Below are 56,547 nucleotides of genomic sequence, written 5' to 3' on the forward strand. Positions count from 1 at the left end.
CAACCGCCTGACGCACTCGCTCGAGGTCGCCCAGGTCGGGCGTGAGCTCGCGGTCGCGCTCGGCGTCTCCGCCGACGTCGTGGACACGGCGTGCCTCAGCCACGATCTCGGCCACCCGCCGTTCGGCCATAACGGCGAACGTGCCCTGAACGAGTGGGCCGAGCCGATCGGGGGGTTCGAGGGCAACGCGCAGTCGCTGCGCATCCTCACGCGTCTCGAGGCGAAGGTCCTCGACGACGACGGTCACTCCGTCGGACTCAACCTCACGCGCGCCAGCCTCGATGCCACGTGCAAGTATCCGTGGACGGTCGACAGCCCGGTGCCAGACCCAGGTGGCCGCCTGAAGTTCGGCGTCTACCCGGAGGACGAAGCGGTGTTCCGCTGGATGCGCGAAGGAGCCCCTGGCCGCCTGCGCTGCATCGAGGCGGAGATCATGGATCTCTCGGATGACATCGGCTACTCGGTGCACGACTTCGAGGACGCCATCGTCAACGGCTACCTCGACGTCGCCCAGCTGTCCGATCCGGCAGAGCATCATGCGCTGGTGAATCGCATCCAGCAGTGGGTCGGCTACGACTTCACCCGCGAAGAGCTGGCCGACGCGCTGTACCGCCTGACCCGCCAGCCGATGTGGCTGAAGTCGTTCGATCGCTCGCGGCAGGATCTCGCGCGCCTGAAGAACCTCACGAGCGACCTCATCGGGCGCTTCGCCCGCGCCGCCGTCACCGCGACTCGCGATGCGTACAGCGGTCCGTCCCTCGCGCGTTACAACGCGCACGTGGTCGTGCCCCGCGTCGTCGAGGCCGAGATCGCCGTGCTCAAGGGCATCATGGGGCAGGCGATCGTCACGATCGAGGCCCGCAAGGGCGTGTACAAGGAGCAGCGCAGGGTGCTCACTCGACTCGCCGAAGCCCTGTGGTCGACGGATGCTCTGTGGAACGCCGGCGCGGACGTCCTCGAGCCCGCCTTCGCCGCCGATTTCGTCGCTGCGGAGTCGGATGCCGAGCGCGCCAGAGTCGTCGTCGATCAGATCGCGAGCCTCACCGACCAGACGGCCCTGGACTGGCACAGCCGACTCGTCGGCGACATCGACCCGGCAGAAGTGGGCATCTGGACGCCGCGCACCGCGCGCACCGGTGCCAGACCGCACCCGCACGCGTCTGTGCGGCTGACCGAAGGCGCGCACTGATGCCCCGCATCCGCCAGGCCGACGTCGACGAGGTCAAATCCCGCACCAACATCGCGGACATCGTGGGCGAACGCGTCGCGTTGAAGTCCGCAGGCGTCGGATCGATGAAGGGGCTGTGCCCGTTCCACGACGAGAAGAGCCCGAGCTTCCACGTCCGACCGCAGGTCGGTTACTACCACTGCTTCGGCTGCGGTGAATCCGGCGACGTCTACTCGTTCCTGCGCGCGATGGACCACGTGAGCTTCACAGAGGCCGTCGAGCGCCTCGCCGGTCGCCTGGGCTACGCGCTGCACTACGAAGACGGGGGAGCCGCGCCCGAGACCAGTGGCCGCAGCCGCCTGTACGCCGCGAACACGGCCGCCGCCGAGTTCTTCCGCGGTCAGCTCCTCAGCGGCGAGGCGGAGACGGGGCGCCGGTTCCTCGGCGAACGCGGTTTCGATGCTGGGGCGGCGGCGCACTTCGGCGTCGGCTACGCTCCGCGCGGCTGGGACGCGATGATGAAGGCGCTCACCGCGCAGGGCTTCACCCGTGATGAGCTTCTCGCCGCCGGACTCGTGTCGCAGGGGCAGCGCGGCGTCTACGATCGGTTCCGCGGTCGCCTGGTGTGGCCGATCCGCGACGTCACAGGACAGACCATCGGGTTCGGCGCCCGCAAGCTGTACGACGACGATCAGGGGCCGAAGTACCTGAACACCCCTGAGACGATCATCTACAAGAAGGCCCAGGTTCTCTACGGCCTCGATCTCGCCAAGCGCGACATCTCACGCGGCGACCCTCGCCGCGTCGTCGTGGTCGAGGGATACACAGACGTCATGGCCTGCCACCTTGCCGGCGTCACCACGGCCATCGCGACCTGCGGCACGGCGTTCGGATCCGAGCACATCAAGGTGCTGCGCCGGGTGATGGGCGACGACTCGAGCTCCGGCGAGGTCGTCTTCACCTTCGACGGTGACGAAGCCGGTCAGAAGGCGGCCCTCCGCGCGTTCAGTGAGGACGACCGGTTCAACGCTCAGACCTTCGTGGCCGTCGCCCCTGATGGTCTCGACCCGTGCGACCTGCGTCTTCAGCGAGGAGATGCCGCAGTGCGCGGCCTCATGGGCGCAAAGGTGCCGATGTTCGAGTTCGCCATCGATCGCAAGCTCGCCGCTTTCGACCTCGCAACCGTCGAGGGACAGGTCGGCGCGCTGCGCGCAGCCGCCCCGATCGTCGCCGAGATCCGCGATCGGCTGCTTCGCCCAGGGTACGAGCGCGTACTCGCCCGTCGTCTGGGCATGGATCCGACCGAGGTGCACGCCGAGGTCGAGCGCGCGGCCAGAGGTGCGAGCACCGCGAAGCCGAGGCAGGATGCGGCACCGCAGCAGCCGGAGAGATCAGCCGTGCCCGCTGTGACACTCGCCAGCCTCCCGAGGACCGCCGACGTCGCCGCCGAGCGCGGCATCATCATGGGAGCGCTGCAGTACGGTCACCAAGTCGACCAGGCGATGCTGTCGCGTGCGCTGGGAGCGCCCTTCCGGCATCCGGCGCTCGAGGCGATCCGCGAGACGATCGCCGCCGTCCCCGACCGCACACGTGTCGGGTGGGCGATGGATGCCGTAAACGCCGTCCGAGAGCCGTACCGATCGCTGGCGGGGGAGCTGCTCATGAGCCCGTTCCCCGCCAAGGACGAGGCGGGAGCCGTCGCTTCGACGGCTGATCTCTCCCGGCGCATGATCGTCCGAGGACTCGAACGCGAGAAGCAGGAGCTCCTCGGCGCGATCCAGCGCGTCCCTGCCGACTCCGACGGCGGGCGCGCCCTGCGGGTCCGACTGCGCGACATCGACGCCGAGCGTCAGCGCTTCGCCGAGTCGTAGGAGAGGATGGGGGAATGTCTCGCAGACACGACTCCGCCTTCCTCATCGACTGCTCCGATCTCGTGATCGATCGAATCGGACACAGCGCCCCCACGCGCGCGGTCGACGGCGTGACGTTCGCGCTGCCGTCAGGGGAGCTGATCTGCGTCGCCGGCCCGACGGGTTCGGGCAAGTCGACTCTGGTGGCTGCGCTCGCGGGCTCCACTGATCCGTCGGTGCGGATCGTCGGCGGCACGGCCGAGGTATGCGGCGTGAATGTGCGCAAGCCCGGTCGGCGCCATCGCGAGCTGACCTACCTGACCGGGTACATCCCACAGGGTGCCGGGGCGAACCTGCCGCCGACGCTCACCGTCAGCGACGTGATCGCCGAGCCCATCCTGATCCGTGAGAAGCGGGTCAACAGCAGGGCGCTCTCCATCCGCATCGCGACGCTGCTCGACGAGCTGCATCTGCCGCTCGGCGCTGCCGCGAAGTTCCCCTACGAGCTGAGCGCGGGCATGCGCCAGCGCGTCGCGATCGCCAGGGCGTTCGTGCTCGAGCCGAAGGTGCTGATCGCGGACGAGCCGCTCGCCAACCTCGACCTCGAGGTGCGACCGGTGGTGTTCGACGCGATCACCCGTCGTCGCAAGGAGCAGGGGATGGGCGCGCTGCTCGTGACAAACGACGCGGCGTTCATCCGCGAGCTCAACGCCGAGACGCTCATGCTCAAGGGCGGTCACGTCGTCGCGCGAGGCGTCGGCAAGGATCTTCTCTGGGTGCCGAACGCGGAAGCGGAATCGCGCGGACGCTGACCCGCGGATGACACGCCCGGCGGGGACGCCCGATGTCACGTGCACCGTTCGGAGTTTGCTAAGCTAGTGGGGTTGCGCCGCACAGCGGGGCACATTCCTCGGTAGCTCAATTGGCAGAGCAGCCGGCTGTTAACCGGCAGGTTCTTGGTTCGAGTCCAAGCCGGGGAGCCAATGCAGAAGGCCCCGTCATCGTGACGGGGCCTTCTGCGTGCTCTGCGACCGCTCCCTCGGCCGCAGAGCACGTGTCTCAGAGACCGGTGCCCTCGAGCGAGCCGGTGACCTCGAGCTGCGTCTGGCCGCTCGTGTCCGCGGGGTCGGGCTGGTAGATGACGCACTGCACGAGGCGATCGTTCGCCTGCGTCCACGTGGCCTCGGTCGGGGTGATCCACCAGAAGTCGAGGGCCGAATCCGCCCACTCTGTTCCCACGAACTCGCCGAAGGCGGGGATGCACTGGGCCTCGACCTCGGCCTGGATCTCGTCGTCGCTGGGGAGGTCGCCGTCCGCGAGCTCGAACTCGTAGAACACCTCATCGGTGTGCGGCTCGGAGCAGGGGACGACGTCTGCGTCCGTGATCTCGCCGCTCGAGTCGGAAGCGGGCATGCAGTCACCGACCTTCAGCGAGAAGATGTCGATGTTCGCGCCCTCGGTGACGTTGCCGTCATCGTCGCGCTGCGCGTCGTTGCCGCCGCCCAGGATGCCGCTGAGAGCGCTGCAGCCGGTGAGCGCCAGGCTCAGCGCCAAGGCAGAGCCTGCGAGCGCCAGTGTGCGCTTCGTGCCCATCTTCATGTTGGTGTTCCCCTCCGGAAGGTGTGAAAGGCGAACCTGTGAATCGCCCGTGCACAGCCTATCCCTCGAGGTCGTCCACCCCAGGCACCCAACTGGCCCCCGGGCGTCCCCAGCCGCGCTTGCGTGCGATCTTCTGCACGGTCTTCCAGTCGCCGTCGTCGAGCCGGTCGATGTAGAGGATCCCGTCGAGGTGGTCGAACTCGTGCTGCATGATCCGCGCGCGCCACCCGTCGACCTCGATGCGCACGTCGGCGCCGTCCAGGTCGACTCCGGTCACGAGTGCCCGCTCGGCCCTGCGCAGGGCGAAACGCTCGCCGGGGAAGGACAGGCACCCCTCGGACTCCTCGTCGGGGTCGGGCGAGCCCGGTTCGGGCGGCGACATCCACAGCACGGGGTTGATGATCACACCGCGCCACGGGTTGTCGTCGTCATCGACGTACGAGTAGGTGTAGATGCGCAGCGGCTCACCGACCTGCGGGGCGGCGAGGCCCACACCGGGGGCGGCATCCATCGTCTCGAACATGTCGGCGACGAGCGTCCGGATCTCGTCCGTGATCTCTTCGACAGGGGAGGCGGGGGAGTGCAGGACGGGATCGCCCATGATGCGAATCGGAAGAACAGCCACGCCACAACCCTACTGGCCGTGCGGTGGCGGGTAAGGTTCTACTGTGAGCGCGGGGGTATGGATGTCTGTTGACGAGGTCAGCGATCAGCTGGTCGGGGCATTCCAGAACCCGGCTCTGCTGCTCGGCATCCCGCTCGCCCTCGCCGGAGCCGTGTTCATGTCGCTCGGCGCCCAGTACCAGCACAGGGGTGTCACCAAAGTCGAGCGTCTGAGCGGCGCAGACGGAGCGACCGGACTCACGTGGCATCAGATCAGGGCGCTGCTCACGCGTCCCTCCTGGATCCTGGGGACCCTGATGCTGGGTCTCGCTATCATCTGTCAGCTGTCGGCTCTCGCCATCGCACCCCTGATCGTCGTCCAGCCCCTCGGCGCGATCGCTCTGGTGATGACGACCCTCCTCAACGCCCGCGTCTCAGGACACGCGCCCACCAGGCGATCCCTCACCTCGATCTTGGCCTGCGTCGGCGGCATCTTCCTCTTCGTCTTCCTCGCCGCCATCTTCGCCACGGAGAAGGACGTCACGACCGAGAACCTGTTCGTGATCCTCACGACGCTGCTCGTGGTGATCATCATCCTCGGCGCGTGCTGGTTGATCCTGCGGCACCGCATGCGGGCGCTGTTCTACGTGATCGGCGCCGGGGTCCTCTACGGTTTCGTCGCCACGCTCGCCAAGGTGATCATCAAGCGGCTGCAGGCCGAGAACTTCGACTGGCTGACCCTCGTCTGCGTCATCGCCCTGATCGCCGCGGCCGCCGTGGGCGCGTACTTCGTGCAGACCGCCTACAGCTCGGGCCCCCCTGATCTCGTCATCGCCGGTCTCACCGTCGTGGATCCGATCGTCGCGGTCGTCATCGGCATCGTCGTGCTCGGCGAGGCGGCAGCCGCGCCGGTGTGGGCGCTGGTCGCCTTCGTAGCGATCGGAGCCGTGGCGGTGTGGGGTGTCGTCGGGCTCGCCCGCTACCACCCGCAGGTGCTCAGTGAGAGCCAGGAGCTCGGGATCGCACGCGGCAGCGACGGTCAGGCGATGCCCGACGGCAAGCCGGCCTCAGAGCGCGATCAGTAGCTCTGGTCGATGAGGTCCTCCGGGACCTCTGCGGCTGCGGCCTCGTCGACGAAGAACACCGTGCGCTTGCGTCCCTTGGCGCCTGCCGCCGGCACGTTGGTGTAGCTGGCGCCGGCCAGCGCGAGGCCGAGGGCCGAGGCCTTGTCGGCCCCGGTGAGCACCAGCCACACGCGCTTCGACGTATTGATCACCGGACGAGTGAGCGTGATCCGCTCCGCCGGAGGCTTCGGGGAGTCGCGAACAGGGAGCACAGCGGCATCCGCCACCGTGACCTCGATCCGGTCGGGGAAGAGCGAGGCGACATGTCCATCGGCGCCGACGCCGAGGAAGCACACGGCGAACGACGGCCACGGGTCGTCGTCGGTGCCGAAGCGCGCGAGCTCCGCGGCGTATGCGACGGCCGCCTCATCGAGCGTGAGTCCGCCGTCGGCGGCTGCCATCTCGTGGATGTTCTCGGCGGGCACGTCGATGCGGTCGAGCAGAGCACGACGGGCCTGCAGTGCGTTCCGATCGTCGTCGCCGGCGGCGACGAAGCGCTCATCGCCCCACCAGAAGTGCACCAGCGACCAGTCGATCAACGGGGTCTTCGGATGCTGGGCGATGGCCTGCAGCACCGTTCCGCTCATCGAGCCGCCCGTGAGCGCCACGTGTGCGATGCGCCCGTTGCGTGTGCGCGCCTTGACACGGGTGAGGAATCGGTCGGCGACACGGTCGGCCACGGCTGCCGAGGTCGACTCGATGACGACGACTTTGTCGGCGAGAGCTGGTTCCATGCGCCTTACGCTACCGTCTCGGGCGGACCGAGCTGCTCCCACCCCTCGGTGATGACGCGGCCGTAGAGCACGTCGGGGTCGAGCCGGCGAAGCTCTTCCGCCAGGCACTCCCGCAGCGTTCGCCGAGGCAGCACCAGATCGTGATCCGGCTGATCGGGCTGGGTGAGCACGGCGACCCCCGGCTCAGGACGCTCGAGCAGGATGTCGCCGCTGGCGCGGGACAATCTCACCGATTTGATGCCGTCTGCCCAGTGGGCGGGATCCTCGTACGACCAGCGCACCGGCACCTTCAGTGCCAGCCGCAGCCAGGCTGCCAGCAGCGCCGTCGAGGGGGACTCGGCTGCACCGCGCACCTCGACGGCGGAGACCGTCTCGAAGGGCGGTTGATCGAGGACGGCGGCGAGCTGCTCGCGCCAGTGCGTCAGACGCGTCCAGGCGAGGTCCGTGTCGCCGGGCGCATGGGTGCGCCCGCGCAGATCCAAGCGGTCGCGGACGTCGGGGGTGGTCGCGGCATCCGTGATACGACGTTGGGCGATGCGGCCGAGGGGGGATGCCGCGGGGTCGGTCGGCGCTTGGTCCGGCCACCATGCGACGACAGGGGCGTCGGGCAGCAGCAGGCCCGTGATCAGGCTCTCCTCGTTGCTCGCGGCATCCCCGTGCGCCTGGAGGACGACGACCTCACTGGCACCGGCATCCCCGCCGATGCGGATCTGGGCGTCCAAGCGAGCCTCGCCCTCACCCGTGGTGAGGACGATGACGCGCATCGGGTGCTCCCGAGAGGCGTCGTTGGCCGCGTCGATCGCGGCCTCCGCGACACCGTTGCGGGCCGAGATCACGAGGGTGAGCACGCGGCCGAGCGCGACGGCGCCGCCCTCTTCGCGCACCTTGACGAGCTGCTTGGCGACCTGACTGACGGTCGTGTCGGGAAGGTCGATGATCACGGTCGTCTCCAGACTCGTCCGTCGCGGGCCAACAGGTCGTCGGCGGATGCCGGGCCCCAGGAACCGGGTGCGTACTGCTCGAGCGGGCCCCCCTGGGCTGCCCAGTACTTCTCGACGGGGTCGAGGATCTTCCAGCTGAGCTCCACCTCTTCATGGCGGGGGAACAGCGGCGGGTCGCCGAGCAGAACGTCGAGGATCAGGCGCTCGTAGGCCTCGGGGCTGGCCTCGGTGAAGGCGTGCCCGTAGCCGAAGTCCATCGTGACATCGCGCACGTTCGTGCCCGTGCCGGGGACCTTCGAGCCGAAGCGGATCGTGACGCCCTCATCGGGCTGCACGCGGATCACGAGAGCGTTCTGCCCGAGCTCGGACGCGTTGCCGCGCCCGAACAGATGCTCCGGTGCGCGCTGGAACACCACGGCGATCTCCGTGACGCGGCGTCCGAGCCGCTTGCCGCTGCGCAGGTAGAACGGGACCCCGGCCCAGCGACGGTTCGCGATCTCGAGCTTGATGGCGGCGTAGGTCTCAGTGATGGATTCCGGGTTCATCCCGTCCTCCTCGAGGAAGCCGCAGACCTCCTGACCGCCCTGCCAGCCGCCGTCGTACTGTCCGCGCGCTGTGGCGAGAGACAGGTCCTCCGGGAGCTTGACGGCGGCGAGCACCTTCTCCTTCTCAGCGCGCAGGTTCTCGGCCGAGAGGCTGATCGGCTCCTCCATCGCGGTGAGCGCGAGGAGCTGCAGCAGGTGATTCTGGATGACATCGCGCGCAGCGCCGATGCCGTCGTAGTAGCCGGCACGCCCGCCGACGCCGATGTCCTCGGCCATCGTGATCTGCACGTGGTCGACGAAATTGCGGTTCCAGATCGGCTCGTACAGGGCGTTCGCGAAGCGCAGCGCCAGGATGTTCTGGACCGTCTCCTTGCCCAGGTAATGGTCGATGCGGAAGATCGAGTCCGCAGGGAACGCGACCTCCAGTGCTTCGTTCAGCGCACGCGCCGAATCCAGGTCGTGTCCGAACGGCTTCTCGATGACCACACGACGCCACTGGTCGTCCCCGCGGTCCTCGCCGACGAGGCCGGACTCCTTGAGCTGCTTCGCGACCAGCGGGAAGGCCTTCGGCGGGATCGACAGGTAGTACGCGTGGTTGCCCATGGTGCCGCGTTCGACGTCGAGCTTCTCGACGGTCTCACGGAGCTTGCGGAACGACTCGGGGTTGTCGAATTCGCCCGAGACGAACCGGATGCCCTGCAGGAGCTGCTTCCAGGTGTCTTCGCGGAACTCGGTGCGAGCGTGCTCCTTGACCGCTTCGTACACGACCTGCGCGAAGTCCTGGTCCTCCCAGTCGCGTCGCGCGAACCCGACCAGCGCGAACCCAGGGGGCAGCAGCCCCCGGTTCGCGAGGTCGTAGACCGCTGGCATGAGCTTCTTGCGGGACAAGTCTCCTGTCACGCCGAAGATCACCAGAGCGCTGGGACCTGCGATTCGGTTCAGGCGACGATCATCGGGGTCACGCAGCGGGTTGTGACCGCGTGAAACGGGAACAGTCATCAGTGCGATGTACTCCTGTTGGGGTGGCTGGTGTCCGAGAGAGTTCGGACTACTTCTGAGCTGCTTCGAACAGCGCGAGCACGTCGGCGGAATCGTCCGTGATCGTGAGCGACACGACCGGACGCCCGTGCTCGGCCAGCACGGCGGCATCTCCGGCGGCCTGCGCCTGGATGAGCTGGCCGAACGTGAACGGCCGGTCGGGGATCTCGAGATCCACGTCGGTGCGCTCCAGGATCTGCAGGTAGACACCCTGCGCAGGGCCCCCCTTGTGATACTGGCCGGTCGAGTGCAGGAAGCGCGGCCCCCAGCCGAACGTGGTGGGCCGACCGGAGTCGGCCGCCACGAGCTCGCGGAGCCCCTGGAGCTGCGGCAGTTCGAGCCGGTTGACGTATGCCTGGATGGAGACGTAGCCGTCTTCGGGGAGCTGCGCCCACAGGGCGTCCATGACGGCTTCGATGTTGCCGGACGCGGCGAGAGCGGGGTCGGTGACCCGAACCTCGATCCCGTCCTGCACGAAGGCCGGCTCGGTCGGCTCCGGGCGCTGGTCGAGCAGTCCACGCGCTGCGACCTTCGCCGACTCGACGTCCGGCTGGTCGAACGGGTCGATGCCGAGCAGGTAGCCGGCGATGGCCGTGGCGTACTCCCAGACGATGAGGTTCGCACCCAGCGAGCCGCTGACGAGGATCTCGCCCTCGTGACGCTCGCGGAGGTGGAACTCGGCTGCGTCATCGACGAGGCGGACGATCTGCAGGTCAGCGGGGATGGCCTCCAGCTCGGGGGAGACCGGCAGCAGGACGACGGGCAGGATGCCGGTGCCCTCCTTGCCCGTGGACTCGGCGATCAGCTGCTCGATCCAGTCGGGAAGGCCGACGATGTGGGTGCCGTCGGTGACGAGGCCGAGCTTGTCGCGTCGCGGTTCGGTGGCAGCGATCGCCGCGGCGAGACGGAGCGCGGGGTTGTCGGCCCTGTCGGCCGCGACCTGCAGGAGAGTGGCCTCCGCCTCGTCGAGCAGCTCGGCGATGTCGACGCCGGCGAGGCCGGACGGGACGAGTCCGAACGCGGTCAGTGCCGAGTAGCGGCCGCCGACGTTCGGGTCGGCGTTGAAGACGCGGTAGCCGGCCTCACGAGCCGACGTGTCCAGCGGCGAGCCGGGGTCGGTCACGACGACGATGCGCTCGACCGGGTCGATGCCGATGTCGCGGAACGCTGCCTCGAACGTGCGGCGCTGCGAGTCGGTCTCGACCGTCGAACCGGACTTCGAGGAGACAACGAGCACGGTTGCCGCCAGCTCGTCGTCCAGCGCGGCGAGCACCTGACCGGGAGCGGTCGAGTCGAGGATCGTCAGCGGTACACCGGCCGTCTGCGCGATGACCTCCGGCGCGAGGGACGATCCGCCCATGCCGGCCAGCACGACACGGGTGACGCCCGTGGCGCGCAGGTCGTCGCGCAGGGCGAGGATCTCGTCGACGAGCGGGCGCGAGACGGAGACCGCCTCGACCCACCCCAGACGCTTCGCGGCCTCTTCTTCGGCTGCGGGGCCCCACAGCGTGGAGTCGAACGCCGTGATGCGCGACGCGATGAGGTCGCCGACAAGCTGCGGCACGACCGCCTCGATCGCGGCCTTGGCCGCGCCTGAGGCGTGGATCGAGAACGTCATCGCTGGGCCTCGAGCCCCTCGGAGACCTGAGTCAGGAGGTCGTGCCACGAGTCGATGAACTTGGCCACGCCTTCGTCCTCGAGCACCTGGGTGACATCGGCGAAATCGACGCCGACCTTCTCGAGCCCGGCGAAGACCTCGCGAGCCTCCTCGTAGCCGCCTGTGATCGTGTCGCCGGTGATGACGCCGTGATCGAAGGTGGCCTCGAGCGTCTTCTCGGGCATCGTGTTCACCACGCCCTGTGCGACGAGCTCGGTCACGTAGAGGGTGTCGGGCAGTGCGGGGTCCTTGACGCCCGTCGATGCCCACAGCGGACGCTGCAGGTTCGCGCCGGCGTCCAGCAGAGCCTTCGCACGGTCACCGGCGAACGTCTTCTCGAAGAGCTCGTACGCGAGACGCGCGTTCGCGAGTCCGGCCTTGCTCTTGAGCGCGAGCGCCTCGTCGGTGCCGATCGCGCTCAGGCGCTTGTCGGTCTCGGTGTCTACACGCGACACGAAGAACGAGGCGACGGACTGGATCGTCGACAGATCGATGCCCGCGTCCTTCGCGGTCTCGAGCCCGGTCAGGTAGGCGTCGATGACGTCCGCGTAGCGCTCGAGGCTGAAGATCAGCGTCACGTTGACGCTGATGCCGGCCCCGATCGCCTGGGCGATCGCGGGGAGACCCGCCTTGGTGGCGGGGATCTTGACCAGCAGGTTCGGGCGATCGACCTTGGCCCACAGCTGCTTGGCCTGAGCGACGGTTCCGTCGGTGTCGTGCGCGAGGTCGGGGGAGACCTCGATCGAGACGCGGCCGTCGACATGACCCGATGCCTCCCACACAGGGCGGAACACGTCGAGCGCGGCAGCGACGTCCTGCGTGGTCGCCGCGAAGACGGCGTCCTCGGCGCTGGCGCCGGATGCTGCGAGCTCAGTGACCTGAGCGTCGTACGACGTGTCATCGGGGTTGGTGATGGCGTTCGCGAAGATCGTCGGGTTCGTGGTGACACCGGTGACGTTGCGCGATTCGATCAGTTCGGCGAGGTTGCCCGAGTCGATGCGGGTGCGGGACAGGTCGTCGAGCCAGATGCTGACGCCGGCGTCGTGAAGCTGAGAGGTGGGGGTGCTCATGCGTTCTCGTTCTCCTTGATGGTCTCGCGAGCCGCCTCGACGACGGCGTCGGCGGTGATGCCGAACTTCTGGAAGAGGGTCTTGTAGTCGGCGGAGGCGCCGAAGTGGTCGATCGCGACCGAGCGTCCCTTGTCTCCGACGATTGCGCGCCAGGTGAGGGCTGAGCCGGCCTCGACGGAGACGCGAGCGGTGACGTCCTGCGGGAGGACGGACTCGCGGTACGCGGCATCCTGCTCGTCGAACCACTCCAGTGACGGAGCCGAGACGACCCGGGCGTTCACGCCCTCGGCCGCGAGCGTCTCGCGCGCCGCGACGGCTAGCTGCACCTCGGACCCGGTGGCGATGAGGATGACGTCTGGCGTGCCGTTCGGTGCCTCGGCGAGCACGTACGCGCCCTTGGTGGCGTTCTCGGCGGAGGCGAACGTGTCGCCGGTTGCCACATCATCACCGCGCTCGAATACCGGGATGTTCTGGCGAGTCAGGGCGATACCTGCGGGGCCGGCGTGACGGCGGAGCAGCTCGAGCCACACGACCGAGGTCTCGTTCGCGTCTGCGGGGCGCACGACCGTGAAGTTCGGGATGGCGCGCAGCGTCGCGAGCTGCTCGATCGGCTGGTGCGTGGGGCCGTCCTCGCCGAGAGCGACGGAGTCGTGCGTCCAGACGAAGATGCTCGGGATGTTCATCAGGGCGGCCAGACGCACGGCAGGGCGCATGTAGTCGCTGAAGATCAGGAACGTGCCGCCGAAGGCGCGGGTCGGTCCGTGCAGGACGATGCCGTTGATGATCGCGCCCATGGCGTGCTCGCGGATGCCGAAGTGCAGCACGCGGCCGTACGGGTTTCCGGACCACTCGTGGGTCGACCACTCGCTCGGGATGAACGAGGCGGCGTCCTTGATCGTGGTGAGGTTCGACTCGGCGAGGTCGGCCGAGCCGCCCCAGAGTTCAGGAAGCTCGGCGGCGAGGGCGTTGATGACCTGGCCGGATGCAGCGCGCGTCGAGACTTCCTTGCCCGATTCGAAAGCGGGGAGGGCGTCGACGATGCCATCGGGGAGCTCATGCGCCTCGACGCGGTCGAGCAGTGCCTTTCGCTCCGGGTTCGCGGCCGCCCAGGCGTCGAACGACTTCTGCCATGCGGCGCGCTCCTCGGCAGCGCGGGCGGCGAGGTTCCGGGTGTGCGCGATGATGTCGTCGGCGACCGCGAAGCTCTGCTCGGGGTCGAAGCCGAGAACCTTCTTGGTCGCGGCGAGCTCGTCGGCACCGAGGGCGGACCCGTGGATCTTGCCGGAGTTCTGCTTGCCGGGCGACGGCCAGCCGATGATCGTCTTCAGGACGATGAGCGACGGCTTGTCGGTCTCGCCCTTGGCGGCCTCGATCGCGGCGTTCAGCTCGGCGACGTCCTCGACGTACTCGCCCGTCTTCTTCCAGTCGACCGTCTGCACGTGCCAGCCGTAGGCCTCGTAGCGCTTCGCGACATCCTCGGTGAAGGCGACGTTGGTGTCGTCCTCGATCGAGATCTGGTTCGAGTCGTAGATCGCGATGAGGTTGCCCAGCTGCTGGTGGCCGGCGAGCGAGCCGGCCTCGCTGGTGACGCCCTCCTGCAGGTCGCCGTCACCGGCGATCACGTAGACGAAGTGGTCGAATGGGCTCGTGCCGGCAGCGGCCTCTGGATCGAACAGGCCGCGCTCGTAGCGCGCGGCGTATGCGAAGCCGACAGCGGAGGCGAGGCCCTGACCCAGCGGGCCGGTCGTGATCTCGACGCCCTTGGTGTGCCCGTACTCGGGGTGGCCAGGGGTCAGCGAGCCCCAAGTGCGCAGCGACTTCAGATCGTCGAGCTCCAATCCGAACCCGCCCAGGTACAGCTGCACATACTGCGTCAGGGACGAGTGCCCTGCGGACAGGATGAAGCGGTCGCGACCCAGCCAGTCGGTGTCGGTCGGGTCGTGGCGCAGCACGCGCTGGTAGAGGAGGTAGGCCGCTGGGGCGAGGCTCATGGCCGTCCCCGGGTGACCATTGCCGACCTTCTCGACGGCATCCGCCGCAAGAATCCGCGCAGTGTCCACCGCGCGTCGATCGATCTCTTCCCACTGCAGTTCGGTCACGGTCATGCCCTTTCCAACAACCTTTTAGGGCGCCCGATTCCCTAGCGCATCCGCATCGTCACGGACAGGTGCACAGCGCCGGGCGCGAGTGGTTTCAGCTTAGACCCGCCACCGAGGTGCGCACGCGACGTTACGACACGGACGTCGCCGGCGCATGCTGTGCCCTGCACTAGACTGAAGGGGTTGTCGGAGTGTGCGCGGAGGAGGCGATCGATATCTCGACCATGTCGCAGACGACGGCGGTGAAGCGGCCGATCGGCCGTACGATCAAGGCCTATGTGTCGCTGACCAAGCCACGGGTGATGGAGCTCCTCCTCGTCTCCACCGTCCCCGTGATGTTCCTCGCGCAGGGCGGCATGCCCAACCTGTGGCTCGTGCTCGCGACCGTGCTCGGCGGCGCGATGAGCGCCGGCTCCGCCGCGTCGTTCAACATGTACCTCGATCGGGACATGGATGCGCACATGCATCGCACCGAGAACCGCCCCCTCGTCACCGGCGAGATCTCGCCGCGGGCCGCACTGATCTTCTCGTGGGTCCTCGCCGTGGCATCCACGGTGTGGCTGCTCGCGACCACGAACTGGCTGACGGCCGTGCTCTCGGTCTCGGCGATCTTCTTCTATGTCGTGATCTACACGATGATCCTGAAGCGCCGTACGGAGCAGAACATCATCTGGGGCGGGATCGCCGGATGCTTCCCCGTGGTCATCGGCTGGTCGGCCGTAACGGGTGACGTCGCCTGGCCGGCCGTCGTGCTGTTCGTGCTCGTCTTCCTCTGGACTCCGGCGCACTACTGGCCGCTGTCGATGAAGTACCGCGACGACTACTCGGGCGCCGACGTTCCGATGCTCGGCGTCACCCGCAACGCGTCGCAGGTGGGCCTGCAGGTCATCCTCTACGCCTGGGCCACGGTCGCTTGTTCGCTTCTTCTGATCCCGGTCGCCGGGATGGGTCTGGTGTACACGGCATCCGCTCTCGTCTTCGGCGGATGGTTCATCTACGAGTCGCACCGCCTGTACGACCAGGCGGTGCGAGGCTCGAAGCCGCGTCCGATGCGCGTGTTCCACGCGTCGATCAGTTACTTGACGCTGATCTTCCTCGCGGTCGCGATCGACCCGCTGCTGCCGTTCTGACCTTCCGACTCCTCGTCGGACGAGTCGGTCTCGGGCGACGCATCCGTCGTAGCCTCAGTCGTCTCGGCTGAGGTCTCGGTGGCCACATCGTCCTGAGCGGTCCATTCGATGGGCTCGACGACGACGGGCGCTGAGGCGGGCAGCAGACTCTTGACGGCGCCCAGCGCGAGGGTGAGCAGCACGCCGATGACCCCGGCGGCCAGGATCGCAGCTCCCGCGGTGATCCACGCCTGACCGACGTAGACCTCGACGTTCGTCGCTGTGCCGTCCAGCAGCGTCGTCTGCATGGTGGTCGTGTTGTCCCACACCAGCCAGCCGCCGAAAGCGACGGCGACGACGGACAGGACCAGGAGCAGCCAGTAAGGGATGCTGCGTGTGAGTGACGTCTTGTTCATGCGTGCCAGCATCCACAGACTTCTGATGCGGGCGTGATGTGCGCGCTATGCGCGGGCTGAACGCGGGGCTTGCTCACCCGGTGCATCCGACGCGATCGCCGCATCCGCGGCGACGGGACGCTTCATCTTGAGGACGGCGACCGTGTACGCGGCGGCCGACAGCGCCGCGAGCACCATGTGGATGCCGACGAGGAGCTCGGGGAGGCCCTCGCGCGCCTGCCAGACGCCGACGACGATCTGCACGAGCACGGCGAGGGTCAGGACGAGAAGCCACCGGCGGGGCTCGAGCCGCAGCACCCACGACGAGACCGTCAGGACCACGATGAGGGCCGCGAGGATGTACCCCGGCCAGGAGTGCACGTGCGCGAGCACTGTGGCGTCGAATCCGTCGCGGATGACGTTCGCATCACCCGAGTGCGGGCCGGATCCCGTGGTCAGCACGCCGAAGAAGATCGTCGCAGCCAGCGCGAGCCCTGTCACGTGGGAGAGGAGCGCGAACCACCGGGGCACGACGCTGACGCGTGCGCCGCCCGGCTCCTTCATCCTGACCAGGAACGCCGCGGTCACGCACACCAGGAGCAGCGACGAGGCGTAGTGGAACCCGACGATGAACGGGTTGAGGCCCGTCAGCACGGTGATCCCGCCGACGAACGCCTGCGCCACGACGCCGATGAGCACGATCCACGCCAGCAGGGCGAGGTCTCGGCGCTCCGGCGTGATGCGGAGTGAGTGCACGGCGCCGATCACCGTGGCGAGGATGAGCCCCAGCGAGAAGAAGGCGAACGGCTCGGTGGTCAAGAGCGAGGCGATGCCGAAGCAGATCGCCCCGGCGACGATGCCGCCGAGCGCGAACCACAGTGCGGCGACGAGGGAGCGACGGCCGCCGACCGCGTGCAGGACGAGCAGAAGGACGGCGATCGCGAGGAGACCCACGACCCCGGTCATGGTGCGGTTGCCGAACTCGATGATGCCGTGGATGCCCTGAACCTCATAGATCGGCACGAGCGACTCCGGCGTGCACAGCGGCCAGTCGGAGCAGCCGAGGCCCGAGCCGGTGAGGCGAACCGCGCCGCCCGTTCCGATGATGATGACCTCGGCGAGGAACGACAACCAGGCGAGCACCCGCAGCGGGCGCCCGAACGCCGGACGCGACCGGCCCTCATGCGTCGAAGCGGCGGGGTGTGCGATCGTGTCGGCCATGCGTCCTCCGGCCCACGCCCGAGCACGGGCGCACGGCCCGGTTGTCAGGGGGAACCTGTAGAATCGGAATGAAGTGATGCACGCGCTGTGCGCGAGGTGCACCACTGACAGTTTAGGCGCGAAGAACGCGTCCGTGATGAGGCCCACCAGCGGCACCGATCCCCATCCCAACCGATGGGGTCCGGCATGCCGGGGCGGATGACACCGTTGAGGCCCAGCAAGGAGAGTGTGATGTCGGATGTGCTGATCGACCGCCCGGAGCTCGAAAGTCTGGGGGTGTACGAATTCGGCTGGCACGATGAGGACGCGGCCGGAGCCATCGCGAAGCGCGGCCTCTCCGAGGACGTCGTCCGCGGGATCTCCGCGCTCAAGGACGAACCGGAGTGGATGCTGAAGACCCGTCTGAAGGGCCTGCAGCTGTTCGGTCGCAAGCCCATGCCCACCTGGGGCGCGGATCTCAGCGAGATCGACTTCGACAACATCAAGTACTTCGTGCGCTCGACGGAGAAGCAGGCTCAGTCGTGGGAGGACCTCCCCGCCGAGATCCGCGAGACGTACGAGAAGCTCGGCATCCCCGAGGCCGAGCGCCAGCGTCTCGTCGCCGGTGTCGCCGCGCAGTACGAGTCGGAGGTCGTCTACCACCAGATCCGTGAGGATCTAGAGGAACAGGGCGTCATCTTCATGGACACCGACACCGCCCTGCGCGAGCACCCGGAGTTCTTCGAGGAGTACTTCGGCTCTGTGATCCCGGCGGGCGACAACAAGTTCGCGGCGCTCAACACGGCCGTTTGGTCGGGCGGATCATTCGTCTACGTCCCGAAGGGCGTGCACGTCGAGATCCCGCTGCAGGCGTACTTCCGCATCAACACCGAGAACATGGGCCAGTTCGAGCGGACGCTGATCATCGCCGACGAGGACAGCTACGTCCACTACATCGAGGGCTGCACGGCCCCGATCTACAAGTCGGACTCGCTGCACTCGGCCGTCGTCGAGATCATCGTGAAGAAGAACGCCCGCGTTCGCTACACGACGATCCAGAACTGGTCGAACAACGTCTACAACCTCGTCACCAAGCGCGCGGTCGCCCACGAGGGCGCGACCATGGAGTGGGTCGATGGGAACATCGGCTCCAAGGTCACGATGAAGTACCCGTCGATTTACCTGATGGGCGAGCACGCCAAGGGCGAGACGCTCTCCGTCGCCTTCGCCGGCCCCGGCCAGCACCAGGACGCCGGAGCCAAGATGGTCCACATGGCGCCGTACACGCAGTCGTCGATCGTCTCGAAGTCGATCGCTCGGGGGGGCGGCCGCGCCGGTTACCGCGGCGAGGTCCGCGTCGATCCTGCGGCCCACCACTCCGCGAACTCGGTCGTCTGCGACGCACTGCTCGTCGACACGCAGTCGCGCTCCGACACGTATCCGTCGATCGACATCCGTGTCGACGACGTGCAGCTCGGCCACGAGGCCACGGTCTCGAAGGTCAGCGAGGAGCAGCTGTTCTACCTGATGTCGCGAGGCATGGAAGAGACCGAGGCGATGGCCATGATCGTGCGCGGCTTCATCGAGCCGATCGCGCGGGAGCTGCCGATGGAGTACGCCATGGAGTTGAACAAGCTCATTGAGATGGGCATGGAAGGATCGGTCGGCTAAATGGCGGCCCAGGTTACCGCGCCCGCAGAGGCGCAGCACACGAACGCGCACATCGACCCGGCCGCCCAGGTTCCGGGTGCCGGATTCGTTCCGGTCCAGACCCGCTCCGAGCGTCCGCGCTCGTTCGATCCGGCGGACTTCGGAACGCCGACCGGTCGAGAGGTCAACTGGAAGCACACCCCGGTCGCGCAGCTTTCCGAGCTGTTCACCACCGCCGAGCAGAACGACGGCGTCACCTACGACGTCGAGACCGGCGCGCAGTTCATCTGCGCGCCGCTCGCGGCCGGCGACGTCCCGCGCGGCGAGTTCTTCGTCCCGGAAGACGTCGTCTCGGCCGTGGCGTGGCAGGGTTCGGCTGAGGGAATGCACGTGCGCATCCCGCGTGATGAAGAGGTGGCGGAGCCGGTCCTCGTCACGATCACCGGGCAGGGCGCGGACAAGCGCGCCGACGCCCACATCGTGATCGAGGCGCTCGAGAACAGCTCGGCCACCGTCGTGCTGCGCCACCGCGGTTCGGCGCAGTACGCGCAGAATGTCGAGATCATCGCCCGCGCCGGCTCCCGGCTCACCGTCATCAGCGTTCAGCGCTGGGATGACGATGCTGTGCACGCAGCATCCCACCAGGCACGCGTCGACAAGGATGCGCTCGTCAAGCACTTCGTCATCAGCTTCGGCGGCGGCATCGTGCGTGTGAACCCCAACGTCGAACTCTCCGGCACCGGTTCGGAGGGGCGCATGTATGGACTCTCGTACGCCGACGCGGGACAGCATCTGGAGAGCCAGGTCTATCTGCACCACAAGGGCGCGCACACGACCGGGGACGTGCTCTACAAGGGGGCGCTGCAGGGCGAGAGCGCCCGCAGCGTATGGATCGGTGATGTCCTCATCGGGCCCGACGCCACCGGTACCGACTCGTACGAGGCCAACCGCAACCTGGTGCTCACCGAGGGCGCACGCGCCGACTCGATCCCGAACCTCGAGATCAAGACCGGCGACATCCTCGGTGCGGGCCACGCCAGCGCCACCGGTCGTTTCGACGACGAGCAGTTGTTCTACCTGCAGGCCCGCGGCATCGGCGAAGAGGAAGCCCGTCGGCTCGTCGTGCTCGGCTTCCTCAGCGACGTCGTCCAGCGTCTCGGCATCCCCGCCCTCGAGGAGGAGCTGCTGGCCGCCATCGAGACCGAGCTCGCGGCGGTGACCGCGTGAGCGCCCAGCGCGCCTGCGGTCTGAGCGAACTCGAGCAGGACACCGCATTGCGGGTCGAGATCGACGGCGTCCCGATGGCCGTCGTCCTCGACTCGAACGGCGAGGTGCACGCCATCGGCGACACCTGCACGCACGGCGAGATCTCGCTGTCCGAAGGCTTCGTCGAGGGCGAGACGCTGGAATGCTGGGCCCACGGCTCGCAGTTCTCCCTGCTCACCGGCAAGCCCCTCAACCTCCCCGCTTTCGAGCCCGTCCCGGTCTACGTCGTCCAGATCGACGGCGACGACGTGCTCATCGACCCGACCGTCATTAAGGAAGTCTGAAATGTCTGTTCTTGAGATCCGCGACCTGCACGTCTCGGTCGAGACCGAGGCGGGGGCCACCCCGATCCTCAACGGAATCAACCTCACCATGAAGACCGGTGAGACGCACGCCATCATGGGCCCCAACGGCTCCGGCAAGTCGACGCTCGCGTACACGATCGCCGGCCACCCGAAGTACACCGTCACCGGCGGCACGATCACGTTCGACGGCGACGACGTCCTGGCGATGTCCGTCGACGAGCGCGCACGCGCGGGCCTCTTCCTCGCGATGCAGTACCCCGTCGAGATCCCCGGCGTGACCGTGACCAACTTCCTGCGCACCGCGAAGACGGCCCTGGATGGCGAGGCCCCCTCGATCCGCTCGTGGACCAAGGACGTCAAGTCCGCCATGACCAACCTGCGCATGGACCCGAAGTTCGCGCAGCGCAACGTCAACGAGGGCTTCTCCGGCGGCGAGAAGAAGCGCCACGAGATCCTGCAGCTCGAGGTGCTCAAGCCGAAGTTCGCGATCCTCGACGAGACCGACTCCGGTCTTGACGTCGACGCGCTGAAGATCGTCTCCGAGGGCGTCAACCGCGCCAAGGAGGCCACCGGCCTCGGTGTGCTTCTGATCACGCACTACACCCGCATCCTCCGTTACATCCGCCCCGACTTCGTGCACGTGGTCATCGCGGGCAAGATCGTCGAAGAGGGCGGCCCCGAGCTCGCCGACCGGCTCGAGGACGAGGGCTACGACCGCTTCCTCGACCCTGCCGCTCCTATCGAGGCGTAGGCTGATCGCATGACCACCGCGACTCTTGCCCCGGAGAAGTACGACGAGGTCACCGAAGCTCTGAAGGACGTGATGGATCCCGAGCTCGGGATCAACGTCGTCGACCTCGGGCTCATCTACGACCTCGCCTGGGACGACGAGAACGACGCCCTCGTGATCCACATGACGCTCACCAGCGCCGGGTGTCCTCTGACCGACGTTCTCGAGGAGCAGACGGCACAGGCGCTCGACTCGGTCGTCGACCGGTTCCGCATCAATTGGGTGTGGATGCCGCCGTGGGGTCCCGAGCGGATCACCGACGACGGACGCGACATGATGCGCGCCCTCGGCTTCGCCATCTGACGTGACCGAGCAGGTCTCGGCGCTTCCGCTGGCGCAGCTCAGAGAGCGCACCAGCGAGAAATGGCGGGAGTACCCGGCGGACGTGCTGCCGCTGTTCGTCGCGGAGACGGACTTTCCGCTCGCCCCGGCCATCACCGCGGCTCTCGATCGTGCGGTCCGGATGGGAGACACGGGGTACGTCGCCTCGAGGACACCGCTCGCTGAGACCTTCACGGGCTTCGCTCAGCGCCGCTACGGCTGGTCGCCCGACCCAGCGCGGATGCGGACGACGGCTGACGTGAGCATGGGGATCGTCGAGATCCTCCGGCGTGTGACGGCTCCCGGCGATCGCGTGATCGTCACGACGCCCGTCTACCCGCCGTTCTTCGACCTGGTCGAGGAGGCCGGCGCCGTCGTCGAACGCGTTCCGCTGCGCGACACCGGCAGTGCGTGGGAGCTCGACCTCGACGGCATCCGCTCGGCACTCGAGTCCGGCGCTCGAGCCGTGCTGCTGTGCAACCCCCACAATCCGACCGGAACCGTGCACTCCGCGGCATCGCTCTCCGCTCTCGCCGAGCTTGCTGCCGCACGTGGCGCTGCGGTTGTCTCGGACGAGATCCACGCGCCGCTCGCCCAGCCGGGGACGGGCTTTACGCCGTTCCTGAACGTGTCCGACGCCGCGCGCGAGGTCGGCTATGCGATCGTCAGCGCCAGCAAGGCGTTCAACCTCGCCGGCCTGAAGTGCGCTCTGATGGTCACGGCAGCCGACGACACCACGCGCCTCGTTCGCGGGCTGCCCGTCGAGGTGGAATGGCGCACCGGTCAGTTCGGGATGCTGGCCGCCACCGCTGGGTTCTCACCGGAGAGCGATCCCTGGCTGGACGGTCTGCTCGTCACACTCGATGAGAACCGACGTCTCATCGCCGAGCTGTTTGCCGAGCACCTCCCCGCAGCCCGCTACCGGATGCCGGATGCCGGGTACCTCGCGTGGATCGACCTCACCGATCTCGGCTGGGGCACGAACCCGTCCAGGCGCATCCTTCGCGAAGCCAAGGTCGCCCTGCACTTCGGGCCGGCATTCGGCGCGGAGGGCGCAGGGCACGTCCGCCTGAACTTCGGCACGAGTCCCGAGATCATCACCGAGGCGATCACCCGCATCGCCGCGCTGCCGCCCCTCGAGACGCGCGACGCATGAGCGTTCAGGCGATCCCGTCGATCTGGGATCGGGAGCGCATCTGGGTGACGATCGGCGCCGTCGCGCTGATCTTCCTCGCGGCGATCGAGTCGCTGGCCGTAACCACCGTCATGCCGGTCGTCAGCGCTGCGCTGAACGGTCAGGCGCTCTACGCCGTCGCCTTCGCCGGAACCCTGGCTACCAGCGTCATCGGCATGGTCGCGTGCGGGGCGTGGTCGGACGCACGAGGGCCGCGTGGTCCGCTGTACGTCGCCGTGTCACTGTTCATCGCAGGTCTCCTGATCTCGGGCTTCGCGTTCACGATGGAGCAGTTCCTCGTCGGCCGGCTCGTACAGGGGCTCGGCGCCGGTGGCGAGACCGTCGCGCTGTACGTCGTCGTCGCCCGGCTGTACCCGCCGCAACTGCACGGACGCATCTTCGCGGCGTTCGCGGCAGCGTGGGTGGTTCCGGCGATGATCGGGCCGTTCCTGGCCGGCGCCGTCGCCGAGTTCCTCGACTGGCGGTGGGCGTTCCTCGGTGTGGCCGTCCTGACTGCGATCGCGTTCCTGATGATCGCCCTGCGGCTGAGGGCGCTCGACCTGGGCGGCGGAGATCCGTCAGGCGTCGTCGGGCTCACCAAGCGGCTGCTGCTGGCGGTCGTCGTCGCTGTCGCCGCGGTGGTCGTCGGGATCTCGGCCAAGGCGGCCCCCGAGGTCGGCTGGCCGATCGCCGTCGTCGCACTGGTGGCCATCGGGGTCGCGGTCACGCCGCTGCTGCCGAAGGGCGCGCTGCGCGCGGTTCGAGGTCTGCCGAGCGTCGTTCTCATGCGCGGTCTGGTCGCCGGCGCGTTCTTCGCCGCTGAGGCGTACATCCCGTACCTGCTCATCGCCGAGTTCGGCTTCACCTCGACCTGGGCCGGTATCGCCCTGATGCTCGCCGCCTTCGCGTGGGCCGGCGGTTCGGCGCTCCAGGGGCGGTACGGGGAGCTGCTGGGAAACCGGCGCATCGCGCTGATCAGTCTCGGACTCATCCTGATCGCGGTCGTCAGCGTTCTCTTCACCGCGCTGACCGCGGCGAGCCCCGCGATCGTCGTGATCGGCTGGGGCTTCGCCGGCGGCGGCATGGGGCTGCTCTACCCGAGGCTGACCGTGCTGACCCTGGCGTACTCCGCACCGGGCAACGCCGGGTTCAATTCGTCTGCCCTGTCCATCTCCGACGCGACGGGCTCTGCGGTGGCGGTCGCGCTGGCGGGGCTCGGCGTCGCGACGCTGGGCGGCGGCGCGGACGCGTTCCCGCTTGTCTTCGCGTTCTCGATCGCGGTACTGCTGTTCGCCATGCTGCCAGGACTGCGGCTCGGCCACGGCGCCGAGCCGGCCTGAACGGCGCGCGCTCCAACCGAGCCCGCCGCGATTCGGCCCATGCGATCCGCGACGCCGTCTCCCGTGGAGTGCGTGAGGCGAAGGGCCGCCAGCATCAGCCCGACGGCGATCACGGCCGTGAGAGGCGTGGTTCCGAGGACGAGAAGGCCGGCGATGGCCGCGATGCCGACTGCGGCGGATGCCGCCAGGCGTGCGCTCGACCCGGTGTGATGGGGAGCCGTGCGCGATTCGACCCGCGCGAGTGCGATGGCGACGCCCGCGGTCAGGATGAAGACCACAGCCAGCCACAGCGGGCGCGTCATCCACCATCCGAGGCTGCTGGGCTGAGGGAGGGCGAGTCCGGTGACGATCGAGAGCACGGCGGATCCGCCTGCCATGGCGAGCAGGACCGGCATGTGCCAGAGGTAGATCGTCATCGCGCGCGGCGTGATGAAGGTGCGCAGGACGGTTCCGACGGGTGTGACGCTCCACGTGTTCAGGCGGTCTCGCATGAGCGACATCAGCATGGTGTGCGCAGCCCCTACGAGCAGCAGCGCGGTCGTCGGAGGGTTGATGTTCTCGATCAGATCGGTGGAGTGGATGCCGGCCGCGAAACTGAGCAGCAGCCCTCCGACGGCGGCGACACCGATGACCGCCCGCGTTCGGCGGCTGAGGGACGCGATCCGGCCGTCTGCGAGGAAGAAGCCGAGCTGCTGGAGGGCCAGCCACACGAAGGCGAGGTTGAGGATGCCGAACACGGCGTCGCCGCTCGTGATGCGCGCCGCATCCACGATCACGGCAGCGGCGACGAGCAGTCCGATCGTCCGCCACGGCGCGCGCTCGTGCGCTCGTGCGAGCGCCGGCAGCAGAACCTGGCAGAGCAGGAACACGGCGAGGAACCACAGCGGCTGTCCGAACCGGTAGCCGGCGATGCCGACCAGATCGTCGGGAACGCCCGAGATCAGCAGGGCGGTGAGCGCCGCGCCGACGATGGCGACCGTGAACACGGCGGGCAGCAGCAGCCGGTGGATGCGTGCGGACGCGAATGACGCGCCCGTTCCGCCGCGCCGCCGGCTTCGCGCGAACGACGTGTACCCGGCGAAGCCGCCGATGACGAAGAACAGCGGCATCACCTGCAGCACCCAGCTGAGCGGCGCGATCCACACCGACCCCTCGCTCGCGTTGACGAACAGGGGACCGGCGTCCGTGACGGTGACGCCGACCATGAGGGAGTGGATCACGACGACGCCGAGCACGCAGAGCGCGCGCACCAGATCGATGCCGGTATCGCGCACGGTCCGTGCCTCGTGCGGGGGTGTGACTCGCAGGTCCGCGATGGCCATGTTCTCCTCCTCGGTGGGTGTTCGAGGAGGTTATGGACGCGGTGCGGCGCGTCGCATCAACCCAGGGTGTCGACGTGGCCCCTACCTGGGTACGGTCAGGCGGGTCTCCTGTCAGACGGGATTCACGAGCCCTGTGTCGTAGGCGAAGATCACGGCCTGCACGCGGTCGCGGGCTCCGACCTTCGCGAGGATCTTGCCGACGTGCGTCTTGACGGTCTGCTCGGCGATGAACAGCGCGCCGGCGATCTCACTGTTCGATCGGCCCTGTCCGATGAGCACGAGTACCTCGCGTTCCCGCTCGGTGAGGTCGGCGAGCAGATGCGCGGATGCCGTGGTGCGCGGCTTCTGGGACGCGAACTGCGCGATCATCCGCCGGGTGACGCTCGGCGCGAGCAGTGCATCGCCCTCGGCGATCACGCGCACGGCATGCACGAGTTCGTCCGGCAGAGCGTCCTTCAGGAGGAATCCGCTGGCTCCGGCCCGCAGCGCGTCGTAGACGTAATCGTCGATGTCGAAGGTGGTGAGCATGAGGATGCGCGGCACCTTCGCGGCCGGATACGAGGGGCCGAGAATCCGCCGAGTGGCCTCGATGCCGTCCAGCTGCGGCATCCGCACATCCATGAGGATCACATCGGGATCGAGCCGCGCAGCGAGCGAGACGGCTTCCAGACCGTCCGCTGCCTGGCCGGTGACGATGATGCCCTCGTGGGCATCCAGGAGCGCGGCGAAGCCGGCGCGAACCATCGCCTGGTCATCGGCGATGAGGACTTCGATCGTCACTGGGGTCCTTCCGCTGCGGTGATCGGATGCCGCGGCATCCGCGCGATGACCGTCCAGAAGCCGTCGGCATCCGGTCCTGTCGTCACGCTTCCACCCAGCAGTGTCGCCCGCTCGTTCATGCCCCGCAGCCCGTGCCCGCCAGGGACGCCGGTGCCCTCCGGGTCGTAGCCGTTGCGGATCACAAGTTGAACGTCGGCGTCATCCGCCGTCAACGATACCGAGATCGGCGCCCCGGGTGCGTGGCGCACGGCATTGCTGAGCGCCTCCTGCGTGATCCGGTACACCGCCAGTTGCGTCGCGGTGGAGACGTCATCGCTGACGGCCTGACTGAGCGAGACGGCGGCACCAGCGCGCCGGGTGGTCTCCACCAGGGCGGGGACGTCGTCGATGCCGCGCTGCGGCGCGAGCTCGGCGCTCTGGTCCTCGGTGCGCAGAACGCCCAGGACGCGGCGCATCTCGGTGAGGGCGCCCCTCGCCGACGCTGCGATGTCGTCGAACTCCGCGGCCGCCGGCTCCGGCAGATCGGGAACGCGATACCGTGCGGTCGACGCCTGGACCTGGATGAGCGACATGCTGTGCGCGACGACATCGTGCAGCTCGCGGGCGATGCGCGTGCGCTCCTCCACGAGCTCGCGCTTGGCCTGCTCCTGAGCGGTGTGGGCGCGTTCTCGCGTGAGCTCCTCGCCGAGCCGGAGGCGGCCGGCGAACAGCACGGCGACGAGGTACAGCCCACCGACGACCGAGCTCGTCACGATGAGGGAGTTGCCGCTGGGAACGGACGGCAGCATGATCGCGGCAGTGATGCCGGCAACGCTCCCCAGGGCGAACTGGATGAGACCGGGGCGCCATCCGTGCCGGAAGGTGACCGCTGACACCTGGACGGCGAAGGCGATCAGCATCGGGACGGACCACGGCCACGGCGCGCCGGCCGCGGCATCGCGCGAGATCATCAGCGGGATGAGCACCGCGGATGCCGTGAAGAGGATGATCGCGAGGTTCGGGTACCGCACGGACACCAGGGGAGCCCCCAGCGCGGCGAGCGCGAGGGCCATCGTTACGGCGACGGGGGATCCGTACGCTGCCGCGTGCAGCGGCACGAGCACGGAGTACAGCACGACCGCGATGGTCGCGAGGATCACCACGAGAGCGGAGGTGCGATCGCGCGGCCAGAGCTTCAGGCGCCGGGACGGCTTCTTCTGCCGTTCCTTCTTCGCTCGCATGGGAGTCATCTTGCCACCTCGACGCGATCGGCCTCGCGCACCTCGCTTCCGGCGACGGTGGCCTCGGCCGCCGTGATTCGGGCACGGCGCCGTCGTCGGATCGCGGTCGCCCGATCGATGATCAGACCGAGGATCAGTGCGACGGCGATGCCGCACACGGCGCTCAGCAGCGGCTGATCTTCGAGCCAGCGCCCGGCGAGCATGCCGATGCCTGCGCTGTACGCGGACCAGGTCACGGCCGCGACCGCACTGAGCGGCAGGAAGCGGCGCCACGGGTACCCGAGTGCGCCGGCGGACATGTTCACGGCGACCCGGCCGACGGGGATGTAGCGCGCGCCGAGGATGAGCCCTGCGCCGCTGCGGGTCAGCGCCCGCCGGGCGAGATCGAAGGCGGCGGCGATGCGGGGACGCCGCATCCACGCGAATCGTGTCGTGCCGACGGAGCGACCGATCGCATATGCGATGTTGTCGCCGATCATCGCGCCGATCGCGGCCACTGCGCACAGCAGCACGATGTTCGTGCTTCCCGTCGAGACCGCTACGGCGGCTGCGGCGACCAGCACGGCCTCGCTCGGGATCGGCGGGAAGAAGCCGTCGATGACGGCGGTCGCGAACATGACGAGATACAGCCAGGGGGAGGCTGCGGCCTGAAGGATGAGCTCGTTGATGACGTCCACGAGGAGAACCTACGTATCGGGTGGATGCCGACACATCACTCTCAGGTATCGACTGCGTCATACTCCAGAGTGGTCTTCGCGATGTCGTGCATGCGTCTCGCACCGTCTTCGCATCAGTTGGCGACCTATACTGGGAGGCTGGTCCGGTGTCCTCGTGAACCGTGACTGCCTCCCCCTCCTTATGAATGGACGTCTGCTGTGCTTGCCGTGCACGACCTTGAGATCCGCGTGGGCGCACGCCTCCTGATGGAGAACGTGTCGTTCCGCGTCGCCGACGGCGACAAGATCGGCCTGGTCGGACGCAACGGCGCCGGCAAGACCACGCTCACCAAGGTGCTCGCCGGTGACGTGCTGCCCTCCGGTGGCAAGGTGACGAAGTCGGGCGAGCTCGGGTACCTGCCTCAGGACCCGCGTTCCGGTGACCCCGAGATGCTCGCGCGCACACGGATCCTGGATGCCCGCGGTCTCGGTTCGATCCAGCTCGGGATGTCGAAGGCCGCCGAGGACATGGCATCCACCGATAGCGCGGTCGCCGAGAAGGCGATGCGCAAGTTCGCGAACTTCACCGAGCGCTTCGAATCCCTCGGTGGCTACGCAGCCGAAGCGGAGGCGGCATCGATCGCCAACAACCTGTCGCTGCCCGACCGGATCCTCGACCAGCCGCTGAAGACCCTCTCCGGTGGTCAGCGCCGCCGCATCGAGCTCGCGCGCATCCTGTTCTCCGACGCGCAGACGATGATCCTCGACGAGCCGACCAACCACCTCGACGCCGACAGCGTCGTGTGGCTGCGCGAGTTCCTGAAGAACTACAAGGGCGGGCTGATCGTGATCAGCCACGACGTCGAGCTCGTCGGCGAGACCGTGAACCGGGTGTTCTACCTGGACGCGAACCGCCAGAACATCGACATCTACAACATGAACTGGAAGAACTACCTGCGTCAGCGGGTGGCCGACGAGGAGCGCCGCAAGAAGGAGCGCGCCAACGCCGAGAAGAAGGCGACCTCGCTGCAGCAGCAGGCCGCCCGGTTCGGGGCGAAGGCGTCGAAGGCCGCGGCCGCGCACCAGATGGTCGCCCGCGCCGAGAAGCTGCTCGCCGGCCTCGACGACGTGCGCGAGGTCGATCGCGTCGCGAAGCTCCGGTTCCCGAAGCCCGCCGCATGCGGCAAGACCCCGCTGATGGCTTCTGGTCTGTCGAAGTCCTACGGGTCGCTCGAGATCTTCACCGACGTGGATCTCGCGATCGACCGCGGTTCGAAGGTCGTCGTCCTCGGACTCAACGGTGCGGGAAAGACGACGCTGCTGCGCATGCTCGCCGGCGTCGACCAGCCCGACACGGGGCAGCTCGAGCCCGGTCACGGGCTGAAGGTCGGCTACTACGCGCAGGAGCACGAGAACCTCGACGTGGATCGCTCGGTGCTGCAGAACATGGTCTCCGCTGCCCCGCACATCACCGAGACCGAGGCGCGCCGTGTGCTCGGCTCGTTCCTGTTCACCGGCGACGACGTGCTGAAGCCCGCAGGAGTGCTCTCCGGTGGCGAGAAGACCCGCCTCTCGCTCGCGACGCTGGTCGTGTCGTCCGCGAACCTGCTTCTGCTCGACGAGCCGACGAACAACCTCGACCCCGCGTCGCGCGAGGAGATCCTCGATGCGCTCGCGCATTACGAGGGCGCTGTGGTGCTCGTCTCGCACGACCCGGGCGCCGTGCAGTCGCTGAACCCCGAGCGCGTCCTCATCCTGCCGGACGGCGTCGAGGACATCTGGAGCCAGGAGTACCAGGACCTCATCGAGCTCGCGTAGCCGCCGCCCTCGCACTTGCCGGCGAGAAATCACTTCCAGCTCGAGACAGCACATCCCAGATGGTGTCTCGCGGCGCAGATGGTTTCTCATGCGCGGTAGCGTCGAGGTATGGCGGATCATCAGCAATTGGCGAAGTCGTTCGAAGGCATCGGCGAGGAGTACGACCGGTATCGGCCGGGATTCCCGGATGCTGCGGCGGACGCGATCCTGCCGGAGCGGGTGGGCGCCGTGCTCGACCTCGGTGCGGGGACGGGCAAGTTCACCGAGCTGCTCGTGTCGCGCGCCGACCGGGTTGCGGCGGTCGAGCCCTCCGTCGCGATGCTCGACGTGCTGCGGGCCAAGCTCCCTGGTGTGGAAGCGCTCGCGGGCGGTGCCGAGAGCATCCCTCTGCCGGACGGGTCGATGGACGCCGTCACTGTCGCGCAGGCGTTCCACTGGTTCGATCGGGATGCTGCGTGCGCCGAGATCCGGCGCGTCCTCGTGCCCGGCGGAGTGCTGGGGCTGCTCTGGAACCACTCCGATCCGACATGCGCATGGGACCGCGCCTGCCATCGGGTCGCGCACCCCGCGGTGAGCGACGACGCCGATGCGACGACGTCAGCCGCGGCGGATGAGCTGCCTGGATTCGTGTTCGACCACCGCTCCGAGATCGCGTGGTCGGAACGAATCGCGCGGGGCGACTACGTCCGCCGGTGGCTCACGGTCAGCAGTTTCCTCGCGGCGGACGAAGCGACCAGGTCGAGCATGGTCACCGAGCTCGACCGCATCCTCGACGCCGACCCGGAGACGGCAGGACGTGACGAGTTCGTGCTGCCGATCGTGACGGACGTGTTCGTCTACAGGGCGGACGCCGCGTGAGGATCTGGTCGGTGCATCCGCGCCACCTCGACCGCCAGGCGCTCATCGCGTGCTGGCGTGAGACGCTGCTCGCGCAGAAGGTCCTCTGCGGCGAGACCAGGGGATACACGCGGCATCCGCAGATCGAGCGCTTCCAGGCGCAGCAGGACCCGGTGGCCTCGGTCGGTGCGTACCTCGAGGGTCTCGCCCTCGAGGCTGACGCCCGCGCCTACCGCTTCGACCGCAGCCGTATCCGCGTGGGGGAGGCGCGCGTGCAGCGGATCGACGTCACGGAAGGACAGCTCGTCCTGGAATGGAACCACCTGAGGACGAAGCTCGGCGTCCGCAGCCCCGACGTGCTCGCCCGCTGGCAGGGTGTCGCAACGCCCGATGCGCACCCGCTGTTCCACGTCATCGCCGGCCCGCCGGCGTCGTGGGAGCGCGCCGCTACTTGACGCCGAGGAAGCTGCGGTCCGTCAGGACGATGGGCCCCTCCTCGGTGATCGCGACCGTGTGCTCGGAGTGCGCGCCGCGCGAGCCGTCGGCGCTGCGGAGCGTCCAGCCGTCTTCATCGGTGCGCAGCTCGTCGGTCGTCGCGAGGAACCACGGCTCGAGCGCGAGCACGAGGCCGGCACGCAGCGGGAAGCCCCGACCGGGGCGGCCGTCGTTCGCGACGTGCGGGTCGCCGTGCATGGTGCGACCGACCCCGTGACCGCCGAAGTCGGTGTTGATCTCGTAGCCCTCGCCGTGCGCGATCGCGGCGATCGCGGCGGAGATGTCGCCGATGCGGTTGCCGACCGTGGCGGCCGCGATCGCGGCATCCAGGGCGCGCTCGGTCGTGTCGATGAGGCGCAGATCCTCATCGCGGGGGGAGCCGACGACGAACGAGACGGCGGAGTCGGCGACCCAGCCGTCGACCGCAACGGCGAAGTCCAGTGAGACGAGGTCGCCGTCGCGCAGCGTGTAGTCGTGGGGGAGCCCGTGCAGCACGGCATCGTTGATCGACGTGCAGATGACTTTGCCGAACGGGCCGTTGCCGAACGAGGGGGCGTAGTCGATGTAGCAGGACTCGGCCCCGGCCCTGCGGATCAGATCGTGCGCCTTGCGGTCGATCGTGAGCAGGTTGGTGCCGACCTTCGTCTCGTCGCGCAGCGTCGCCAGGGTCTCGGCGACGAAACGTCCCGCGGCTTTCATCTCTTCGATCTCGGCCGGGGTGCGCAGTTCGATCATGGTGTTCCTCTCGTCGCTTCCATTCTCGCCGATGATCGCGGTGCACCGCTCACAGCGAACACGCGACCTCTGCCGTGGTCCCACGCATACGATCGAGGCATGTGGTTGCGACGAGCCTTCTATCGCTGGATGTTCCCGGCCGTCGTCGTGCTGCCGCTGTGGCTCCTGGTCGGCTGGGGCATCTTCAACGCCGGCGGCTGGGCGTTCCTGTGGGTGCTCTTCATAGCCATCCCCTCGGTGTTCATCGGGCAGCTCGTCCTCACGCTGCTGCAGCGTGCGCGGCCGTCGGCCCGCGAGACGCGCGCGGCGTCGTGGTGGGACGTCCTCGGCTTCGGCGTCTGGCACCTGCTCACGATCGCGGTCGGATGCTACCCGCAGACCTGGTTCCCGCTGCTGCTGACCGGTGCGATCGTCGTCGCTCTGGCGCTCGTCTGGCTGATGCTGCGGCAGTTGTGGGGCGAGGCGACGACAGCGGGCGGCGTCCGCTTCCCGTCCGCTGTGACGCCGGACGCCACCACGAGCGCTCCCCGCGCTGCGCCGGTGGACGGCGATGTATTCATCATCCGGGAGAAGCCGGCCTCCGAGCGCTGAGGCTTCGTCCGCTCACGCGTTTTGGCCGGATGCTGCATCCGTGGCAGAATAGTTCTTTGTGCCGTGACCGACTCTGCCTCAGGGGAGTCCGCGTGCGCTTCATGCGCCGTTCAGCACACATACCTACGTATTCCTTTAATCCCATGCATCCGACCTGTGGCGAGTGCAGAGAGAGACGATCATGCAGATCCTGGACGCCGTCGACGCGGCTTCGCTCCGTTCCGACATTCCCGACTTCCGTCCCGGCGACACCGTCAAGGTGCACGTCAACATCACTGAGGGCAGCCGCTCCCGTATCCAGGTCTTCCAGGGCGTCGTGCTCGGTCGCCAGGGCGACGGCGTGCGCGAGACCTTCACGGTCCGCAAGATCAGCTTCCAGGTGGGCGTCGAGCGTACCTTCCCGGTGCACTCCCCGGTGATCGACCACATCGAGGTCGTCACTCGCGGTGACGTGCGTCGCGCGAAGCTCTACTACCTCCGCAACCTGCGCGGCAAGAAGGCGAAGATCAAGGAGAAGCGCGACAACTGATCGCGTTTTCCTCAAAGCACCCCGGGACACAGCGTCCCGGGGTGCTTTGTTTCATCCGGAGTGTGCGAACCTTGATGGTGCCGTCGGCGTGCGGTGCGAACACCCTGTGAAGGAATGCGATGACGACTGAATCCGCCTCGGACACCCCGCACAAGCCGCGGCGAGGATTCTGGGTCTTCCTTCGCGACGTCCTCGTGATCATCGTGATCGCGGCGCTCGTCTCCTTCCTGGTCAAGAGCTTCGTGGTCCGCTCGTTCTACATCCCGTCGGCGTCGATGGAGAAGACACTGCTGGTGAACGACCGCATCCTCGTGGATGAGCTGACGCCCCGCTGGACGGGCTACGAGCGCGGCGACGTCGTCGTCTTCGCGGATCCGGGAGGCTGGCTTCCGATCAAGCCTCAGGCGCCGCGGGGTCCCGTGGTGCTCGAGTGGGTCGACAGTCTGCTCACCCTCATCGGCCTGTCCTCGTCCGACAGCGAGGACCACCTCGTGAAGAGGCTCATCGGCCTCCCCGGTGACCACGTCGTCTGCTGCAACTCGCTCGGACAGATCACGATCAACGGCGCGCCCATCGACGAGCTGTCGTACCTGAACCTTCCAGAGGGCGACACCGAGGCGTCCAATGAGCCATTCGACGTCACGGTTCCGGATGAGTCGATCTGGGTGCTCGGCGACAACCGCGACCGCTCGCAGGACGCCCGTGCGCATCAGGATCTCCCGAGCGGAGGTTTCGTACCGCTCGACAACGTGGTGGGCAAAGCGTTCCTGACCACGTGGCCACTCGCTCGGATCGGCACGATCGACGGGCATCACAAGATCTTCAACGGCATCCCGGATCCGGAATGACCGTCATCGCCCCCAAACTCACCCTGGAGCGCAAGCTCCTCGCCGAGTACGACCTGATCATCTCGCTCGACGAGGTGGGACGCGGAGCCCTCGCCGGCCCGGTGGCCGTCGGCGCAGCCGTGATGGATGCCGCCGGAGCACGCCGACGCGTTCCGGAAGGTCTGCGCGATTCGAAGCTCGTGACCGAGAAGCGTCGGCCTGACGTGGCCGCCCGCGCAGCCGCGTGGGTGCAGGCATCAGCCGTCGGCTGGGCGAGCGCGACGGAGATCGACGAGGTCGGCATCATGCGGGCGCTGGGGCTCGCGGCATCCCGTGCGATCGACGCGGTCGTGGCGCAGGGCGCGACGCTCGACGGGGCTCTCGTGATCCTCGACGGCAATCACGACTACGTCTCGCGCGTGCACGCCGCCCCACTGCACGTGCGCTCGGTCATCAAGGGCGACCGCGACTGCGCTTCTGTCTCGGCGGCATCCGTGATCGCGAAGGTCGAGCGGGACACGTACATGGGCGCACTCCACGGCGATCACCCGGCGTACCAGTGGGACCGGAACAAGGGATACGCGAGCCTGGAGCACCGCGCGGCGATCCGTGAGACCGGGCTGTCGCCGTTCCACCGCGCGTCCTGGGCGATCGCGGACGCCCCGACTCTCTTCTGAACTCTCGGTCGCGTGTCTCGTCCTAGGATGGACTCATCATGGATGAAGAGGCATTCGACGACTACGACCGCGAACTCGAGCTCGCGCTGTTCCGCGAGTACCGCGATGTCGTCGGGCAGTTCCAGTACGTCGTCGAGACGGAACGCCGGTTCTACCTCGCCAATGAGGTGAACGTCGTCCGCCGCGACACCGAGCACGACTTCTACTTCGAGATCTCGATGGCCGACGTGTGGGTCTGGGACATCTACCGGGCCGATCGATTCGTCAAGGCCGTGCGGGTGCTGACGTTCAAGGATGTCAACGTCGAAGAGCTCCAGCGCCGTGAGTTCGAGCTGCCGGAGGAGCTGTCGCTCGACGGCAAGTGACTTCTGCGCACATTCGGGCTGAGTCCGAATGTTGTGCACAGGCCGTGGGTCTGCGGGGTCTGGGCGTCTTCCGCTGAGCGCAAGCTGTCGTCATGGCAGCGAAGGATGAACTCGGACGAGCCGGCGAAGACCGCGCCGCGAAGCACCTGAGCACGCGCGGGTATCGGATTCTGGACCGCAACTGGCGGTGCACGCAGGGCGAGATCGACATCGTCGCCGAGCGTGACGGCACGATCTGCATCGTCGAGGTGAAGACGAGACGCTCCGTGGCGTTCGGGCACCCGTTCGAAGCGGTGGACGATCGCAAGCGAGAACGCCTGTGGCGGCTCGCGTACGCGTGGTGCAGGGCGCACACGGAGCTGGCATCGAACCGGATGCTGCGCCTCGAGGTGATCGGCATAATCGGCGTCGATCCGGCCCTGGGGCAGCTCGAGCACCTGGTGGACCTGCGATGAAGACCGCGCGCACCTGGGCCGTCGCCCTGACCGGCGTCGACGGTCACCTGGTCGAGATCGAGGCGGACGTGTCGAATCAGACACCCGGCTTCAAGATCGTCGGCCTTCCTGACAAGGCTCTCGGTGAGGCGGCGCAGCGCGTGCACAACGCCGTGACGAACGCGGAGCTCGCGCTGACCCGACGTCGTCTCACCGTGAACCTGTCACCGGCGAGCCTGCCGAAGCACGGCAGTGGTTTCGACCTGGGGATCGCCATCTCGGCGGTCGCCACAGGGGGAGTGCTGGATGCCGCCTCCATCGCCCGCACCGTTCACATCGGCGAACTCGGGCTCGACGGGCGGGTGCGACCCGTGCCCGGCGTGCTCCCCGCCGTGTTCGCCGCGGCCCGAGCCGGATTCGATCGCGTGATCGTGCCGTTCGCCAATGAGGCAGAGGCGCGACTCGTGCCGGGGATGCAGGTGCGCGCAGCCACCACGCTCGCCGAGGTGGCGATGTGGCACGGCGCCGACATCTCCGTCGCCGAAGTCGAGCCGGTCGCAGGCGAGGCGCAGGCGCCTGCCGCTGCAGAACCGCTCGACCTCGCGGATGTCGTCGGTCAGGAGGAGGCGGTGCAGGCTCTGATCGCGGCCGCTGCCGGCGGCCACCACATGCTCATGAGCGGTCCGCCCGGTGCAGGCAAGACGATGCTCGCTCGGCGGTTGCCGGGGATTCTGCCGCCGCTGTCGGAAGAAGAGGCCCTCGAGGTCGCCGCCGTGCGGTCGCTGTCGGGTGCGGCAGTGAACATCCTCGACGATGTCCCACCGCTGGAGGCTCCGCATCACAGCGCCTCGGTGGCCGCATTGGTCGGCGGGGGTTCTCGAGCGGCGCGGCCGGGTGCGATCGTACGCGCACACCGCGGCATCCTGTTCCTGGACGAGGCGGCGGAGTTCACACGAGTCGCGCTGGACGCACTCCGCCAACCCCTCGAATCCGGGTCCATCGAGATCGACAGAGCGGGCTTCCACGTGCGATTCCCCGCACGATTCCAGCTCGTCCTCGCGACCAACCCGTGCCCGTGCGGCAACTACGGCGTCCGTGGGGCCGAATGCATCTGTCCGCCCATCGCCATCCGGAGGTACGCGTCTCGCCTCTCCGGACCGCTGCGCGACCGCATAGACATCGACCTCCAGGTCGCCAGGGTCGCGGCGTCGCGCGCGACGTCGGGGGAACGCGTCGGCATCGCGAGCGAGGCAGCCGCGGCTCAGGTCGCGACCGCTCGAGCGCGTGCTGCGCACCGTTTGGCCGAGACTCCATGGTCGCTCAACGCGGAGGTCGCCGGTGCCTGGCTGCGACAGGGGGACCGGCGGCTGCCGCCGGGCGTGCGAGCACCGCTCGATCGAGCGCTCGAACGCGGACAGCTCACACTGCGCGGCTACGACCGCGTGCTGCGCCTGGCGTGGACGATGGCCGACCTGGCGGACGTCGACGCGCCCGGCGCCGATGAACTCGGTCGCGCGCTGTTCCTGAAGAGAGGGCTGATCGCATGATCGATGCACTGCTGAACGACCGCGAGATCCGCAGAGCCGCTGAGGCCGCACGTCCGGACGATGATCCATCGGAGACGCTCGCTCGTGTCGGGTGGAGCGTGCTGATCGAACCGGGCGACGGCGTCGCCGGCGCGCTGGTCGCCGAACTCGGCGCGCTCGAGGCGCTGAAGTTCGCCCTGGCGGGGGAGACGTTCGGTCTCGCAGAGAAGGCCATCCAGGAAGGGAGGAGACGGTGGGTGCCGAGAGCGCAGCCGCGCGCCGTCCGCGACGCACTGCGCGGGGCGGCAGAGGTCGATGCACGGCTCCTGCTTCCCGGTGACCCGGACTGGCCGACGGCGCTCGACGACCTGGGCAGCCACGCGCCGACTCTGCTGTGGGTCAGAGGAGACCCGTCGCACCTGGTGGCACCCCACCGAGTCTCGATCGTCGGCGCGCGAGCCGCGACGGCGTACGGCGAGTCGATCGCGGCCGAACTCGCCGGTGATCTCGCAGCGACAGGAGCCGTCATCGTCTCGGGCGGAGCGTACGGGATCGACGGCGCCGCGCACAGGGCCGCGCTCGGAGCCGGCGGTACCACCGTCGCCTTCCTCGCCGGTGGCGTCGATCGCGCGTACCCGGTCGGTCACCAGCAGCTGTTCGATCGCGTGATGGCCTCGGGCGCCTTGGTGAGCGAACTGCCGTGCGGCGCTGCGCCGACAAAGTTCCGCTTCCTCGGGCGCAACAGATTGATAGCGGCCCTCGGCGCGGCCACGGTCGTGGTCGAAGCGGGCTGGCGCAGCGGCTCGCTCAACACCGCTGGGCACGCGTCGACGCTCGCACGTCCGCTCGGCGCGGTGCCGGGGCCCGTGACCTCCGCGGCATCCGCTGGATGCCATCGACTGATGCGCGAGTACGACGCTCAGTGCGTGACGAACGCCGCAGAGGTCCGTGAGCTGATGGGCGCTGAAGTCGCGCAGGAGGTCTTCGAGGCGAGACCTGATTCGGACCACACCCGTCTGTTGGACGTCATGAGCGCGCGCACCCCGCGGACCCCGACGGAACTCGCCGCTCTCGCCGGTGTGTCGGTCGAACGGGCCAGGTCGGTGCTCGGAATCCTGGGGCTGGAAGGAAAGGTGGAACAGCTCCCGACTGGATGGGCGAGAATGTCAGCGAAGTCGCGGAACGGTGGGCGCTGAGCGCGATCGCGCGACTCCCGGTCTCTGGTCGAACCGGCGCTGCGGGCGGGGAGTCGATGAGCAGACTGACCGGTCATGGCGAGGCATCCGGGATGGGCGCGCGAAACGGGACATTCTGGATGCATGGAACTCGGGCTCGCGACTGAGGCGTTCGCCACGCATCTGGAGCAGGTGCGTCGCCTGTCTCCAGCGACCGTGCGGGCATACAGATCCGACCTGCGTGACCTGGCTGCATCCGCCGGCGACGCGGCGCTGAGCGAGGTCGACCTCGAGATGCTGCGCGAGTGGCTGTGGCGCGCGACGCAGCGCGGCGACGCCCGATCGACCCTTGCACGCCGCGCGGCCGCTGCCCGGTCCTTCTTCGCATGGGCGAAGGACGAAGAACTCATCAGTGCGGACCCCGCGCTCCGGCTGATCGCCCCCAAGCGCGGACGCACGCTTCCCGCAGTGGCATCCAAGGAGGGCATGCGCGATCTGCTCGACGCGCGCGCACACCTCGCGGCGCAGGGCGACCCGGAGGATCTGCGCGATCATGCGATCCTCGAGCTGCTGTACGGCTCCGGCATGCGCGTCTCGGAACTCTGCGGCCTCGACATCGACGACCTCGATCAGGAGCGGGCGACCGCCCGAGTGCTCGGCAAGGGATCGAAGGAGCGCGTCGTGCCCTTCGGGCGCCCCGCACACGACGCGATCGCCGCGTACATCACTCGTGGCCGCCCTGCACTGGCTGCCCGCGCGGCTTCGGGCTCCCCTGCGGTCTTCCTCGGGGCCAGGGGAGGGCGCATCGGTCCTCGTGCGATCTACACGCTGGTCGCAGCGGCGCTCGGCCCGATCATCGGAGCAGATGCGGTCGGCCCCCACGCGCTCCGCCATTCGGCCGCGACGCACCTGCTGGACGGCGGCGCCGATCTGCGCGCAGTGCAGGAGATCCTCGGCCACGCGAGTCTCGGGACGACCCAGATCTACACTCACGTCTCGGCGGAGCGGCTCACCGCGACCTACCGACTGGCGCATCCGCGAGCCTGAAGTCAGCGCGAGACGGACTCGCAGCACGGCAGCAGGACGGCCCGGGGGATGCCGCCGAACATCAGCATCGGGTTGATGTAGATGCCGTTGAGGCGCAGTCCGACGTGCAATGTGCCCGCGGCGGCGTGGCCGCCGGCGGCGACCGTCCCGATCTCATCGCCCGCGTGCACCGGCGCACCGGGGCTCAGATCGGACTCGAGCGGCTCGAACGTCGTCACGTATCCGCCGCCGTGATCGATCGTCAGCAGCGGCCGGTCCACCACCACCCCGCGGAACGCGACGACGCCGTCGGCAGGAGCGATCACGGCGGCGCCCGGATCCGCTGCGATGTCGACACCGCGGTGCCCTGCGCCGTACTCGTGCTCCGGCGCGCGGAACGGCTCCATGACCTCCCGTGCACCCGCCACCGGCCATTGCCATGCCGGATCCGGCGACGGAGGAGCCGCCGCAGCCGACCGAATCACGAGAAGTGCAGCCAGCACGCCGATGCAGGCGACAGCGGACGCTCTGCACATGATCCGGTTCGTGGACGGCATCCGACCATGCTCTGCTCTTCAGCGCCGGCGTGATCTCGCGCATCGCGCGAATGGTGGATGACCAGGCCGATCCCGCGTCGGTGCAGACGCAGTGGAGGGGGCCAGATCCTGTACACTTGAGGTCGCACCTCGATTCTCGGGGTGACTACGCGTGCCCAAAGCGATCGACGTCAGCACTGACGGACGTCGCGGCATCCACTCCCACAGGTCCTGCTCGCAAGAGCGGGTGGGGGTGAGCCGGGCACCAGGACTGCCGGTCATCCGATCGGCGAAACAACCTCAAGGGCGCGACAGCGCCAGAAACAGGAGACGACCATGGCTGTGGTCACCATCCGCCAGCTGCTCGACAGCGGCGTGCACTTCGGACACCAGACCCGTCGGTGGAACCCGAAGGTCAAGCGCTTCATCCTCACCGAGCGCAGCGGCATCCACATCATCGACCTCCAGCAGTCGCTGGGCTACATCGACTCGGCCTACGACTTCGTCAAGGAGACCGTCGCCCGCGGCGGCACGATCCTCTTCGTCGGCACCAAGAAGCAGGCGCAGGAGATCCTCGCGGAGCAGGCGACCCGCGTCGGCCAGCCCTACGTGAACCAGCGCTGGCTCGGCGGCCTCCTCACCAACTTCCAGACCATCGCGAAGCGTCTTTCCCGTATGAAGGAGCTCGAGGAGCTCGACTACGAGAACCCGGCTGCCTCCGGCTTCACCAAGAAGGAGCTGCTGCTCAAGAAGCGCGAGCTCGACAAGCTGCACAAGTCGCTGGGCGGCATCCGCAACCTCACCAAGACGCCGTCCGCTCTGTGGGTCGTCGACGCCAAGCGCGAGCACCTCGCCATCGACGAGGCCAAGAAGCTCGGCATCCCGGTGATCGGCATCCTCGACACCAACGCCGACCCGGACGACTTCCAGTACCCGATCCCCGGCAACGACGACGCGATCCGCTCCGTCTCGCTGCTCACCCGCATCATCGCGGACGCCGCGGCAGAGGGACTGCAGCAGAAGCACAACCCGGAGTCCGGTGACGCTGAGCCGCTCGCCGAGTGGGAGAAGGAGCTTCTCGAGGCTCCCGCCGAGGACGCTCCGGCCGCCGAGGTCGCTGCTGACGAGGCTCCTGCTGCTGAGCCGGCTGCCGAAGAGGCTCCCGCAGCCGACGCCGCTGCTGACGAGGCGCCCGCTGCTGAGGCTGCGGCCGACGCCGACGCCAAGTAATTCCGCGTACACACACCTAAACGAGGCAAGGAGCCACTACACATGGCCAACTTCACCATCGCCGACATCAAGGCGCTGCGTGAGCAGCTCGGCACCGGAATGGTCGACACGAAGAAGGCACTCGAAGAGGCTGAGGGAGACCGCGAGAAGGCGGTTGAGATCCTTCGTCTGAAGGGTGCCAAGGGCAACGCCAAGCGCGCTGACCGCTCCACCAGCGAGGGCCTGGTCGTCTCGCGCGAGCAGGATGGCGCTGTGACGCTCATCGAGCTCGCCTGCGAGACCGACTTCGTCGCGAAGAACGAGCGCTTCATCGCGCTCGCCGACAAGGTCGTCGACGCCGTCGCTGCTGCGAAGGCGAACACGGTCGAGGACGCCCTCGCGGCTTCCGCCGGCAGCCAGACCGTCGGCGAGCTGATCTCCGACGAGGCGGCCATCATCGGCGAGAAGATCGAGCTGCGTCAGGTTCGCACCCTCACGGGTGACGCTGTCGAGGTGTACATGCACCGCACCAGCAAGGACCTGCCCCCGCAGATCGGTGTCGTCGTCGCCTACACGGGTGATGATGCAGCGACCGCTCGCAGCATCGCGCAGCACATCTCGTTCGCCAACCCGTCGTACCTCAGCCGCGAGGACGTTCCGGCTGAGGCCGTCGAGAAGGAGCGCGAGATCGTCACCGAGATCTCCCGCGGCGAGGGCAAGCCCGAGGCTGCTCTGCCGAAGATCGTCGAAGGCCGCGTCTCAGCGTTCATCAAGCAGGTCGCCCTGCTCGAGCAGGACTACGCCAAGGACAACAAGCTCTCTGTCGCCCAGGTGGCGAAGGACGCCGGTATCACCGTGACGGACTTCGCGCGCTTCAAGGTCGGCGCGTAGCAGTTGCGAAGGGGTTCGGATCCGCCAGGGTCCGAACCCCTTCTTCATGCCCAGAAGGCACTATCTTGAATCGGGACGAGAGGACACTCACCCATGACTGAACGCACCGGACGCCGTCGCGTCCTTCTCAAGCTCTCCGGGGAGGCATTCGGCGGCGGACAGCTCGGAGTGAATCCCGATGTCGTCGGCCAGATCGCTCGGGACATCGCCGCTGCGGTCGACCAGGTCGAGGTCGCGATCGTCGTCGGCGGAGGAAACTTCTTCCGCGGCGCCGAACTCAGCCAGCGCGGCATGGACCGCGGCCGTGCGGACTACATGGGCATGCTGGGCACCGTCATGAACGCCCTCGCTCTGCAGGACTTCCTGGAGCAGGCCGGCGCGCCCACTCGAGTGCAGTCCGCCATCTCGATGACCCAGGTCGCCGAGCCGTACATCCCGCTGCGCGCCGAGCGCCACATGGAGAAGGGCCGCGTCGTGATCTTCGGCGCCGGTGCCGGGCTTCCGTACTTCTCCACGGACACCGTCGCAGCTCAGCGCGCCCTGGAGATCGGCGCGCACGAGGTGCTCGTCGCCAAGAACGGCGTCGACGCCATCTACACCGCCGATCCCAACAAGGACGCCACCGCGACCCGGATCGACACGGTGACCTACCGTGATGCCCTGCAGCGCGGCCTCAAGGTCGTCGACTCCACCGCCTTCAGCCTCTGCATGGACAACGGTATGGACATGCGGGTGTTCGGCATGGAGCCGGCCGGCAACGTCACCCGTGCTCTGCTCGGCGAGCCGATCGGCACCCTCGTCACGGCGTGACGCACCTTGCCAGGGTGTGGAGCCCACGCCCGGATAGAATTGCACGAACCCCCTGATGATAGGAGCCACCGTGATCGCGGACGTCCTCGCTGAAACCACCTCCCGCATGACTCGCGCCGTCGAGGCCGCGAAGGAGGATTTCGCCACCGTGCGCACCGGCCGCGCGAACCCGCAGATGTTCCAGAAGGTGATGGTCGACTACTACGGTTCGCCGACGCCCCTGGCGCAGCTCGCATCGCTGGCCAACCCCGAGGCGCGATCGCTCATCATCACGCCGTACGACAAGTCCGCGCTCAAGGCCATCGAGCAGGCCATCCGCGACATGCCGAACCTCGGCGCGAACCCGACCAATGACGGCAACATCGTGCGGGTCACGATGCCGGAGCTCACCGAGGAGCGCCGCAAGGAGTACGTCAAGCTCGTGCGCAGCAAGGGCGAGGACGCGAAGGTTCGCGTCCGCGGTGTCCGGCGCAAGGCCAAGGACGAGCTCGACGCGCTCAAGGACGAGGTCGGTGAGGATGAGATCGCACGTGGTGAGAAGGAGCTCGATGGGCTGACTCGCCAGCACGTCGACCTGATCGACGACGCCCTCAAGCGCAAAGAGACCGAGCTCCTCGAGGTCTGAACAGGCATGAGCGATCCGATCGGAGACGCCGAGGGGCAGCCGCTCACCCGGCGAGAGGCCCGCGAAGCGGCGACGCCGAGCGCTGAGCCGACCTCGCCGTTGATCGACGAGACGGCGATCCCCCCTCGGCCGCCTCTGCCGAAGCCTGCGGACTTCGCCGCAGAGCCGGCGGCGGCGATGCGGGAGCAGCTCCGCCAGGCACGCGGTGACTTCGAGACGCACGTGCACCAGGCCAGGGAGCACCTTGACCAGGCCAACGAGCGCATCAAGGCTCGGACGGGGCGCGATCTCATCCTCGCCATCCTCGTCGGCCTTGCGTTCGGCGCCGTGCTGCTGGGCTCGCTGCTGTTCATCAAAGAGCTCTTCGTCCTCATCGCGCTCGCTGTCGCGGTGCTCGGGATCTTCGAGTTCGCGCGCGCGCTGCGGACAGCAGGGCGGCGCATCGACATCGTCCCGCAGGTCGCTGCGGGCGTACTGATCGTCCTCGCCGGATTCTTCGCACCGGTCTGGCTGAGCTGGGTCACGCTGCTGTTCGCCGTCTCGTTCGTCGTCGTCTGGCGTCTCGTCGCCCAGATGATGACCAAGGACGGTCGGACGTACGGCGATGTGCTGACGGACGCCGTGGTCGGTGGCTTCGTTCAGATCTACGTTCCGTTCCTCACGAGCCTGGCCCTGATGCTGCTGCGTCAGGAAGGCGGCCAGTGGTGGGTCCTCGCGTTCATCGCGGTCGCGGTCGCCTCGGACACCGGTGCGTATGCGGCCGGCGTCGCGATCGGCCGCCATCCGATGGCCCCGCGGATCAGCCCGAAGAAGACCTGGGAGGGCTTCGGCGGCGCCGTTCTCGCCGCGGCCGCGGTCGGAGTGCTGCTCGCCCTGTTCCTGCTCGACCTGCCCTGGTGGGCCGGTCTGATCTTCGGAATCGCGATCCTCATCTCCGCGACGGTGGGCGACCTGGGCGAGTCCATGATCAAGCGCGACATCGGCATCAAGGACATGAGTTCCTGGTTGCCCGGCCACGGCGGCCTGCTCGATCGGCTGGACAGCATCCTGCCGTCGACGGTTCCCGCCTTGACCCTCTACTTCCTTCTCTCCCCCTGGGCGGTGCTCGCATGACGACGTTGGATGCTGTGGACGACGGCGCGCGTGCTCAGCAGCCGTCGTTCCGAGTGGTGAAGGGGCGCGAGCGCGGATATCACCGGGCCGCTGTCGACACCTTCCTCTCGGCTGCTCGTGAGAGCTTCGAGAGCGAATCCGGTGAGCTCACGGCGGAGGAGATCCGTGTCGCATCCTTCCCCCTCGTCAAGGGCGGCTACGTCATCGGCGACGTCGATGCCGCTCTCGGACGCATCGAGGATGCGTTCGCGGCCCGCCGCCGCGACAAGGCGATCCGCGACGGACGCGCGGAGGAGTGGGTTCAGGACGCGCGCGACCAGGCGCAGACGATCCTGGATCACCTGGCCAGGACTCGTCGCCAGAAGTTCGCGCGCACCGGCTTCCTGGCGTTCGGCTACCGCGTCGATGAGGTCGACCACGTCGCAGCGCGAATCGTCCGGTTCCTCAGAGACGGTGACGAGCTCACCGTCGAGCAGCTCCGATCGGCGGCCTTCAGGATGCAGCGCCACGGGTACCACGAAGAGCAGGTGGATGCTCTGCTGGACGCCACCGTCGACGTCATGTTGGCCGTCCGCTGAGCACTCTCATGGTGAACTCAGGTGACGCTGGCTAGAATGAACCCTATTGTGACTCCCGGTACTGAGATCGATCCCGTCAGCGGTGCCTCCGCGCAGGTCGCGTCGGCAGCCCCGAAGCTCCCGACTTCCGCCAAGCGACCCTGGACCCGCAGGCGCGGTGTCACCGGCGCCTTCGCCGCGTTCGGCGTCGTCGCGCTGGCCGCTGCCGTGGTCGCGCCGACCGGCATGGCTCTTGCTGAGCAGCCGGCACTAGACACCGAGACGCCGTTCTCGCTCGCGGTGCAGGACACGCAGAACCTCACCGTCAGCGTCTCCGGCGCGACGATCGCACCGGTGGACCGCGGCAGCTTCGACGTCTACGTCACCCCCAAGCCCACGCCGAAGCCTCAGCCGAAGGTCGCCTCGGCGCAGCAGTCCCAGGGCTCGTCGGCACCGGGCCCCGTCTTCTACACCGGCGGAGGCGCGCCTGCCGAATGGATGGCCGCGGCCGGCATCGCCTCCAGTGACTGGGGCTACGTCGACTACATCGTCTCCAAGGAGAGCGGCTGGAACCCCAACGCCACCAACGCCTCGTCCGGTGCGTGCGGGTTGGTGCAGGCTCTGCCGTGCAGCAAGGTGCCGGGCAACGGGTACGACCCCGTGGACAATTTGCGCTGGGGCAACGGATACGCGACGGGCCGCTACGGCAGCTGGGCGAACGCCTACGCCTTCTGGACCGCGAACCACTGGTGGTAATGCGCAGACATGCCTCGCTCGAATCGCAGGCGTCAGGAGCGTCCGAACGCTGACGACTCGTTCCAGCGCCTGCTGGCCGGGTGGAAGCGCACCGAGACGCGCCAGGGCCGTGAATGGACCGTGCAGCCGGTATCGGCCCAGCAGGCGGTCAAGGAGTACGTGTGCCCCGGCTGCCATCGCGTGATCCCGCCTGGGACTGCGCACCAGGTGGTCTGGCGGGCTGATGGAGTGCTGGGCGACGCGGCGGACCTCGCGGCCAGGCGGCACTGGCACGCGCACTGCTGGAAGGTGACGTGAGCAGCCGGGTCAAGTCCGCTGCGCGACCCTGACCCGGCGCGCATCAACGCTCGTTCATCCGGGGTATGAGCACCTGGCGGTAGATGATCAGGATGCTCGCGGCGACAGGGATCGCGATGAGCGCTCCGAGCAGGCCCAGCAGTGAACCGCCAGCGAGTGCTGCCACGACGACGACGGCACCGGGTACGGCGACCGCACGGCTCATGATGCGCGGTGAGATCACGTACGCCTCGATCTGCATGTAGATCAGATAGTAGATGGCGGCGGCCAGCGCGATCCCGGGCGACCCGAGGCCGGGGATGAGGCAGACGAGCACGATGATGGTCGAGCCGGTGAGCGTGCCGACCAGGGGGATCAGCGAGAAGAAGAAGGCGATCACCGCGAGCACCGCGGGGAACGGCGCCTGAATGATGCTCAGATAGATCGCGCTCAGGATGCCGTTGATCACGCCGAGCGTGACCTGGCCCATGACGTAGTAGCCGACCGAGTCGGTGATCTGCTCCGACAGGTCGACGAAACGCGGGCGCTTCGAGGCGGGCACCAGCTGGTACACGGCGCGCTTGAGCGACGGTGTCGAGGCGGTCAGGTAGATCGTGAGGATCAGCACGATGAAAGCGCCGAACAGGCCCCCGAGCACCGAGACGCCAGCGTTGATCACGCTGCCTGTGATGTCGCCCACGTTCGCGATCAGCCACTCCTGCGTCTCGGTCAGAACGCGTTCGATGTCGAGGTTGGGGAAGAGCCCGGTGATCCACTCCTCGGCATCGGACAGGAAGGTCGGCCCGCTCACGAGCCGGGTCACCTGCTCGATCAGCTGAGTCACCTGCGACACGATGACCGGCAGCACGATGAGGACGATCCCGGCGAAGACGCCCAGGACGAGGATCAGTGTGATGAGCACCGCCAGCCAGCGGGGGAGCTTGCGTCGCTCGAGGAACGAAATGACGGGATCCAGACCCAGGCTGATGAACAGCGCGGTGCCGACGTACAGCAGCACGGTGGACAGCGATTGGATGCTGCCGAGCAGCAGGATGCCGAGGCCGACGCCCAGCGTCGCCACGAGCGCCGTGCGGAACGGGTTGTGGAGTTTCATTCGCTCTCCTCGGGAAGACTGGTATCAGGCTAGTCGTCGAGACCGGTGCGGATACGGCGACGTGCCGACGGCTCAAGCGGCTCTTACCCCCTCGTAGTCAACACTCAGCCTGTTTCGATAGTCTGAAACGTCGAGCGATGACTCGGACGCGGCGTCCGGGTTGCGTAAGGAGACTTTTTCGTGCGTTTCGTCTGGGCCGTCGTGGCCTTCGTCCTGGCCACGCTCCTCATCGGAGCAGGCATCGCTCAGCGAACCATTTTCATGGGCCCCTCCGCCCAGCAGGCCGAGCTGAGCGTCGAGGATTCCACGCCGTTCGTGCTCGTCGACGGTGCCGTGCTGCGCGAGAACCCGGGGCAGCAGACGCTGCTCGTCCGCGGTGACGGCGACATCTTCGCCGCCTACGGACGCACAGCCGATCTCGAGGCGTGGCTCGCGGACGCGACCTACACCTCGATCGGCCTTGATGCCGACGGCGATCCGAAGAGCACGGTCGTCGAGGCTTCGATCGCGCCGGAGCAGGGTGAGGACGCGCCAGAGGGCCGCAACCCCGCAGGATCCGACCTCTGGCTGGACTCCTTCAGCGAGCAGGATCAGCTGATCACCGACATGCAGCTCCCCGAGGGCATGAGCGTTCTCATCGCGAAGGACGGAACGGCGCCCGCGCCCGCCGACATCGTCGTGGCCTGGCCGCTCGATCGCTCGACGCCGCTGGTGGGTCCGCTGATCACCGCCGGAGGCATCGTCCTGCTCGTCGGCCTCGTCCTCTACGTGCTCGCCATCCGCCACCAGCGTCGGGGACGCGGCCCTCGCCGCAAGGGGCCGGGCCCGCTGCCGGCCACGGAGCCGATCGATCTCTCCGTTGCGCCGGCACCGGTGCGCGAAGCGCTGGAGGAGCCGGCTCGCTCCGGCGGCGCCGGAGCAGGAGCGGAGGGCGATACGGAGGACAAGCCCGCCAAGTCCGAGCGCCGGGTTCTCAGAAACCGTCGCCGTCTGCTGGCGCTGCCGGCACTGGGACTCGCCGGAGTGATGTTCGTCGGATGCTCGAGCGATTCCTGGCCGCAGTTCGACGCCGCGACGCCGACGCCCACCCCGACGCAGACCGTCATCACTCCCGAGAACCAGAAGCCCCCGGCGGTCACGGAGTCACAGGCATCCCGCATTCTGCAGAACATCTCGTCGACGCTCGAGCAGGCGGACGCCGACCTCGACATCGACCTCGCCGGCACGCGGCTGGAGGGCCTTGCCCTCGAAGCACGCCAGACCGACTACACGCTCCGCAAGGGCATCACCGACCGTCCTCTTCCGACCGTCATTCCGACTGAGGCGATCGAGGTGCTTCTGCCCCAGGCGACCGACACCTGGCCGCGCACCGTGCTCGTGCTCAGCAAGAGCAAGAGCGACGACACGCTTCCGCCGTCGATCCTCACCATGACGCAGGCCGACCCGTGGTCGAACTACAAGGTGACGAACATCGCAGAGATGCAGGCGTCGACCGAGGTTCCGCAGCTCGCGCCGGCATGGCTCGGAACGAGCCTGATCACCGAGAACGCCGCGGCGTTCCTGACACTCGCGCCCGACGAGCTCGCCGCGGCCTTCGCCGATGTGGTGGATGCCGGCGAGGAGAGCGAGTACTACGGATCCTTCGACGAGGTCGCCATCTCCCTGGCGGACGCGATCAAGGCGAGCCGCGCCGCCGTGACGAAGGGGCTCGCCGACAACGGTGCGGCGAAGACGTCCAAGACGGCTTTCGACATCGCGCCGAGCGAGCAGCCGCCCGTCGCGCTGGCCACGCTCGACAGCGGTGCGATCGTCGCCGTCTCGCTGATCGACAGCGAGAAGATCACGCCGACCTCGAGCGACGCGGTCATCAAGTTCGACGACAATCCGGAGGCTCGGGTTCTCACCGGCGCCAAGGAGGCCTCCAAGGGTGTCAATACGACGTACAGCCTGCAGCTGTTCTTCTCCGTACCCAGCCAGGGCTCGACCGAGCAGGTGCGCCTGCTCGCCGTGCACCAGGACACCCTCGACGTGGAAGTGATCAAGTGAGCGATATCTCTGCTTCTGCTCTGCGCGGCGCCGTTGACCTCTCGTCTCTGCGCAATCGCCCCGCGACTCCTGCGAACCCCGAATCGGCACCGGCCGATGTCCGGGACCCGGTGCAGGGTGGGTTCGTCGTCGACGTGACGGATGCGACCTTCGGTCCGATCCTCGAGCTGTCGCGGACGGTTCCGGTCGTCGTCGACCTGTGGGCCGAGTGGTGCGGGCCGTGCAAGCAGCTCAGCCCGATCCTCGAGAAGGTCGTCACCGAGCTGGGCGGGCGCATCGTGCTGGCCAAGGTCGACGTCGACGCGAACCCGCAGCTGGCACAGAGCTTCCGCGCGCAGTCGATCCCGATGGTCGTGGCGCTCATCGCCGGGCAGCCGGTGCCGATGTTCACCGGTGCCGTGCCGGAGGAGCAGGTGCGTCAGGTGTTCGACCAGCTTCTGCAGGTGGCCGCTCAGAACGGTGTCACCGGCAGCGTCGGCGGCGATCAGCAACCGGCCGCTGACGCTGACGAGGAGCCGCAGGAGCCGCCGCTTCCGCCGTTGCACGCCGAGGCGTTCGCCGCGATCGAGCAGGGCGATTTCGCAGCGGCGATCTCCGCCTACGAGAAGGCGCTCGCAGAGAACCCGCGCGACGAGGACGCCCGTGCCGGGCTCGGACAGGTGCGCCTGCTCGACCGCGTGCAGGGTCTCGACCTGCAGGAAGCCCGCGCCGCAGCGGCAGCGGATCCGCGGGACATCCAGGCGCAGTTCGCCGTCGCCGACCTCGACATCTCCGGCGGACACGTCGACGACGCGTTCGGACGCCTGCTCGATCTGTTCGCCGTGCTGCCATCCGAGGAGCGGGTGCCAGTGCGTGAGCGTCTCGTCGAACTGTTCGGTCTGATCGGCGCGGATGACCCGCGGGTCGCCGCTGCCCGCAACAGGCTGTCGTCGCTGCTGTTCTGAAGAGCCTTCGCTACGACGAGGCGCGCTCCGGCCGATAGCGCAGCCACAGCGTCGACAGGGGTGGCAGAGTGACCCTGGCCCGTGGCGTGCCGTGATCACCGGACGTGTGCGCCGCGACCCGCCCGAAGTTGCCGATGCCTCCTCCGCCGTACTCGACGGCATCCGTGTTCAGGATCTCCTCCCAGACTCCGGCGACGGGCAGGTCCAGATCGAGGTTCGCGCGCTCCACCCCGGCGAAGTTGCTGATGACGACCACGCGGCCGCCATGGAGGTCCCGACGCTCGAAGGCGATCACGTTCGGATCCCAGACCGGTGCGCCGAGCCTCCGGAAGCGTGTGCTGTCGTTGTCCCGCTCCCACAGCGGTGCGGTGCCGCGGTAGACGCCGTTCATCGCACCGACGAAGCGCTGCAGCTGCGCATGCGAGGGCTGCTCCAGCAGCCACCAGTCCAGCGGGCGACTCTCGGACCATTCCGCCAGCTGACCGAACTCCTGGCCCATGAACAGCAGGTTCTTGCCCGGGTGCCCCCACATGTACGCGAGATACGCGCGAGCGTTCGCGAGCTTGTGGGCGTGGTCGCCCGGCATCTTCGAGAGCAGACTTCCCTTGCCGTGCACCACCTCGTCGTGGCTGATGGGCAGCAGATAGTTCTCCCCGAACGCGTACACGAAGGAGAAGGTCATCTCGCCCTCGTGGTGCGCGCGGTACATCGGGTCCCTTGCGATGTACTGCAGGGAATCGTTCATCCAGCCCATGTTCCACTTGAACCCGAAGCCGAGCCCTGCCTGGTCGGTGCGCGCGGTGACGCCGGGGAAGCTCGTCGACTCCTCGGCGATCATGATGATGCCGGGCTGGTTCCGGTAGGCGGTGGCGTTGACCTCCTGCAGGAAACGGATCGCCTCGAGGTTCTCCCGCCCGCCGTGCACGTTCGGCTCCCACTCGCCCTCCCGGCGGGAGTAATCGAGGTAGAGCATCGAGGCGACGGCATCCACGCGCAGGCCGTCGATGTGGAACTCCTCGAACCAGTACAGCGCGTTGGCGACGAGGAAACCGCGCACCTCGGGGCGCCCGTAGTCGAAGATCAGGGTGCCCCAGTCCTGATGCTCACCGCGTCGAGGGTCCGGATGCTCGTACAGCGGCCGGCCGTCGAAGCGGGCCAGAGCGAACTCGTCCTTCGGGAAGTGGCCGGGCACCCAGTCCAGGATCACGCCGATGCCCGCCTGGTGCAGGCGATCGATCAGGTAGCGCAGGTCGTCAGGACCGCCGAATCGGGCGGTCGGCGCATAGTAGCCGGTGACCTGGTAGCCCCACGAGCCGCCGAACGGATGCTCGGCGAGCGGCATGAACTCGACGTGCGTGAAGCCGGTCTCCGTGACGTGCGCGATGAGCGGATCGGCGATCTCCCGGTATCCCAGCCCGCCGCGCCATGAGCCCAGGTGCACCTCGTAGATGCTCATGGGCTGCGCGACGGCGTGGGTCGCCGCGCGGCGCGTCATCCACGCCCCGTCCTTCCAGCTGTAAGCCGAGAAGGGGACGATGGATGCCGTCTCCGGCGGTACCTGCGTGCGCTGCGCCATCGGGTCGGCCTTGAGCACCCACGATCCATCGGGGGTGAGGATCTCGTACTTGTAGGCCGTCCCCGGCGACACGCCTGGGATGAACAGCTCCCACACCCCGCTGGAGCCCATCGAGCGCATGCTGTGGCCTGCGCCGTCCCAGCCGTTGTGCTCGCCGACGACCCGAACAGCCTTCGCGTTGGGAGCCCAGACGGCGAACGCGATCCCGATGTCGCCGTCCATCAGGTGCGCGTTGGCGCCGAGGACTTCCCAGAGCCGCTCGTGCCGGCCCTCGGCGATGAGATGAAGATCGAGCTCGCCGATGGACGGGACGTGCCGGTACGGGTCGCCCGAGGTCTGCTCCTGCCCGCCGTCGTAGACGGCCGCCAGGCGGTAGGGGACCGGTGCGCCCAGATGCGTGCCCTGCCATATGCCGTCAGAGGCATGATCGAGTTGAACGCGCGTGCCGTTCTTCAGTATCGCGACGACGGTGTCCGCGAAGGGCCGCCGAGCCCTGATGGTCGTCGAGGTGCGACCTGCCGCGTCGGTCTCCGCATGAGCCCCGAGGATGTCATGCGGCGCGTGATGGGAACCTGCGGCGACAGCGCCCCATTCGGCGCTGGTGATCCGGTCCGTGCTGCTCATGAGCGCGCCTTCACGTGGAGGATGTGCACCGGCTCGGCGAACGCATCGAGCCGGACGTAGTCGTGATCGGACCACGTCCAGGTCTCTCCGGTGATGAGATCCTCGACCTCGAAGGTCTCGCCGGGGTCGACGCCCCAGACGCGCGTGTTGAGATGCACGGTCGTCTCGCGCACCGAGTGCGGGTCGACGTTCGCGACGACGAGGACGGTGTCCGCGTCGCCCGTGGCCGTGAACGTGCCGTCGAGATGCTTCGAATACACGAGGATGCTGTCATCGTCGCTCCAGTGCACCGCGAGGTTCCGCAGCTGCCGCAGCGCAGGATGCGCTCGGCGGATCTCGTTCAGACGGCGCAGGTACGGGGCGAGGGAGTCGCCTGACGCCTCCGCGCCGACGAAGTCGCGCAGCTTGTACTCGTACTTCTCGTTGTCGATGTTCTCCTCCGAGCCCGGTCGTGCGACGTTCTCGAAGAGCTCGTACCCGGCGTACACACCGTACGTCGGTGCCGCCGTCGCGGCGATCGCCGCTCGCACCTTGTATGCGGCGCGGCCGCCGAACTGCAGATACTCGGTGAGGATGTCGGGCGTGTTCACGAAGAGGTTGGGACGCAGATAGTCGGCGGTCTCGGTCGCAAGCCCGGTGAGGAACTCCTCCAACTCGCGCTTGGTGTTGCGCCAGGTGAAATACGTGTAGCTCTGCTGGAACCCAGCGGCCGCAAGACTGCGCAGCGGAGCCGGGCGGGTGAAGGCCTCTGCGAGGAACACCACGTCGGGGTCCGTCGACATGACCTGCGCGATCAGCCACTCCCAGAACTGCAACGGCTTGGTGTGGGGGTTGTCCACGCGGAAGATCTTGACGCCCTGTGCGATCCAGTGCCTGACCACCCGCAGCACCTCCTCGCGCAGGCCCTCGGGGTCGCGGTCGAAGTTCAGCGGATAGATGTCCTGGTACTTCTTGGGCGGGTTCTCCGCATACGCGATCGTGCCGTCGGGGAGGGCGGTGAACCAATCGGGGCGCGACGAGACCCACGGGTGGTCGGGGGAGGCCTGCAGTGCGAGGTCCAGAGCGACTTCGATTCCCGCCTTGCGCGCCTCGCGGACGAAGAAGCGGAAATCCGCGAGCGTGCCGAGATCGGGGTGCACGGCGTCGTGACCGCCCTCGACCGCACCGATCGCCCACGGCGAACCTGGGTCGACCGGACTCGCGTTCAGGGTGTTGTTCGGACCCTTGCGATGAGTGCGGCCGATCGGATGGATGGGAGGCAGGTAGAGCACGTCGAAACCCATGCCGGCGACGCGGGTGAGCTGCTTGGCTGCGCTGCGGAACGTGCCGCTCTTGATCGTGCCGTCCTTGGCGCGCTTGGCACCTTCGGAACGGGGGAAGAACTCGTACCAGGCCCCGACCCCAGCCGCCGCCCGCTCCACGACAAGCGTCAGTTCGGGTGTGTGCGCCGATAGAGACGCTGCGGGGCGAGCGCGGAACACGGCAGCGAGATCGGCATCCATCGCGACGCCCAGGGCGGTGACGGCATCCGCATCTTCCAGGACGGCGGCGGATCGCGCCAGAGATGAACGCTCGGTCGCCGGGCGGTTCTTGTCGGCCGCGGCCGCCGCGAGCAGGTCGCGACCGAGTGCCGCCATCACGGGAACGTCCACTCCGGCCGCGATCTTGACGGACGCGGCGTGCGCCCAGGTGGCGTAGTCGTCGGCGAACGCCTCGAAGCGGTAGCGCCAGAGGCCCTGCGCATCGAGGGCGACGTCCGCCGACCAGCGGTCGCTGCCATCGCCGAGAGCGACGAGGCGGTGCAGCGATTCCGCACCGTCCGGCGCTGTCAGGCGGACGTGGACGCCGATGCGATCGTGCCCCTCGCGGAAGGCCACGACGCTGAACGGAACGACCTCGCCGGCGAAGGCCTTGGCTGCGAAGCCGCCTGGTGCCGACGGCCGTGGATCCGTCAGCGGGATGCGTCCGGTTCGGGTCTCGGGGGGCGGCGTGGTCGCGCGCGCCCGCAGGGGGATCTCGGCGGAGCTTCGAAGCGCCGCGGGACGATTGCCGGAACGTGCTGCCACACCCTGAATGTACCCTGCCGGGCAGTTGCGGTGAACCCGCCTGCGGGGTGTGCCGTCGCTACTCGACGCGGAACAGGCGCATCGACGTTCCTGGCGTCGGGATCACGTCTCCCGGCGCGAACTCCCGGGCGTCATCGTTCGGCTGCTCGTCGGCGCTGGACCACAGTGAGACGAACTTCGTCGCGCCGTCGATCGTTGCGGGCAGCGTCACCTCGGTGGGTGACTCGGTGCCGTGCACGATCAGCAGGATCCGGTTGATCGGTTCATCGACGGGCGTGGATTCGGCGACGTACTGCAGCGTGCGGCTGCCCGGATCGGTCCACTGCGCCTCCTCCATCATCTCGCCGTTCTGGTTGTACCAGTCCATGACGGAAGCGTTCGGCGTGTGCACATCGCGCCGCGCGTAGCGACTCGGCCGCAGGGCGGCGTTCTCACGTCGCAGCTTCGTGAGGGCGGTGACGTGAGCGCGCAGATCCATCTGCCACGGCTCGTGCTCCCAGCTGAGCCAGGTCAGCATGGAGTCCTGCGCGTAGGCGTTGTTGTTGCCCCGCTGGGTGCGACCCGTCTCGTCGCCGGCGGTGATCATCGGGATGCCGGCGGACAGTAGCAGCGTGCCGAGCAGGTTGCGCATGGCCTTGCGGCGTGCGGCGTTGATCGCCGCATCGGAGGTCGGACCCTCTACGCCGTGGTTGAACGCGCGGTTCGTGTCGGCACCGTCGCGGTTGTCCTCGCCGTTGGCCTCGTTGTGCTTCACATCGTAAGTGACGAGATCGTGCAGCGTGAACCCGTCGTGCGCGGTGATGAAGTTGATCCCGGCGAGCGGCCCGCGCTCCTTGCTGAACGTGTTCGAGGATCCGGCGAGACGGGTGGCGAACCCGCCGATGCCGACCGGGGCGGAGGCGCGGCGGGCGTAGTCGATGTCGCTCAGCCAGAAGTTGCGCACACGGTCGCGGTAGCGGTCGTTCCACTCGTGCCAGCCCGGCGCGAAGTTGCCGGTCTGCCAGCCGCCGAGGCCGACGTCCCACGGTTCGGCGATGAGCTTGACGTCCTGCAGAGCCGGATCGTCGCGGATCGCGATGAGCAGCGGATGCTCGCGCGAGTACTCGTGCGCGGCATCCCTGCCGAGAGCTGCGGCGAGGTCGAAGCGGAACCCGTCGATCTGCATCTCATGCGCCCAGTAGCGCAACGAGTCCAGCACCAGCCGGGCGCCGGCATCCACCGCCGTGTTCAAGGTGTTCCCGACTCCTGTGGTGTCGATATAGGCGCCGTCGGGCTGCTGACGGTAGTAGTTCGCGTTGTCGATTCCGCGCAGACTCGAGCGGGGGCCTCCGATGCCCTCCTCCGAGGTGTGGTTGTAGACCACGTCGAGGATGACCTCGAGACCTGCCTCGTGCAGCAGCTTCACCATTCCCTTGAACTCGGCGAGCACGGCCTCCGGCCCCTGCTTCCGGGCGTCCTCGGTCGCATACGCGGTGTGCGGAGTGAAGAAATTGAGGGTGTTGTAACCCCAGTAGTTGGTGAGACCTCGTTCGAGGAGACGCGGCTCCGGCACGAACGCATGCACGGGCAGCAGTTCGATCGCAGTGATGCCGAGCGAGTGGAAGTGCTCGATCATCGCCGGGTGCGCGAGACCGGCGTAGGTGCCGTGCAGCGCCGGCGGCACGTCGGGATGCCGCTTGCTGATGCCCTTGAGATGAGCCTCGTAGATCACGGTGCTGTCGAGGGAGACGCCCGGCTTCTCGACACCGCCCCAGTCGAACCCGTCCTCGATGACCACGGAGCGCCAGTCCTCGTAGCCGGTGCCCTGCGCCAGGCCGCGTGCGTACGGGTCGAGCAGCAGGGTCTCGGGGTTGAACGTGTTTCCTGGGGCGTGCGGACCCCCGACGCGCAGGGCGTACCGGGTGCCGGGCTGCAGCAGCGCGGTCGTCACCTGCCAGACATCGTCGGACTGCCTCTCCAGCTCCACCTCGTCGGTGACCCAGTCGAGATCGGTCTCGTCGAAGACGACGAGCTCGATCGACGAGGCGTTCTGAGACCAGACGCGCAACGTCGCCGTGCCGTCGTGCAGACGCACGCCGAGGTTGTCGAGGGCAGCACCACCGGGAGCTGTGAAGTCGGGCATGAGTCAAGAGTATGCGGGATGCGCTGGCGTCTCACTCGAAAGGACACTCGGTTCCAGGTGCCGACACAGCAGAAATGGGGGAGAGTTGAGGGATGCGCTTCTATCTCGACCATGCGGCGACGACCCCGCTGCGCTCGGAGGCGCGCGAAGCATGGCTCGCGGCATCCGACGTCATCGGCAACGCCTCCTCGACGCACGGCGCGGGTCAGGATGCTCGTCGCCTGCTCGAGGACTCACGGGAGCGCATCGCAGGGACGCTCGGATGCGATCCGATCGAGGTCGTGCTGACTT

General features: G+C 68.1%; 54 protein-coding genes, 1 tRNA gene and 1 pseudogene (2 of these 56 only partly in view). 36 read left to right on the forward strand and 20 right to left on the reverse strand.

Annotated features, from left to right (window positions below; all coding sequences use genetic code 11):
• From KHB019_RS01130 to KHB019_RS01145, 4 genes are all read left to right on the forward strand, one after another.
• A protein-coding gene (locus KHB019_RS01130) for a deoxyguanosinetriphosphate triphosphohydrolase (RefSeq protein WP_230102884.1) crosses the window boundary here: on the forward strand, positions 1 to 1,189 show its 3' portion. Its footprint begins 188 nt before the window's first position; 1,189 of the gene's 1,377 nt are visible here — the last part of the coding sequence; its start codon lies off the left edge, out of view; its stop codon occupies positions 1,187 to 1,189.
• Positions 1,189 to 3,039, forward strand: a complete 1,851-nt coding sequence (gene dnaG, locus KHB019_RS01135; protein WP_337457925.1) for a DNA primase — start codon at positions 1,189 to 1,191, stop codon at positions 3,037 to 3,039. Before KHB019_RS01130 ends, dnaG begins: the two co-directional genes overlap by 1 nt.
• A gap of 14 nt (positions 3,040 to 3,053) precedes the next feature.
• A complete protein-coding gene (locus tag KHB019_RS01140; RefSeq protein WP_325472140.1) occupies positions 3,054 to 3,830 on the forward strand; it encodes an ATP-binding cassette domain-containing protein in 777 nt (258 codons plus the stop codon).
• A gap of 95 nt (positions 3,831 to 3,925) precedes the next feature.
• Positions 3,926 to 4,001 (forward strand) — tRNA-Asn (locus tag KHB019_RS01145).
• Between the two features lie 76 nt (positions 4,002 to 4,077).
• On the opposite strand, the gene KHB019_RS01150 is transcribed toward KHB019_RS01145, so the two are convergent.
• Positions 4,078 to 4,617: a septum formation family protein gene (locus KHB019_RS01150; protein WP_337457926.1), complete on the reverse strand. Its 540-nt coding sequence runs from the start codon at positions 4,615 to 4,617 to the stop codon at positions 4,078 to 4,080.
• 58 nt (positions 4,618 to 4,675) lie between these two features.
• The gene (gene def / locus KHB019_RS01155) at positions 4,676 to 5,242 is read right to left on the reverse strand and encodes a peptide deformylase (RefSeq protein ID WP_337457927.1); all 567 of its coding nucleotides are present in this window, start codon (positions 5,240 to 5,242) and stop codon (positions 4,676 to 4,678) included.
• A 61-nt stretch (positions 5,243 to 5,303) separates the two neighbouring features.
• On the opposite strand from def, the gene KHB019_RS01160 reads away from it, so the two are divergent.
• Positions 5,304 to 6,305, forward strand: coding sequence for a DMT family transporter (locus KHB019_RS01160; protein WP_230102879.1), 1,002 nt, complete (start codon positions 5,304 to 5,306; stop codon positions 6,303 to 6,305).
• Here KHB019_RS01160 and pgl read toward each other — a convergent pair.
• Genes pgl through tkt form a run of 6 tightly spaced genes read right to left on the reverse strand, consistent with a single transcriptional unit; the run spans position 6,299 to position 14,434 of the window.
• Entirely contained in the window at positions 6,299 to 7,078 is a 780-nt protein-coding gene (gene pgl / locus KHB019_RS01165; RefSeq protein ID WP_325472138.1) for a 6-phosphogluconolactonase, read from the reverse strand. The genes KHB019_RS01160 and pgl overlap by 7 nt on opposite strands.
• A 5-nt stretch (positions 7,079 to 7,083) precedes the next feature.
• Positions 7,084 to 8,019: a glucose-6-phosphate dehydrogenase assembly protein OpcA gene (locus KHB019_RS01170; protein ID WP_230102877.1), complete on the reverse strand. Its 936-nt coding sequence runs from the start codon at positions 8,017 to 8,019 to the stop codon at positions 7,084 to 7,086.
• Entirely contained in the window at positions 8,016 to 9,563 is a 1,548-nt protein-coding gene (zwf, locus tag KHB019_RS01175) for a glucose-6-phosphate dehydrogenase (protein WP_230102876.1), read from the reverse strand. The genes KHB019_RS01170 and zwf overlap by 4 nt, the downstream gene beginning before the upstream one ends.
• Before the next feature lie 49 nt (positions 9,564 to 9,612).
• Entirely contained in the window at positions 9,613 to 11,220 is a 1,608-nt protein-coding gene (locus KHB019_RS01180) for a glucose-6-phosphate isomerase (RefSeq protein WP_337457928.1), read from the reverse strand.
• On the reverse strand, positions 11,217 to 12,329 hold the full coding sequence (gene tal / locus KHB019_RS01185) for a transaldolase (protein WP_337457929.1): 1,113 nt from the start codon (positions 12,327 to 12,329) through the stop codon (positions 11,217 to 11,219). Before tal ends, KHB019_RS01180 begins: the two co-directional genes overlap by 4 nt.
• Entirely contained in the window at positions 12,326 to 14,434 is a 2,109-nt protein-coding gene (gene tkt / locus KHB019_RS01190) for a transketolase (RefSeq protein WP_443193178.1), read from the reverse strand. Before tkt ends, tal begins: the two co-directional genes overlap by 4 nt.
• Positions 14,435 to 14,652: 218 nt before the next feature.
• On the opposite strand from tkt, the gene KHB019_RS01195 reads away from it, so the two are divergent.
• Positions 14,653 to 15,558: a heme o synthase gene (locus tag KHB019_RS01195; protein WP_230103124.1), complete on the forward strand. Its 906-nt coding sequence runs from the start codon at positions 14,653 to 14,655 to the stop codon at positions 15,556 to 15,558.
• On the opposite strand, the gene KHB019_RS01200 is transcribed toward KHB019_RS01195, so the two are convergent.
• Both KHB019_RS01200 and KHB019_RS01205 read right to left on the reverse strand, forming a co-directional pair.
• Positions 15,504 to 15,953, reverse strand: a complete 450-nt coding sequence (locus tag KHB019_RS01200) for a hypothetical protein (protein WP_230102873.1) — start codon at positions 15,951 to 15,953, stop codon at positions 15,504 to 15,506. The genes KHB019_RS01195 and KHB019_RS01200 overlap by 55 nt on opposite strands.
• A gap of 45 nt (positions 15,954 to 15,998) precedes the next feature.
• On the reverse strand, positions 15,999 to 17,153 hold the full coding sequence (locus KHB019_RS01205; RefSeq protein WP_230102872.1) for a COX15/CtaA family protein: 1,155 nt from the start codon (positions 17,151 to 17,153) through the stop codon (positions 15,999 to 16,001).
• A 231-nt stretch (positions 17,154 to 17,384) separates the two neighbouring features.
• Here KHB019_RS01205 and sufB point away from each other — a divergent pair, with 231 nt between their 5' ends.
• Genes sufB through KHB019_RS01240 form a run of 7 tightly spaced genes read left to right on the forward strand, consistent with a single transcriptional unit; the run spans position 17,385 to position 23,978 of the window.
• Entirely contained in the window at positions 17,385 to 18,803 is a 1,419-nt protein-coding gene (gene sufB / locus KHB019_RS01210; protein ID WP_230102871.1) for a Fe-S cluster assembly protein SufB, read from the forward strand.
• Positions 18,804 to 20,009 carry a Fe-S cluster assembly protein SufD gene (gene sufD / locus KHB019_RS01215; RefSeq protein ID WP_337457930.1) on the forward strand — a complete coding sequence of 402 codons (1,206 nt, stop codon included), beginning with the start codon at positions 18,804 to 18,806 and terminating at the stop codon, positions 20,007 to 20,009. It abuts the gene before it with no gap.
• Complete coding sequence (locus tag KHB019_RS01220; protein ID WP_230102869.1) at positions 20,006 to 20,332, forward strand: non-heme iron oxygenase ferredoxin subunit; 327 nt, start codon at positions 20,006 to 20,008, stop codon at positions 20,330 to 20,332. The genes sufD and KHB019_RS01220 overlap by 4 nt, the downstream gene beginning before the upstream one ends.
• Before the next feature lies 1 nt (position 20,333).
• Positions 20,334 to 21,104, forward strand: coding sequence for a Fe-S cluster assembly ATPase SufC (gene sufC / locus KHB019_RS01225; protein WP_230102868.1), 771 nt, complete (start codon positions 20,334 to 20,336; stop codon positions 21,102 to 21,104).
• A 9-nt stretch (positions 21,105 to 21,113) separates the two neighbouring features.
• A complete protein-coding gene (locus KHB019_RS01230) occupies positions 21,114 to 21,446 on the forward strand; it encodes a metal-sulfur cluster assembly factor (protein ID WP_230102867.1) in 333 nt (110 codons plus the stop codon).
• Between the two features lies 1 nt (position 21,447).
• The gene (locus KHB019_RS01235) at positions 21,448 to 22,620 is read left to right on the forward strand and encodes a MalY/PatB family protein (RefSeq protein WP_337457931.1); all 1,173 of its coding nucleotides are present in this window, start codon (positions 21,448 to 21,450) and stop codon (positions 22,618 to 22,620) included.
• A complete protein-coding gene (locus KHB019_RS01240; RefSeq protein WP_337457932.1) occupies positions 22,617 to 23,978 on the forward strand; it encodes an MFS transporter in 1,362 nt (453 codons plus the stop codon). Before KHB019_RS01235 ends, KHB019_RS01240 begins: the two co-directional genes overlap by 4 nt.
• Positions 23,979 to 24,226: 248 nt before the next feature.
• Here the strand turns inward: KHB019_RS01240 and KHB019_RS01245 are convergent.
• From KHB019_RS01245 to KHB019_RS01260, 4 genes and pseudogenes are all read right to left on the reverse strand, one after another.
• Positions 24,227 to 25,300, reverse strand: a pseudogene (locus tag KHB019_RS01245) (acyltransferase family protein); the annotation flags it as partial.
• 111 nt (positions 25,301 to 25,411) lie between these two features.
• The gene (locus tag KHB019_RS01250; RefSeq protein WP_230102864.1) at positions 25,412 to 26,080 is read right to left on the reverse strand and encodes a response regulator; all 669 of its coding nucleotides are present in this window, start codon (positions 26,078 to 26,080) and stop codon (positions 25,412 to 25,414) included.
• The gene (locus tag KHB019_RS01255) at positions 26,077 to 27,309 is read right to left on the reverse strand and encodes a sensor histidine kinase (protein ID WP_337457933.1); all 1,233 of its coding nucleotides are present in this window, start codon (positions 27,307 to 27,309) and stop codon (positions 26,077 to 26,079) included. Before KHB019_RS01255 ends, KHB019_RS01250 begins: the two co-directional genes overlap by 4 nt.
• Positions 27,306 to 27,977, reverse strand: coding sequence for a DedA family protein (locus KHB019_RS01260; protein WP_337457934.1), 672 nt, complete (start codon positions 27,975 to 27,977; stop codon positions 27,306 to 27,308). The genes KHB019_RS01255 and KHB019_RS01260 overlap by 4 nt, the downstream gene beginning before the upstream one ends.
• 198 nt (positions 27,978 to 28,175) lie before the next feature.
• On the opposite strand from KHB019_RS01260, the gene KHB019_RS01265 reads away from it, so the two are divergent.
• From KHB019_RS01265 to KHB019_RS01275, 3 genes are all read left to right on the forward strand, one after another.
• On the forward strand, positions 28,176 to 29,774 hold the full coding sequence (locus KHB019_RS01265; protein WP_290368255.1) for an ABC-F family ATP-binding cassette domain-containing protein: 1,599 nt from the start codon (positions 28,176 to 28,178) through the stop codon (positions 29,772 to 29,774).
• Positions 29,775 to 29,882: 108 nt separating this feature from the next.
• On the forward strand, positions 29,883 to 30,632 hold the full coding sequence (locus KHB019_RS01270; protein WP_337457935.1) for a class I SAM-dependent methyltransferase: 750 nt from the start codon (positions 29,883 to 29,885) through the stop codon (positions 30,630 to 30,632).
• An 11-nt stretch (positions 30,633 to 30,643) separates the two neighbouring features.
• Complete coding sequence (locus KHB019_RS01275; protein ID WP_443193179.1) at positions 30,644 to 31,066, forward strand: pyrimidine dimer DNA glycosylase/endonuclease V; 423 nt, start codon at positions 30,644 to 30,646, stop codon at positions 31,064 to 31,066.
• Here the strand turns inward: KHB019_RS01275 and map are convergent.
• Entirely contained in the window at positions 31,059 to 31,841 is a 783-nt protein-coding gene (map, locus tag KHB019_RS01280) for a type I methionyl aminopeptidase (protein ID WP_230102859.1), read from the reverse strand. The genes KHB019_RS01275 and map overlap by 8 nt on opposite strands.
• A gap of 99 nt (positions 31,842 to 31,940) precedes the next feature.
• Between map and KHB019_RS01285 the strand changes: the two genes are divergently transcribed.
• From KHB019_RS01285 to KHB019_RS01325, 9 genes are all read left to right on the forward strand, one after another.
• Entirely contained in the window at positions 31,941 to 32,432 is a 492-nt protein-coding gene (locus tag KHB019_RS01285; protein WP_230102858.1) for an MFS transporter permease, read from the forward strand.
• Between the two features lie 181 nt (positions 32,433 to 32,613).
• Positions 32,614 to 32,961, forward strand: a complete 348-nt coding sequence (gene rplS, locus KHB019_RS01290) for a 50S ribosomal protein L19 (RefSeq protein WP_230102857.1) — start codon at positions 32,614 to 32,616, stop codon at positions 32,959 to 32,961.
• Between the two features lie 119 nt (positions 32,962 to 33,080).
• The gene (gene lepB, locus KHB019_RS01295; protein WP_230102856.1) at positions 33,081 to 33,809 is read left to right on the forward strand and encodes a signal peptidase I; all 729 of its coding nucleotides are present in this window, start codon (positions 33,081 to 33,083) and stop codon (positions 33,807 to 33,809) included.
• Positions 33,806 to 34,465, forward strand: coding sequence for a ribonuclease HII (locus KHB019_RS01300; protein WP_230102855.1), 660 nt, complete (start codon positions 33,806 to 33,808; stop codon positions 34,463 to 34,465). Before lepB ends, KHB019_RS01300 begins: the two co-directional genes overlap by 4 nt.
• A gap of 38 nt (positions 34,466 to 34,503) precedes the next feature.
• Positions 34,504 to 34,830, forward strand: coding sequence for a DUF2469 family protein (locus KHB019_RS01305; RefSeq protein ID WP_194419738.1), 327 nt, complete (start codon positions 34,504 to 34,506; stop codon positions 34,828 to 34,830).
• Positions 34,831 to 34,922: 92 nt separating this feature from the next.
• Positions 34,923 to 35,285 (forward strand): YraN family protein, encoded by a 363-nt coding sequence (locus KHB019_RS01310; RefSeq protein ID WP_230102854.1) that lies wholly within the window; start codon positions 34,923 to 34,925, stop codon positions 35,283 to 35,285.
• Positions 35,282 to 36,811, forward strand: coding sequence for a YifB family Mg chelatase-like AAA ATPase (locus tag KHB019_RS01315; protein WP_230102853.1), 1,530 nt, complete (start codon positions 35,282 to 35,284; stop codon positions 36,809 to 36,811). The genes KHB019_RS01310 and KHB019_RS01315 overlap by 4 nt, the downstream gene beginning before the upstream one ends.
• Positions 36,808 to 37,986: a DNA-processing protein DprA gene (dprA, locus tag KHB019_RS01320; protein ID WP_325472123.1), complete on the forward strand. Its 1,179-nt coding sequence runs from the start codon at positions 36,808 to 36,810 to the stop codon at positions 37,984 to 37,986. The genes KHB019_RS01315 and dprA overlap by 4 nt, the downstream gene beginning before the upstream one ends.
• 123 nt (positions 37,987 to 38,109) lie before the next feature.
• Positions 38,110 to 39,012, forward strand: a complete 903-nt coding sequence (locus KHB019_RS01325; protein ID WP_230102851.1) for a tyrosine recombinase — start codon at positions 38,110 to 38,112, stop codon at positions 39,010 to 39,012.
• Between the two features lie 2 nt (positions 39,013 to 39,014).
• Here the strand turns inward: KHB019_RS01325 and KHB019_RS01330 are convergent, their stop codons facing one another.
• Positions 39,015 to 39,548, reverse strand: a complete 534-nt coding sequence (locus KHB019_RS01330; protein ID WP_230102850.1) for a murein hydrolase activator EnvC family protein — start codon at positions 39,546 to 39,548, stop codon at positions 39,015 to 39,017.
• Positions 39,549 to 39,863: 315 nt separating this feature from the next.
• On the opposite strand from KHB019_RS01330, the gene rpsB reads away from it, so the two are divergent.
• The 8 genes from rpsB (at position 39,864) to KHB019_RS01370 (ending at position 45,785) form a co-directional block, all read left to right on the forward strand.
• A complete protein-coding gene (gene rpsB, locus KHB019_RS01335) occupies positions 39,864 to 40,757 on the forward strand; it encodes a 30S ribosomal protein S2 (protein ID WP_337457937.1) in 894 nt (297 codons plus the stop codon).
• Between the two features lie 42 nt (positions 40,758 to 40,799).
• A complete protein-coding gene (gene tsf / locus KHB019_RS01340; protein ID WP_230102848.1) occupies positions 40,800 to 41,627 on the forward strand; it encodes a translation elongation factor Ts in 828 nt (275 codons plus the stop codon).
• 93 nt (positions 41,628 to 41,720) lie between these two features.
• Positions 41,721 to 42,437, forward strand: a complete 717-nt coding sequence (gene pyrH / locus KHB019_RS01345; RefSeq protein WP_230102847.1) for a UMP kinase — start codon at positions 41,721 to 41,723, stop codon at positions 42,435 to 42,437.
• 70 nt (positions 42,438 to 42,507) lie between these two features.
• Positions 42,508 to 43,062: a ribosome recycling factor gene (gene frr, locus KHB019_RS01350; protein WP_230102846.1), complete on the forward strand. Its 555-nt coding sequence runs from the start codon at positions 42,508 to 42,510 to the stop codon at positions 43,060 to 43,062.
• A 6-nt stretch (positions 43,063 to 43,068) separates the two neighbouring features.
• Complete coding sequence (locus tag KHB019_RS01355) at positions 43,069 to 44,175, forward strand: phosphatidate cytidylyltransferase (protein WP_337457938.1); 1,107 nt, start codon at positions 43,069 to 43,071, stop codon at positions 44,173 to 44,175.
• On the forward strand, positions 44,172 to 44,753 hold the full coding sequence (locus KHB019_RS01360; RefSeq protein ID WP_337457939.1) for a DivIVA domain-containing protein: 582 nt from the start codon (positions 44,172 to 44,174) through the stop codon (positions 44,751 to 44,753). Before KHB019_RS01355 ends, KHB019_RS01360 begins: the two co-directional genes overlap by 4 nt.
• A 48-nt stretch (positions 44,754 to 44,801) precedes the next feature.
• Entirely contained in the window at positions 44,802 to 45,488 is a 687-nt protein-coding gene (locus KHB019_RS01365; protein ID WP_230102843.1) for a transglycosylase SLT domain-containing protein, read from the forward strand.
• Positions 45,489 to 45,497: 9 nt separating this feature from the next.
• A complete protein-coding gene (locus KHB019_RS01370) occupies positions 45,498 to 45,785 on the forward strand; it encodes a hypothetical protein (protein ID WP_325472118.1) in 288 nt (95 codons plus the stop codon).
• Between the two features lie 43 nt (positions 45,786 to 45,828).
• On the opposite strand, the gene KHB019_RS01375 is transcribed toward KHB019_RS01370, so the two are convergent.
• Positions 45,829 to 46,878 carry an AI-2E family transporter gene (locus KHB019_RS01375; protein ID WP_230102841.1) on the reverse strand — a complete coding sequence of 350 codons (1,050 nt, stop codon included), beginning with the start codon at positions 46,876 to 46,878 and terminating at the stop codon, positions 45,829 to 45,831.
• Positions 46,879 to 47,058: 180 nt separating this feature from the next.
• Here KHB019_RS01375 and KHB019_RS01380 point away from each other — a divergent pair, with 180 nt between their 5' ends.
• Together KHB019_RS01380 and KHB019_RS01385 are read left to right on the forward strand one after the other, a co-directional pair.
• Positions 47,059 to 48,924 (forward strand): glycosyl transferase, encoded by a 1,866-nt coding sequence (locus KHB019_RS01380; RefSeq protein WP_337457940.1) that lies wholly within the window; start codon positions 47,059 to 47,061, stop codon positions 48,922 to 48,924.
• Positions 48,921 to 49,868 (forward strand): tetratricopeptide repeat protein, encoded by a 948-nt coding sequence (locus tag KHB019_RS01385; protein WP_337457941.1) that lies wholly within the window; start codon positions 48,921 to 48,923, stop codon positions 49,866 to 49,868. The genes KHB019_RS01380 and KHB019_RS01385 overlap by 4 nt, the downstream gene beginning before the upstream one ends.
• 10 nt (positions 49,869 to 49,878) lie before the next feature.
• On the opposite strand, the gene glgB is transcribed toward KHB019_RS01385, so the two are convergent.
• The 3 genes from glgB to glgX are packed head-to-tail and all read right to left on the reverse strand — an operon-like array spanning position 49,879 to position 56,256.
• On the reverse strand, positions 49,879 to 52,068 hold the full coding sequence (gene glgB, locus KHB019_RS01390) for a 1,4-alpha-glucan branching protein GlgB (protein ID WP_337457942.1): 2,190 nt from the start codon (positions 52,066 to 52,068) through the stop codon (positions 49,879 to 49,881).
• Complete coding sequence (locus KHB019_RS01395) at positions 52,065 to 54,134, reverse strand: alpha-1,4-glucan--maltose-1-phosphate maltosyltransferase (protein WP_337457943.1); 2,070 nt, start codon at positions 54,132 to 54,134, stop codon at positions 52,065 to 52,067. Before KHB019_RS01395 ends, glgB begins: the two co-directional genes overlap by 4 nt.
• Positions 54,135 to 54,192: 58 nt before the next feature.
• Entirely contained in the window at positions 54,193 to 56,256 is a 2,064-nt protein-coding gene (glgX, locus tag KHB019_RS01400; protein WP_230102836.1) for a glycogen debranching protein GlgX, read from the reverse strand.
• A 92-nt stretch (positions 56,257 to 56,348) separates the two neighbouring features.
• Between glgX and KHB019_RS01405 the strand changes: the two genes are divergently transcribed.
• Positions 56,349 to 56,547 carry the 5' end (the start) of a cysteine desulfurase family protein gene (locus tag KHB019_RS01405; RefSeq protein WP_337457944.1) on the forward strand. It continues 986 nt past the right edge of the window, so only the first 199 of its 1,185 coding nucleotides appear in the window; its start codon is at positions 56,349 to 56,351; its stop codon lies off the right edge, out of view.

Source organism: Microbacterium sp. KHB019 (genome assembly GCF_037285405.1).
Lineage (GTDB): Bacteria > Actinomycetota > Actinomycetes > Actinomycetales > Microbacteriaceae > Microbacterium.

Excerpts from the sequence above, each read along its gene's own strand:
- dnaG (WP_337457925.1), top strand. The coding sequence starts at position 1,189 with ATGCCCCGCATCCGCCAGGCCGACGTCGACGAGGTCAAATCCCGCACC.
- KHB019_RS01140 (WP_325472140.1), top strand. The coding sequence starts at position 3,054 with ATGTCTCGCAGACACGACTCCGCCTTCCTCATCGACTGCTCCGATCTC.
- KHB019_RS01150 (WP_337457926.1), bottom strand. The coding sequence starts at position 4,617 with ATGAAGATGGGCACGAAGCGCACACTGGCGCTCGCAGGCTCTGCCTTG.
- KHB019_RS01160 (WP_230102879.1), top strand. The coding sequence starts at position 5,304 with ATGTCTGTTGACGAGGTCAGCGATCAGCTGGTCGGGGCATTCCAGAAC.
- pgl (WP_325472138.1), bottom strand. The coding sequence starts at position 7,078 with ATGGAACCAGCTCTCGCCGACAAAGTCGTCGTCATCGAGTCGACCTCG.
- zwf (WP_230102876.1), bottom strand. The coding sequence starts at position 9,563 with ATGACTGTTCCCGTTTCACGCGGTCACAACCCGCTGCGTGACCCCGAT.
- KHB019_RS01180 (WP_337457928.1), bottom strand. The coding sequence starts at position 11,220 with ATGACGTTCTCGATCCACGCCTCAGGCGCGGCCAAGGCCGCGATCGAG.
- tal (WP_337457929.1), bottom strand. The coding sequence starts at position 12,329 with ATGAGCACCCCCACCTCTCAGCTTCACGACGCCGGCGTCAGCATCTGG.
- tkt (WP_443193178.1), bottom strand. The coding sequence starts at position 14,434 with ATGACCGTGACCGAACTGCAGTGGGAAGAGATCGATCGACGCGCGGTG.
- KHB019_RS01195 (WP_230103124.1), top strand. The coding sequence starts at position 14,653 with ATGTCGCAGACGACGGCGGTGAAGCGGCCGATCGGCCGTACGATCAAG.
- KHB019_RS01200 (WP_230102873.1), bottom strand. The coding sequence starts at position 15,953 with ATGAACAAGACGTCACTCACACGCAGCATCCCTTACTGGCTGCTCCTG.
- KHB019_RS01205 (WP_230102872.1), bottom strand. The coding sequence starts at position 17,153 with ATGGCCGACACGATCGCACACCCCGCCGCTTCGACGCATGAGGGCCGG.
- sufB (WP_230102871.1), top strand. The coding sequence starts at position 17,385 with ATGTCGGATGTGCTGATCGACCGCCCGGAGCTCGAAAGTCTGGGGGTG.
- sufD (WP_337457930.1), top strand. The coding sequence starts at position 18,804 with ATGGCGGCCCAGGTTACCGCGCCCGCAGAGGCGCAGCACACGAACGCG.
- sufC (WP_230102868.1), top strand. The coding sequence starts at position 20,334 with ATGTCTGTTCTTGAGATCCGCGACCTGCACGTCTCGGTCGAGACCGAG.
- KHB019_RS01230 (WP_230102867.1), top strand. The coding sequence starts at position 21,114 with ATGACCACCGCGACTCTTGCCCCGGAGAAGTACGACGAGGTCACCGAA.
- KHB019_RS01240 (WP_337457932.1), top strand. The coding sequence starts at position 22,617 with ATGAGCGTTCAGGCGATCCCGTCGATCTGGGATCGGGAGCGCATCTGG.
- KHB019_RS01255 (WP_337457933.1), bottom strand. The coding sequence starts at position 27,309 with ATGACTCCCATGCGAGCGAAGAAGGAACGGCAGAAGAAGCCGTCCCGG.
- KHB019_RS01270 (WP_337457935.1), top strand. The coding sequence starts at position 29,883 with ATGGCGGATCATCAGCAATTGGCGAAGTCGTTCGAAGGCATCGGCGAG.
- map (WP_230102859.1), bottom strand. The coding sequence starts at position 31,841 with ATGATCGAACTGCGCACCCCGGCCGAGATCGAAGAGATGAAAGCCGCG.
- KHB019_RS01285 (WP_230102858.1), top strand. The coding sequence starts at position 31,941 with ATGTGGTTGCGACGAGCCTTCTATCGCTGGATGTTCCCGGCCGTCGTC.
- rplS (WP_230102857.1), top strand. The coding sequence starts at position 32,614 with ATGCAGATCCTGGACGCCGTCGACGCGGCTTCGCTCCGTTCCGACATT.
- lepB (WP_230102856.1), top strand. The coding sequence starts at position 33,081 with ATGACGACTGAATCCGCCTCGGACACCCCGCACAAGCCGCGGCGAGGA.
- KHB019_RS01300 (WP_230102855.1), top strand. The coding sequence starts at position 33,806 with ATGACCGTCATCGCCCCCAAACTCACCCTGGAGCGCAAGCTCCTCGCC.
- KHB019_RS01305 (WP_194419738.1), top strand. The coding sequence starts at position 34,504 with ATGGATGAAGAGGCATTCGACGACTACGACCGCGAACTCGAGCTCGCG.
- KHB019_RS01310 (WP_230102854.1), top strand. The coding sequence starts at position 34,923 with ATGGCAGCGAAGGATGAACTCGGACGAGCCGGCGAAGACCGCGCCGCG.
- KHB019_RS01315 (WP_230102853.1), top strand. The coding sequence starts at position 35,282 with ATGAAGACCGCGCGCACCTGGGCCGTCGCCCTGACCGGCGTCGACGGT.
- dprA (WP_325472123.1), top strand. The coding sequence starts at position 36,808 with ATGATCGATGCACTGCTGAACGACCGCGAGATCCGCAGAGCCGCTGAG.
- KHB019_RS01325 (WP_230102851.1), top strand. The coding sequence starts at position 38,110 with ATGGAACTCGGGCTCGCGACTGAGGCGTTCGCCACGCATCTGGAGCAG.
- KHB019_RS01330 (WP_230102850.1), bottom strand. The coding sequence starts at position 39,548 with ATGCCGTCCACGAACCGGATCATGTGCAGAGCGTCCGCTGTCGCCTGC.
- rpsB (WP_337457937.1), top strand. The coding sequence starts at position 39,864 with ATGGCTGTGGTCACCATCCGCCAGCTGCTCGACAGCGGCGTGCACTTC.
- tsf (WP_230102848.1), top strand. The coding sequence starts at position 40,800 with ATGGCCAACTTCACCATCGCCGACATCAAGGCGCTGCGTGAGCAGCTC.
- pyrH (WP_230102847.1), top strand. The coding sequence starts at position 41,721 with ATGACTGAACGCACCGGACGCCGTCGCGTCCTTCTCAAGCTCTCCGGG.
- KHB019_RS01355 (WP_337457938.1), top strand. The coding sequence starts at position 43,069 with ATGAGCGATCCGATCGGAGACGCCGAGGGGCAGCCGCTCACCCGGCGA.
- KHB019_RS01360 (WP_337457939.1), top strand. The coding sequence starts at position 44,172 with ATGACGACGTTGGATGCTGTGGACGACGGCGCGCGTGCTCAGCAGCCG.
- KHB019_RS01370 (WP_325472118.1), top strand. The coding sequence starts at position 45,498 with ATGCCTCGCTCGAATCGCAGGCGTCAGGAGCGTCCGAACGCTGACGAC.
- KHB019_RS01375 (WP_230102841.1), bottom strand. The coding sequence starts at position 46,878 with ATGAAACTCCACAACCCGTTCCGCACGGCGCTCGTGGCGACGCTGGGC.
- glgB (WP_337457942.1), bottom strand. The coding sequence starts at position 52,068 with ATGAGCAGCACGGACCGGATCACCAGCGCCGAATGGGGCGCTGTCGCC.
- glgX (WP_230102836.1), bottom strand. The coding sequence starts at position 56,256 with ATGCCCGACTTCACAGCTCCCGGTGGTGCTGCCCTCGACAACCTCGGC.